61 protein-coding genes and 1 pseudogene (2 of these 62 running past the window's edge) are annotated in these 57271 nt (G+C 37.5%); 23 read left to right on the plus strand and 39 right to left on the minus strand.

Annotated elements, in window-relative coordinates; genetic code table 11:
• The 4 genes from AC4CVF_RS17980 to gshB all read right to left on the minus strand — a co-directional run.
• On the minus strand, positions 1-141 hold the 5' portion of the coding sequence (locus tag AC4CVF_RS17980; RefSeq protein ID WP_336952463.1) for a D-alanine--D-alanine ligase. It extends 789 nt beyond the left edge of the window; only the first 141 of its 930 coding nucleotides appear in the window; it begins with the start codon at positions 139-141; its stop codon lies beyond the left edge, outside the window.
• Positions 142-222: 81 nt separating this feature from the next.
• Positions 223-1671 (minus strand): UDP-N-acetylmuramate--L-alanine ligase, encoded by a 1449-nt coding sequence (gene murC, locus AC4CVF_RS17985; RefSeq protein ID WP_336952465.1) that lies wholly within the window; start codon positions 1669-1671, stop codon positions 223-225.
• A 13-nt stretch (positions 1672-1684) separates the two neighbouring features.
• Positions 1685-2782, minus strand: a complete 1098-nt coding sequence (murG, locus tag AC4CVF_RS17990; protein ID WP_419326942.1) for an undecaprenyldiphospho-muramoylpentapeptide beta-N-acetylglucosaminyltransferase — start codon at positions 2780-2782, stop codon at positions 1685-1687.
• Between the two features lie 303 nt (positions 2783-3085).
• A complete protein-coding gene (gene gshB / locus AC4CVF_RS17995; RefSeq protein WP_419326941.1) occupies positions 3086-4030 on the minus strand; it encodes a glutathione synthase in 945 nt (314 codons plus the stop codon).
• A gap of 110 nt (positions 4031-4140) precedes the next feature.
• Between gshB and AC4CVF_RS18000 the strand changes: the two genes are divergently transcribed.
• From AC4CVF_RS18000 to AC4CVF_RS18010, 3 genes are read left to right on the plus strand one after another with little or no spacing between them, the layout of a single operon-like run.
• On the plus strand, positions 4141-4341 hold the full coding sequence (locus AC4CVF_RS18000; RefSeq protein ID WP_336952596.1) for a DUF3565 domain-containing protein: 201 nt from the start codon (positions 4141-4143) through the stop codon (positions 4339-4341).
• Between the two features lie 40 nt (positions 4342-4381).
• The gene (locus AC4CVF_RS18005; RefSeq protein ID WP_419819758.1) at positions 4382-5083 is read left to right on the plus strand and encodes a class I SAM-dependent methyltransferase; all 702 of its coding nucleotides are present in this window, start codon (positions 4382-4384) and stop codon (positions 5081-5083) included.
• 16 nt (positions 5084-5099) lie between these two features.
• A complete protein-coding gene (locus AC4CVF_RS18010; protein ID WP_419819759.1) occupies positions 5100-5810 on the plus strand; it encodes a VanW family protein in 711 nt (236 codons plus the stop codon).
• A 2-nt stretch (positions 5811-5812) separates the two neighbouring features.
• On the opposite strand, the gene AC4CVF_RS18015 is transcribed toward AC4CVF_RS18010, so the two are convergent.
• Positions 5813-6346, minus strand: a complete 534-nt coding sequence (locus tag AC4CVF_RS18015) for a hypothetical protein (RefSeq protein WP_336952475.1) — start codon at positions 6344-6346, stop codon at positions 5813-5815.
• Positions 6347-6421: 75 nt separating this feature from the next.
• On the minus strand, positions 6422-7072 hold the full coding sequence (gene pyrE, locus AC4CVF_RS18020; protein ID WP_336952477.1) for an orotate phosphoribosyltransferase: 651 nt from the start codon (positions 7070-7072) through the stop codon (positions 6422-6424).
• A gap of 40 nt (positions 7073-7112) precedes the next feature.
• On the opposite strand from pyrE, the gene AC4CVF_RS18025 reads away from it, so the two are divergent.
• Both AC4CVF_RS18025 and AC4CVF_RS18030 read left to right on the plus strand, forming a co-directional pair.
• Positions 7113-7931 carry an exodeoxyribonuclease III gene (locus AC4CVF_RS18025; RefSeq protein ID WP_336952479.1) on the plus strand — a complete coding sequence of 273 codons (819 nt, stop codon included), beginning with the start codon at positions 7113-7115 and terminating at the stop codon, positions 7929-7931.
• Positions 7932-8441: 510 nt separating this feature from the next.
• Complete coding sequence (locus tag AC4CVF_RS18030; RefSeq protein WP_336952480.1) at positions 8442-8798, plus strand: Spx/MgsR family RNA polymerase-binding regulatory protein; 357 nt, start codon at positions 8442-8444, stop codon at positions 8796-8798.
• Between the two features lie 65 nt (positions 8799-8863).
• Here the strand turns inward: AC4CVF_RS18030 and AC4CVF_RS18035 are convergent, their stop codons facing one another.
• On the minus strand, positions 8864-9295 hold the full coding sequence (locus AC4CVF_RS18035) for a DUF2147 domain-containing protein (RefSeq protein ID WP_419819760.1): 432 nt from the start codon (positions 9293-9295) through the stop codon (positions 8864-8866).
• Positions 9296-9448: 153 nt separating this feature from the next.
• On the opposite strand from AC4CVF_RS18035, the gene AC4CVF_RS18040 reads away from it, so the two are divergent.
• The 3 genes from AC4CVF_RS18040 (at position 9449) to AC4CVF_RS18050 (ending at position 12670) form a co-directional block, all read left to right on the plus strand.
• Positions 9449-10363 carry an alpha/beta hydrolase gene (locus AC4CVF_RS18040; RefSeq protein WP_336952484.1) on the plus strand — a complete coding sequence of 305 codons (915 nt, stop codon included), beginning with the start codon at positions 9449-9451 and terminating at the stop codon, positions 10361-10363.
• A 333-nt stretch (positions 10364-10696) separates the two neighbouring features.
• Positions 10697-11299, plus strand: a complete 603-nt coding sequence (locus AC4CVF_RS18045; RefSeq protein WP_419326938.1) for a GGDEF domain-containing protein — start codon at positions 10697-10699, stop codon at positions 11297-11299.
• Positions 11300-11554: 255 nt separating this feature from the next.
• Positions 11555-12670, plus strand: coding sequence for a GGDEF domain-containing protein (locus AC4CVF_RS18050; RefSeq protein ID WP_419326937.1), 1116 nt, complete (start codon positions 11555-11557; stop codon positions 12668-12670).
• A gap of 15 nt (positions 12671-12685) precedes the next feature.
• On the opposite strand, the gene AC4CVF_RS18055 is transcribed toward AC4CVF_RS18050, so the two are convergent.
• The 4 genes from AC4CVF_RS18055 to AC4CVF_RS18070 all read right to left on the minus strand — a co-directional run bounded on the left by AC4CVF_RS18055 (position 12686) and on the right by AC4CVF_RS18070 (position 15386).
• Positions 12686-13366 carry a glutathione S-transferase family protein gene (locus AC4CVF_RS18055; protein WP_419819761.1) on the minus strand — a complete coding sequence of 227 codons (681 nt, stop codon included), beginning with the start codon at positions 13364-13366 and terminating at the stop codon, positions 12686-12688.
• A gap of 145 nt (positions 13367-13511) precedes the next feature.
• A complete protein-coding gene (locus AC4CVF_RS18060; protein WP_490789792.1) occupies positions 13512-14279 on the minus strand; it encodes a transporter in 768 nt (255 codons plus the stop codon).
• 15 nt (positions 14280-14294) lie between these two features.
• On the minus strand, positions 14295-14837 hold the full coding sequence (locus AC4CVF_RS18065) for an ankyrin repeat domain-containing protein (RefSeq protein WP_105713903.1): 543 nt from the start codon (positions 14835-14837) through the stop codon (positions 14295-14297).
• Between the two features lie 195 nt (positions 14838-15032).
• Positions 15033-15386: an HPF/RaiA family ribosome-associated protein gene (locus AC4CVF_RS18070; protein ID WP_004718651.1), complete on the minus strand. Its 354-nt coding sequence runs from the start codon at positions 15384-15386 to the stop codon at positions 15033-15035.
• Positions 15387-15889: 503 nt separating this feature from the next.
• Here AC4CVF_RS18070 and AC4CVF_RS18075 point away from each other — a divergent pair.
• From AC4CVF_RS18075 to AC4CVF_RS18085, 3 genes are all read left to right on the plus strand, one after another.
• Positions 15890-16612 carry an outer membrane protein OmpK gene (locus AC4CVF_RS18075; protein ID WP_004718652.1) on the plus strand — a complete coding sequence of 241 codons (723 nt, stop codon included), beginning with the start codon at positions 15890-15892 and terminating at the stop codon, positions 16610-16612.
• A 113-nt stretch (positions 16613-16725) separates the two neighbouring features.
• Positions 16726-17229 (plus strand): GNAT family N-acetyltransferase, encoded by a 504-nt coding sequence (locus tag AC4CVF_RS18080; RefSeq protein WP_419326934.1) that lies wholly within the window; start codon positions 16726-16728, stop codon positions 17227-17229.
• 105 nt (positions 17230-17334) lie between these two features.
• Positions 17335-18075 (plus strand): hypothetical protein, encoded by a 741-nt coding sequence (locus AC4CVF_RS18085; RefSeq protein WP_336952494.1) that lies wholly within the window; start codon positions 17335-17337, stop codon positions 18073-18075.
• Positions 18076-18137: 62 nt separating this feature from the next.
• On the opposite strand, the gene urtE is transcribed toward AC4CVF_RS18085, so the two are convergent.
• From urtE to AC4CVF_RS18120, 7 genes are all read right to left on the minus strand, one after another.
• Positions 18138-18836: an urea ABC transporter ATP-binding subunit UrtE gene (gene urtE / locus AC4CVF_RS18090; RefSeq protein ID WP_056517139.1), complete on the minus strand. Its 699-nt coding sequence runs from the start codon at positions 18834-18836 to the stop codon at positions 18138-18140.
• A 10-nt stretch (positions 18837-18846) separates the two neighbouring features.
• Positions 18847-19683 carry an urea ABC transporter ATP-binding protein UrtD gene (urtD, locus tag AC4CVF_RS18095; protein ID WP_004718659.1) on the minus strand — a complete coding sequence of 279 codons (837 nt, stop codon included), beginning with the start codon at positions 19681-19683 and terminating at the stop codon, positions 18847-18849.
• Positions 19683-20753 (minus strand): urea ABC transporter permease subunit UrtC, encoded by a 1071-nt coding sequence (gene urtC, locus AC4CVF_RS18100; RefSeq protein ID WP_004718664.1) that lies wholly within the window; start codon positions 20751-20753, stop codon positions 19683-19685. The genes urtD and urtC overlap by 1 nt, the downstream gene beginning before the upstream one ends.
• A gap of 4 nt (positions 20754-20757) precedes the next feature.
• A complete protein-coding gene (gene urtB / locus AC4CVF_RS18105; RefSeq protein ID WP_490789793.1) occupies positions 20758-22398 on the minus strand; it encodes an urea ABC transporter permease subunit UrtB in 1641 nt (546 codons plus the stop codon).
• A 101-nt stretch (positions 22399-22499) separates the two neighbouring features.
• Positions 22500-23789, minus strand: coding sequence for an urea ABC transporter substrate-binding protein (urtA, locus tag AC4CVF_RS18110; protein ID WP_336952598.1), 1290 nt, complete (start codon positions 23787-23789; stop codon positions 22500-22502).
• Positions 23790-24363: 574 nt separating this feature from the next.
• Positions 24364-26244 (minus strand): DNA topoisomerase IV subunit B, encoded by a 1881-nt coding sequence (gene parE / locus AC4CVF_RS18115; protein WP_004718669.1) that lies wholly within the window; start codon positions 26242-26244, stop codon positions 24364-24366.
• A gap of 16 nt (positions 26245-26260) precedes the next feature.
• Positions 26261-26845: a YqiA/YcfP family alpha/beta fold hydrolase gene (locus tag AC4CVF_RS18120; protein WP_336952498.1), complete on the minus strand. Its 585-nt coding sequence runs from the start codon at positions 26843-26845 to the stop codon at positions 26261-26263.
• A gap of 243 nt (positions 26846-27088) precedes the next feature.
• On the opposite strand from AC4CVF_RS18120, the gene AC4CVF_RS18125 reads away from it, so the two are divergent.
• Positions 27089-28420 carry a PGAP1-like alpha/beta domain-containing protein gene (locus tag AC4CVF_RS18125; protein ID WP_419360603.1) on the plus strand — a complete coding sequence of 444 codons (1332 nt, stop codon included), beginning with the start codon at positions 27089-27091 and terminating at the stop codon, positions 28418-28420.
• 36 nt (positions 28421-28456) lie between these two features.
• Here AC4CVF_RS18125 and AC4CVF_RS18130 read toward each other — a convergent pair whose 3' ends face one another.
• From AC4CVF_RS18130 to gshA, 3 genes are all read right to left on the minus strand, one after another.
• Complete coding sequence (locus AC4CVF_RS18130; RefSeq protein WP_419326930.1) at positions 28457-28924, minus strand: hypothetical protein; 468 nt, start codon at positions 28922-28924, stop codon at positions 28457-28459.
• Between the two features lie 122 nt (positions 28925-29046).
• Complete coding sequence (locus AC4CVF_RS18135; protein ID WP_336952501.1) at positions 29047-29541, minus strand: disulfide bond formation protein B; 495 nt, start codon at positions 29539-29541, stop codon at positions 29047-29049.
• A 28-nt stretch (positions 29542-29569) separates the two neighbouring features.
• Complete coding sequence (gshA, locus tag AC4CVF_RS18140; RefSeq protein ID WP_419819765.1) at positions 29570-31147, minus strand: glutamate--cysteine ligase; 1578 nt, start codon at positions 31145-31147, stop codon at positions 29570-29572.
• A 210-nt stretch (positions 31148-31357) separates the two neighbouring features.
• Between gshA and AC4CVF_RS18145 the strand changes: the two genes are divergently transcribed.
• Positions 31358-31897 (plus strand): DUF924 family protein, encoded by a 540-nt coding sequence (locus tag AC4CVF_RS18145; protein ID WP_336952503.1) that lies wholly within the window; start codon positions 31358-31360, stop codon positions 31895-31897.
• A 100-nt stretch (positions 31898-31997) separates the two neighbouring features.
• On the opposite strand, the gene AC4CVF_RS18150 is transcribed toward AC4CVF_RS18145, so the two are convergent.
• The gene (locus tag AC4CVF_RS18150; RefSeq protein WP_336952504.1) at positions 31998-32525 is read right to left on the minus strand and encodes a dihydrofolate reductase family protein; all 528 of its coding nucleotides are present in this window, start codon (positions 32523-32525) and stop codon (positions 31998-32000) included.
• A 222-nt stretch (positions 32526-32747) separates the two neighbouring features.
• Between AC4CVF_RS18150 and AC4CVF_RS18155 the strand changes: the two genes are divergently transcribed.
• Positions 32748-33314, plus strand: a complete 567-nt coding sequence (locus AC4CVF_RS18155) for a CC0125/CC1285 family lipoprotein (RefSeq protein ID WP_336952505.1) — start codon at positions 32748-32750, stop codon at positions 33312-33314.
• Positions 33315-33342: 28 nt separating this feature from the next.
• Positions 33343-34662 (plus strand): DUF445 domain-containing protein, encoded by a 1320-nt coding sequence (locus AC4CVF_RS18160; RefSeq protein WP_336952506.1) that lies wholly within the window; start codon positions 33343-33345, stop codon positions 34660-34662.
• A 120-nt stretch (positions 34663-34782) separates the two neighbouring features.
• Here the strand turns inward: AC4CVF_RS18160 and AC4CVF_RS18165 are convergent, their stop codons facing one another.
• The 6 genes and pseudogenes from AC4CVF_RS18165 to AC4CVF_RS18190 form a co-directional block, all read right to left on the minus strand.
• Positions 34783-35541 (minus strand): SIMPL domain-containing protein, encoded by a 759-nt coding sequence (locus tag AC4CVF_RS18165; RefSeq protein ID WP_336952507.1) that lies wholly within the window; start codon positions 35539-35541, stop codon positions 34783-34785.
• 133 nt (positions 35542-35674) lie between these two features.
• A pseudogene (locus AC4CVF_RS18170) lies at positions 35675-36145 on the minus strand (transposase family protein).
• On the minus strand, positions 36093-36395 hold the full coding sequence (locus AC4CVF_RS18175) for a transposase family protein (RefSeq protein WP_490789794.1): 303 nt from the start codon (positions 36393-36395) through the stop codon (positions 36093-36095). The pseudogene AC4CVF_RS18170 and the gene AC4CVF_RS18175 overlap by 53 nt, the downstream one beginning before the upstream one ends.
• Positions 36396-36629: 234 nt before the next feature.
• Positions 36630-37145, minus strand: coding sequence for a hypothetical protein (locus tag AC4CVF_RS18180; RefSeq protein ID WP_490789795.1), 516 nt, complete (start codon positions 37143-37145; stop codon positions 36630-36632).
• Positions 37146-37165: 20 nt separating this feature from the next.
• Positions 37166-37996 (minus strand): hypothetical protein, encoded by an 831-nt coding sequence (locus AC4CVF_RS18185; protein ID WP_490789796.1) that lies wholly within the window; start codon positions 37994-37996, stop codon positions 37166-37168.
• A 2-nt stretch (positions 37997-37998) separates the two neighbouring features.
• Positions 37999-38322, minus strand: a complete 324-nt coding sequence (locus tag AC4CVF_RS18190) for a hypothetical protein (protein ID WP_490789797.1) — start codon at positions 38320-38322, stop codon at positions 37999-38001.
• An 88-nt stretch (positions 38323-38410) separates the two neighbouring features.
• Between AC4CVF_RS18190 and AC4CVF_RS18195 the strand changes: the two genes are divergently transcribed.
• Positions 38411-39088 (plus strand): hypothetical protein, encoded by a 678-nt coding sequence (locus AC4CVF_RS18195; protein ID WP_490789798.1) that lies wholly within the window; start codon positions 38411-38413, stop codon positions 39086-39088.
• Positions 39089-39347: 259 nt separating this feature from the next.
• Here the strand turns inward: AC4CVF_RS18195 and AC4CVF_RS18200 are convergent, their stop codons facing one another.
• The 4 genes from AC4CVF_RS18200 to AC4CVF_RS18215 all read right to left on the minus strand — a co-directional run bounded on the left by AC4CVF_RS18200 (position 39348) and on the right by AC4CVF_RS18215 (position 43772).
• Positions 39348-41024 carry an AlwI family type II restriction endonuclease gene (locus AC4CVF_RS18200; protein ID WP_490789799.1) on the minus strand — a complete coding sequence of 559 codons (1677 nt, stop codon included), beginning with the start codon at positions 41022-41024 and terminating at the stop codon, positions 39348-39350.
• Positions 41025-41069: 45 nt separating this feature from the next.
• Positions 41070-42992 carry a Dam family site-specific DNA-(adenine-N6)-methyltransferase gene (locus tag AC4CVF_RS18205; protein WP_490789800.1) on the minus strand — a complete coding sequence of 641 codons (1923 nt, stop codon included), beginning with the start codon at positions 42990-42992 and terminating at the stop codon, positions 41070-41072.
• Positions 42985-43236, minus strand: coding sequence for an XRE family transcriptional regulator (locus tag AC4CVF_RS18210; RefSeq protein WP_490789801.1), 252 nt, complete (start codon positions 43234-43236; stop codon positions 42985-42987). Before AC4CVF_RS18210 ends, AC4CVF_RS18205 begins: the two co-directional genes overlap by 8 nt.
• A gap of 83 nt (positions 43237-43319) precedes the next feature.
• Positions 43320-43772: a DUF7226 domain-containing protein gene (locus tag AC4CVF_RS18215; protein WP_490789802.1), complete on the minus strand. Its 453-nt coding sequence runs from the start codon at positions 43770-43772 to the stop codon at positions 43320-43322.
• Between the two features lie 295 nt (positions 43773-44067).
• Between AC4CVF_RS18215 and AC4CVF_RS18220 the strand changes: the two genes are divergently transcribed.
• Together AC4CVF_RS18220 and AC4CVF_RS18225 are read left to right on the plus strand one after the other, a co-directional pair.
• Entirely contained in the window at positions 44068-45222 is a 1155-nt protein-coding gene (locus AC4CVF_RS18220) for a methionine aminotransferase (RefSeq protein WP_419326929.1), read from the plus strand.
• Between the two features lie 127 nt (positions 45223-45349).
• Positions 45350-46717 (plus strand): MATE family efflux transporter, encoded by a 1368-nt coding sequence (locus tag AC4CVF_RS18225; RefSeq protein ID WP_490789803.1) that lies wholly within the window; start codon positions 45350-45352, stop codon positions 46715-46717.
• Positions 46718-46810: 93 nt separating this feature from the next.
• Here the strand turns inward: AC4CVF_RS18225 and AC4CVF_RS18230 are convergent, their stop codons facing one another.
• Entirely contained in the window at positions 46811-47656 is an 846-nt protein-coding gene (locus tag AC4CVF_RS18230) for an SDR family NAD(P)-dependent oxidoreductase (protein ID WP_336952510.1), read from the minus strand.
• Positions 47657-47868: 212 nt separating this feature from the next.
• On the opposite strand from AC4CVF_RS18230, the gene AC4CVF_RS18235 reads away from it, so the two are divergent.
• From AC4CVF_RS18235 to AC4CVF_RS18250, 4 genes are all read left to right on the plus strand, one after another.
• Entirely contained in the window at positions 47869-48543 is a 675-nt protein-coding gene (locus AC4CVF_RS18235) for a TetR/AcrR family transcriptional regulator (RefSeq protein WP_419360598.1), read from the plus strand.
• Positions 48544-48816: 273 nt separating this feature from the next.
• Positions 48817-49527 carry a phosphate regulon transcriptional regulator PhoB gene (gene phoB, locus AC4CVF_RS18240; RefSeq protein WP_004718724.1) on the plus strand — a complete coding sequence of 237 codons (711 nt, stop codon included), beginning with the start codon at positions 48817-48819 and terminating at the stop codon, positions 49525-49527.
• Between the two features lie 25 nt (positions 49528-49552).
• Complete coding sequence (gene phoR, locus AC4CVF_RS18245) at positions 49553-50911, plus strand: phosphate regulon sensor histidine kinase PhoR (RefSeq protein ID WP_419326927.1); 1359 nt, start codon at positions 49553-49555, stop codon at positions 50909-50911.
• Between the two features lie 23 nt (positions 50912-50934).
• A complete protein-coding gene (locus AC4CVF_RS18250; RefSeq protein WP_336952513.1) occupies positions 50935-51366 on the plus strand; it encodes a hypothetical protein in 432 nt (143 codons plus the stop codon).
• A 192-nt stretch (positions 51367-51558) separates the two neighbouring features.
• Here AC4CVF_RS18250 and asd read toward each other — a convergent pair whose 3' ends face one another.
• The 3 genes from asd to pncB form a co-directional block, all read right to left on the minus strand.
• Positions 51559-52410 carry an archaetidylserine decarboxylase gene (gene asd, locus AC4CVF_RS18255; RefSeq protein WP_419819767.1) on the minus strand — a complete coding sequence of 284 codons (852 nt, stop codon included), beginning with the start codon at positions 52408-52410 and terminating at the stop codon, positions 51559-51561.
• Positions 52407-53255, minus strand: coding sequence for a sulfurtransferase (locus tag AC4CVF_RS18260; protein WP_336952516.1), 849 nt, complete (start codon positions 53253-53255; stop codon positions 52407-52409). The genes asd and AC4CVF_RS18260 overlap by 4 nt, the downstream gene beginning before the upstream one ends.
• Positions 53256-53347: 92 nt before the next feature.
• Complete coding sequence (pncB, locus tag AC4CVF_RS18265; RefSeq protein ID WP_004718736.1) at positions 53348-54574, minus strand: nicotinate phosphoribosyltransferase; 1227 nt, start codon at positions 54572-54574, stop codon at positions 53348-53350.
• Positions 54575-54853: 279 nt separating this feature from the next.
• Here pncB and dtd point away from each other — a divergent pair, with 279 nt between their 5' ends.
• Positions 54854-55294: a D-aminoacyl-tRNA deacylase gene (gene dtd / locus AC4CVF_RS18270; protein ID WP_336952517.1), complete on the plus strand. Its 441-nt coding sequence runs from the start codon at positions 54854-54856 to the stop codon at positions 55292-55294.
• 79 nt (positions 55295-55373) lie between these two features.
• Here dtd and AC4CVF_RS18275 read toward each other — a convergent pair whose 3' ends face one another.
• From AC4CVF_RS18275 to serB, 3 genes are all read right to left on the minus strand, one after another.
• Entirely contained in the window at positions 55374-55853 is a 480-nt protein-coding gene (locus AC4CVF_RS18275; RefSeq protein ID WP_336952518.1) for an SCP-2 sterol transfer family protein, read from the minus strand.
• Positions 55854-56068: 215 nt separating this feature from the next.
• The gene (gene aciT / locus AC4CVF_RS18280; RefSeq protein ID WP_336952519.1) at positions 56069-56383 is read right to left on the minus strand and encodes a ciprofloxacin tolerance protein AciT; all 315 of its coding nucleotides are present in this window, start codon (positions 56381-56383) and stop codon (positions 56069-56071) included.
• Between the two features lie 430 nt (positions 56384-56813).
• Positions 56814-57271: the 3' end of a phosphoserine phosphatase SerB gene (gene serB, locus AC4CVF_RS18285; RefSeq protein ID WP_336952520.1), read on the minus strand. It continues 763 nt past the right edge of the window; 458 of the gene's 1221 nt are visible here — the last part of the coding sequence; the start codon falls outside the window, past its right edge; its stop codon occupies positions 56814-56816.

Consider the following 57271-nt stretch of genomic DNA (forward strand, 5'->3'; position numbering starts at 1 on the left):
TGGATCAAAGCCTTCCGCATTCACCCCCGAACGTAATAATGCTTCTAAAACAGCTTTACCACTATCTAATGACACCATACGCTCAGCAGATTTCCCACCAAGCAACACCGCTACTTTGCCGAATTTAGAAGCATTTGACACGTTTAAATCCTTAAACTTATAAGTTAGTCAATTTAATTTCTAGGCTTTATTTAAATCCAAGTTTAAACAAAACCAAATCAATTATTTTAAATACAGTTGATTTTGAGCCAATTCTACAGAAATTGCTCCCACGTTACCCGCACCTTGTGTTAATAACAAGTCATTCGCTTGTAACACTTTTTGTATCGCGTTCTGTAAATTACCTTCCACTGGATCAATCAAAATCGGTTCAACTTCCCCACGCAAACGAATACTCCTCGCTAAAGAACGACTATCTGCACCAACAATCGGTTTCTCACCTGCAGGATATACTTCTAACAATAATAATTGATCGACTTGTGACAACACATCTACAAAATCATCAAAACAGTCACGAGTACGACTATAACGGTGTGGCTGAAACATCATTACTAAACGGCGATCTGGATGGCTGGCACGTGCAGCTTTAATGGTTGCTTCAACTTCTTTCGGGTGATGACCATAATCATCAACCAGTTTTACAGTACCTTCATCCAATTCAAACTCACCTTGAACTTGGAAACGACGACCTACACCACTAAAGCTTTCTAAGGCACGTGCAATCGCAGCATCAGACACACCTTCATCCGTTGCAATACCAATCGCAGCCAATGCGTTTAGAATATTATGTAACCCCGGAAGATTGATAGTTAAACGTAATGGCTCACGACCTTTACGTAATACGGTAAAGCTTGACTGCATACCGACTTGTTCAACATCAATTGCTCGAATGTCATTGTCTTCATTAAAACCATAGGTCAATACTGGACGACCAATACGTGGCATGATTTCACGAATATTGGCATCATCACCACAGACTACAGCCAAGCCATAGAACGGCATTTTCTGTAAGAACTTAATAAAGGTGTCTTTGAGTACATCAAAACTACCCCCATAGGTATCCATATGATCGGCATCAATATTGGTGACAATGGCCGCCATAGGCTCTAGATGTAAGAATGACGCATCTGATTCGTCTGCTTCAGCGACAATAAAACGACTGGCACCCAAAGCTGCGTTAACACCCGTACGATTTAACAGACCACCGATCACATAAGTTGGATCCATGTTTTCTTCTGCCAGCATGCAGGTCACTAAACTGGTTGTCGTGGTTTTACCATGGGTTCCTGCAACAGCGATACCATGACGGTAACGCATCAATTCACCCAACATTTCTGCACGACGAACTACCGGTATACGGTTTTCAATTGCTGCTTTTACTTCTAAATTTTCAGGGTCGATTGCAGTAGAGACAACCAGTACATTTGCACCTTTAATATTGTCTGCAGTATGTCCAATAAAAACTTTAATTCCATTTTCTTCAAGTTGAGCCGTCGTTTTTGATGCCTTAATGTCAGAACCAGAAACCTTATAGCCTTGGTTTTTCAATACTTCTGCAATACCACACATTCCAGCACCACCGACACCCACAAAATGGATATGTTTAATACGGCGCATCTCTGGAATTTTAATTAGGTTTTTTGCTTTATCAGCAGGGCTTGTTGGAGACATAATCAACTCTAACTTACAAATCTTGAATTAAACCAACCACACGTTGTGTTGCATCTGGTTGAGCTTGTTGACGAGCTTTTACCGCCATTTCCATTAATAATTGGCGGTTCATCAACGGTGTTAATAAATCCTTTAATGAATCTGGAGTCATGCTCTGCTGCGGACAGATTTTCGCAGCACCTGTTTTCTCCAAAAATCTTGCATTGGCAGTTTGGTGATCATCTACCGCACTTGGTAATGGCACAAATACAGCCGCCACACCAGCAGTCGCCACTTCAGTGACCGTCAATGCACCTGCACGACAAATAATTAAATCTGCGTTGCTATAGGCCAATGCCATATCTTCAATAAATGGCTGAACTTCAACCTGTATATTTTCAGGTGCATCCGCATATAAAGCCTGTGTGATCTCTTGCTTGTTTTGCCCACATTGATGAAACACTTTTAATGGAACATCAAATTTTTTTAAGGCTTGAGGGACACACTCATTCAAGGCTTGCGCACCCAAAGAACCACCAACAATTAAAATATGTAAGGGTTCAGTCGCATTTTCGCGTTCTTTATAACGAAAAGAAGGATTATAAATTGCGGTAATTTCTGCCCGTACAGGATTACCTGTCGTCACAATTTTTTCACTTTTCGGAAAAGTATCTGGAAAAGCCTCGCAGACCTTTTTAGCAATTCTTGAAAGTTGAGTATTGGTAAAGCCTGCCACTGCATTTTGTTCGTGAATAATTACAGGAATACCCAACAAACGCGCAGCCAAACCGCCTGGCCCCGCAACATAACCGCCAAACCCAGCCACTGCATCAACATTGAGCTGTTTCATATAGCGCATCGCGCTCAAAGTTGCTTTTAAAATCTTAAATGGTGCAGCTAATTTACGTACAATTCCATTGCCACGTACACCTTGAATATCAATTTGATAGATTGGAATATCATGTTGTTTTAAAAGTCGATTTTCCATACCTGTCGGAGTCGCCAACCAAGACACTTGGCTGCCTTGCTGTTGCAATTCTTTTGCAACTGCCAGTGCAGGGAATACATGTCCACCTGTACCTGCCGCCATCATCATGATGTGTTTAGGTGTGCTTTGCTGGGGTTCGGTCACGGTCTAATTCTTCAATGCAAAAATAAATATTAACGAATGTCTTAAACAACCAATTGTAATCACAATCCGCTATGGGGAAAAGTTTATTTACTTTTTTTCACCAAGCCTTTCATTGTTTTTTTCTACTGATTTGAAAGTTTAAACTACTTTTATCATTAATCTGTTAAAAAAAGTGGAATTAAACGTTATTTTTTTATATTTCTCGATGATTTATCATTTTTATAGCCAATCGACAGCAAAAAATAGAGCCATGCACGACTCTATTTTTTAGTTGAGATTTAGAATGCAGTATCCCAGCTTAAATTAAGCTGAGTGACCTGCTTCTAGCACATCAAACAAATCATCTGCAATTGAAGTACCAAATTGATCATCAATTTCGCGAATACAGGTTGGACTGGTGACATTGATTTCAGTGACATAATTTCCAATCACATCTAATCCGACAAAAACCAAGCCTTTTGCTTTTAAGAATGGTCCAACTTTGGCTGCGATGGCTTTGTCATTTTCAGTCAATGGACGAGCTTCACCCAAACCGCCCGCTGCCAAATTCCCTCGCACCTCACCATTTTGAGGAATACGAGCCAAGCAATAAGGTACCGGCTCACCATTAATCATCAAAATACGTTTATCACCATCCACAATTTCAGGGATATAACGTTGTGCCATAATCGGTTGTGTGCCATTTTCAGTTAAAATTTCAATGGTTGAGCCAATATTGACGCCATCTTGATATAAACGGAAGATCCCCATTCCGCCCATACCATCTAGTGGCTTAACAATAACGTCACCATGTTCTTTTAGGAATTCACGAATCAAACTTTGTTGTGAGGTCACTAAAGTGGGTACTTGTAGCTCTGGGAATTGGGTCGCAAATAGTTTTTCATTACAATCACGCAAACTTTGTGGTTTGTTAATAATCCACACCCCTTCACGCTCTGCCTGTTCCAAAATATAAGTGGTATAAACAAAGTTCATGTCAAAAGGCGGATCTTTACGCATCAATACCACATCATAAGCTGCAAGTGACTCTTTGGCTTTTTCACCTAACTCATAATAGTGATCGTAATCTTGAAAAACCTGAAGCGGTGTAATCAAACCAAATGCTTTGCCCTGATCAATATACAAATCTTGTTGTAATGCATAGCCTAACTCATGCCCTCGACGTGCAGCCGCCCATAACATTGCCATTGTTGAGTCTTTTTTCAGGTTTACACTTTCGATGGGATCCATCACAACAAGTACGCGCATATTGATGCTCTTATAAAATTTTGGATTGAATGCAGTATAGCGGAGAATGTAGTGTACTTTTTCGAAATTTCGCTAAACTCTTAGCAATTATTGTGAATATGATGATCGAAATGCAACAAGCCATTGTGGAATTTCATTTGGGTGAGGAGCAACATTATGTGGCTGAACTTGCATGTGGGCATCAACAACATGTGCGTCATCTTCCTCCTTGGCAGAATCGTCCGTGGGTGTTGACAGAACAAGGACGACAGGAAAAAATAGGCATGTTTTTAGCGTGTAAAACGTGTGATCTTCAAAAAAATAGTTTATAAGTTGAATTAGTTTCTATTCGTCAATAAAAAGAGTTATTCAATGTCGAATCAACCTGACTCAGAGATTAAAAATTACTATAACAAACTTGCGCACGACTACGATAACAATCGTTTTAACAACAGTTACGGGCAATATTTAGACCAACAAGAGCGGGTTTTTCTCAAGCGTATTCTAAGTAACACAGCACCTACATATTGTATGGATATTGGTTGTGGTACAGGTCGTTTACTCGATTATGCAGATTACGGTGTAGATTTCAGCCCTGAAATGCTGAAAGTCGCAACAGAAAAATATCCACATAAAATCTTGCTTGAAGGGACTCTGACTGAAATTCCAATCGAAAATTACCAGCTTGAGGTGATTTATAGCTTCCATGTGATCATGCATCAAGACCATGCAACCACAGAACAGTTTCTGAATGAGGCGCATCAAAAATTAAGACCCAATGGCAAGCTTATTTTTGATTTCCCCTCCGCCAAACGTCGACAAGCTGTAAAGCATCAACAACAAAGTTGGCATGCTGCTCATCAAATGACATTGGTAGAGATTGAAAAGCTGCTTGGCACTCAATGGAAGCTGGTTGAAAGTCAGGGCTTTTTATTTTTCCCTATCCATCGTATTCCAACGATTTTACGCCCACTGTTTAGAAGCCTAGACAGCTTGATGTGCCGTTCATTTTTAAAAGAATATGCATCATACTTGGTTGTCGTTTTAGAAAAACAACCGTCAGTAAACAATTAGAATAAGCAGGTGGAATATGCGGCAATATTTACCCAAATCATGGAAACTGCTTTATCAGTTATTACGCAGGTATTGTCGTGAACACCTTTTCTCGAAGCTACAGTTTGCCTTAAAACATCAAACACTGTGGCAATCAGACCAGCAAATTTCAACCCAACAAAGCATCAAGATAAATCATTATTTTGAAAATAAAACCCATAACATTGATCTTGCGATTCAGAGCATAAACGGCTTGGTTATTGAGCCAAATCAAATCTTTTCATTTTGGCATTTGGTAACAGCCCCGACTTTTAATAATGGCTACAAAACAGGACGTAATCTGGTCAATGGAAAAATTGCAGAAGATCTGGGTGGTGGAATCTGCCAAATTTCTTGTTTGCTCTATATCAATGCGCTAAAAGCGGGTTTAACTATCACGGAACGACATTCACATTCGATTGATATTTATCAGGAACATGAGCGCTTTACCCCTTTAGGTAGTGATGCAACTGTGGTGTATGGCTATAAGGACTTACAGTTTCAAAATTGTTTAGATCAGCCACTACAAATTCAAGTTTTCAGACAGCATGACCAACTTGTCGCCAACTTGGTTGCTCAGCAGTATTTAAAAGAATATGCACTCAAATTTATTGTTGAAACGACTAAAACCCATCGGATTGTCAGTACTTTACAAGACCAAAAAGAGATTGAGCAAAGTATCTACTTGCTTAATTCTCATACTGATTAAGCTTATTTTTCTTGAAATTGTTGCTGGCTATTTTCTATCAAGTATTGATGCGCAGTACGTGGATCACGCGGTAAGGCGAGTTTGACACGACAGCCCAACTCGATATCATCTTTTTCAAACACAATGATTTCAGCATCTAGCTCGATCGGGCGACCAATTTCAAAATCGGTTTGGTCTAAACTTTCTCCCAACAAGTCTGCATACTTCTTTTCTAAGTGCCCAATGGTTAAATCTTGAATCATGACTTTAATTGAGTATTGCTGTCTCGAACATTCAGGTTCACGTTGAATACGTGATTTTTTGATATAACTGCTCTCAGATGCTCTTAACATCAACTCATTGATTAATTTTTTCTGGGCGTGCACATTGATATTTAAAACCAGCTCAAACTGTCCTAAACCTTTCCATTGAAATGGATATTGCCGAAAAAACATATCCCGCTCAAATTGGTAACGTTGCCAACGTCGTTGGTCGATATGTTTGACCAGCATAATGCCAAGTACAGCAACCACGACGATTATCAATAGAATGAACATTTAAAATGGCACCTAATCCTTTATAGTCCATAAAAATAAGGAGCTTATGCTCCTTATCTTATCCTTTTTTTTTACTTATATACCATATTTCACACGGTAAGCTTCCATTTTTGCTAAAGCATCTTGCTCACCTTTAGCATCAAGATAATCCATTAAGTCTTTCATGGTAATTAAAGCATGTACTGGAATCTCAAGTTCTTGTTGAACTTCTTGGATGGCAGACAGTTGACCTTGCCCTTTTTCTTGACGATCTAGCGCAACCAATACGCCTGCAATTGTCGCACCTGCATTTTTAAGAATTGTGACAACTTCACGAATTGCAGTACCCGCTGTAATCACGTCATCAATAATCCAGACTTTTTTGCCTTCTACTGAAGCACCGACCAACACGCCACCTTCGCCATGGTCTTTGGCTTCTTTGCGGTTAAACCCCCAAGGCACACTTACATCATGTACTTGTGACAAAGCCACAGCTGTTGCTGCAACAAAAGGAATTCCTTTATATGCAGGTCCAAAGATCACTTCAACGTTGTTACATTGTGTTAATTTATCTGCATAACCTTGAGCTAAAAGCGATAATGCTTCACCATCGTTGAGTAAACCTGCATTAAAAAAATAAGGGCTTACACGGCCTGATTTTAAAGTAAACTCACCAAATTTAAGCACACCACGTGATAATGCGAGTTCGATAAAAGCTTGCGGGTTAAACTGAGCTGGCGTTGACATGAGGTGCTCCAAAATTCATACATTGAGGTTATGACTGCGAATGATACCAAAGAGTAGCTATCCAAGTGATCAAAAAATTTTAAGAGTTGTCTCAATTAACGTAAATGGCTTACGTTCATCCGTCACAAAAGGCTTACTTGAATGGATGGAAAAGTCAGATGCAGACGTGATTTGTATCCAAGAAAGTCGTATTACGCATGAACAGTGGACAGATAAATTTAAACCTGACGGTTGGTTTACCCATCTGTTTCCTGCGGAAAAATCAGGCTATGCAGGTACTGCGATTTACAGTCGCTTGCCATTTAAATCGATCCAAAATGGTCTGGGTTTTGAACTCGCCGATAGCCAAGGTCGTTTTATTAGTGCAGAATTTGATGTCGGTTTAGCCAAACCTGTGCACATCTGCTCACTATATTTACCTTCAGGTTCATCAGGTGATGAAGCACAAGCCCGTAAAGATCACTTCTTAGAAGAATATCGAAAAATTTTAAAACAATGGCGTGATGAAGATAAGTCGATCATTGTATGTGGCGATTATAATATTGTGCATAAACGAATCGATATTAAAAACTGGTCAGGCAACCAAAAATCTTCAGGTTGCTTACCGCATGAGCGTGCTTGGCTAGATCATATTTATGATGAACTCGGCTATGTCGATACATTTCGTGAAGTGCGTAAAGAAGCTGAAGTATATTCTTGGTGGTCTAATCGTGGACAAGCGCGTGCTAAAAATGTCGGTTGGCGAATTGATTATCAAGCATGCTCCCCTGACTGGAAAGATCGTACAGTCAATGCCTGGGTCTACAAAGATGAATGGTATAGCGACCATGCCCCTGTGATTATTGATTATCAAATTTAAATAGAAAATTGCTCAGTATTTAAATAAGAATTGAGCAATTTTGTGAACAACTGTTCACTGATTATAGGGTAATAACTTACAAATTTTGTCGTGTTATCTTATATTTTCTTCATATCAACAAGCGCATTATACATGCACGGCACAGGGACATTGTCAGGATGACAGCAAAAGGATAGGACGCCGTAGGAAGAAAAGGAAATAAGTATTTTGAATATTTATTTTCCAAGGATGTGACATTGGACGTTGTAATGAGACCCGCATAATCAGGATGATTAGATGCGGGTTTTCTCTTTTTTAATTTCCTTTAGTCTCAATTTTTTATTTTTTAGACTTAAATCATTTAATCAGCCAGTCTGCTTGCTCGCTTAAATAAAATATTAAGCACAAATTGTTAAATTCTGATGACAACAATCATACCTTTTAAATATTTTTATCTATTCTTATACTGTATATATTGGCAATTTTGCTACTCTTTCTGTTAAATCAAACAATTGAATATTAGGTTAAGACATGTTGAAAATTTATGGAATCAAAAATTGTAACTCCATGAAAAAAGCTTTTGATTTACTGACTGAACTTGGCTTGAGTTACGAGTTTCATGATTATAAAAAACAAGGTATAGATGCAGAAACCGTTAAACAATGGCTCGATCATATTGGGCAAGATCTTGTGCTCAATAAAAAAGGCACAACGTGGAAAAAACTCAGTGAACAAGAACAACAACTGGCTTTGTCAAGTGAACAAGCACTCATCCAAGCGCTTACCACACATACCAGTCTAATCAAACGCCCTATGATTAATCAAAATGGCCAATATGTGGTTGGTTTTGATGAGGATAAAATTAAGGCTTTAAAACTTACAGCATAAAAATAATCGAGCAATAAAAAGCCTGATCAATAGATCAGGCTTTTTATTGTGGTGAATCAATATACTTAGTTTGCACGTACCCAAGTTTGATTGCGGCCTAAAGCAGAAATACCCATATAACCACGTAACTTTAACTGATTACCAGCAAGCTCACCTTTGAGTTTATAGGTTTTGCCATTTTTAGGATCTAGAATCGTACCATTATCATAGCTTTTTCCACCGACATTTTTTAAACCAGTGACAATCGTTACACCTTTCAATGATTTATTGTGGTATGGACCCTCACATTTAGTACAAGAGTTTTCTTCACCTGGCGTTAAAACACTTTGAATTGCAGCCGTCAATGTTCCATTTTTTTGTTCAGTGAACTTTACAATTGCTTTTGGCTGCTTAGTTGTATCATCAATTGTTTTCCAAACAGTTCCATTCAGTGGATCTGCAGCATTTGCAAGAACTGTTGCTGATAATAAGCCTAATGCAAGTACAATTTTTTTCATTGTTTTGTTTTCCCTAGTCTAATTGACACTTTATAGTATTAAAAATTTACACCAATTTAGCAATTCTTGAATGTGACTATATAGTGTACCCTTGTAACAAGTGTTGGTGAATCAACAAAAATAAAGTCACAAATTTAACAATATGGAAGGAACATGAAGATTAACTCAGCTCTGAAACAATACATTACAGAATCTATTCTTAAATCTAGCTTCAAATTTCCAAGTCGTTTCAATCTTCCGCCCACAACTGCACGTTTCGGAATAGAACAACTTTCACGCGTTTTTCCGCAGCGTAAAGATGTGCAGATCCGTTCTTTACGCATTGCAGGGATTCGGGCAGAAGAAATTAAACCTCAAGCGCATACAACCCAAATGATTTTTCATATCCATGGTGGAGCGTTTTTTGTAGGCTCAATTAAAACCCATCGAGCTTTTTTATCTGAAGTTGCTGCACGCACTCAGATGCAAGTTTTACATGTAGATTATCCGCTCGCACCGGAAAGTAAGTTTCCTGAAGCAGGTGATGCGATTTATGATATTTATCAACAACTTTTAGATCAAGGTGTGCAACCTAAGGACATCATTGTTTCAGGTGATTCTTGCGGTGCAAATTTGGCTTTAGCACTTGCATTACGAATTAAGGAAGAAAATAAACAACAACTTCCTAGCGCTTTAATTCTTATGTCCCCTTTCTTAGACCTAACTTTAACAGGTGAGTCTTTACGTTATAATCAAAAGCATGATGCTTTGCTTTCTATCGAAGCGCTTGAGTCTGGTATTGACTTTTACGTACCGAAAAACTTGGACCGCTCCCTACCTCCTCTTTCGCCTATTTTCGGAGATTTTGAAGGACTGCCGCCAACTTTAGTGCAAATCGGCTCTAAAGAAATTCTTTTATCTGATGCTCAACGTTTTGAAAAAAAAGCCAAAGCTGCTGGGGTGAAAGTCAATTACAAGTTGTACACGGGAATGTGGCATAATTTCCAAATGTTTAGTCCATGGTTTGATGAGGCAAAGCAATCTTTAGCAGATATTGCTGAATTCGCTCATAAAATCGACTGCGACTAACCTCGATATTTACTCAATGATGAACAACAGATCATTTAACAAACCAAACTGTTGTTCATTTTTAAAGATAAAATAATCAATTTAAACAAATCGTATATTTATTCAAATAATCGCATATCCGTCATTCGAACTATATGTATTGTCTGATCATTTTTATCGGGTTTTACAAATTCTAATATATTCTTAAACTATACTACAAAGTTAATCACATTTTTCAAAATTATGTATATATCCTTCAAGTATTTACTGAAACTTTAATTTGAGTTCAAGCCAATAAATTGCTACATTTAAGGCATCATACAATAAAAATCCAAGTACGGAATGGATTCGATTATGCGTAATAAAATTTATTCAGAAAAACGACGTAAAATTCATTCATTGTTCAATCAAGTATTGAAACACTCATTTATTGCCAAATTAATACATAAAAACCAATTGATTAATAATCTAGAAATTGATCCATATACGGGTATTTATAACCAATTTGCAATTAACACTTATTTAAAAGAGTTACATCCACAAAGCGAATCTAATTTTGGTATCGTTTTGCTCAGTGTTGATAATTTGTGTGAAATCAAAAATAAATACAACATTAAAATTGCTCATAAGGCTTTAGCAGCAATTGCCCAAGAGTTATTACAAAACATCCGTGAGACAGACCTTGTTGGTCGTTATAGTGAATCCGAATTTATTTTAATTCTCAGTGATGTGAATCAAGATCAAGCACACCATATCGCAGATCGGCTATCTCTTTTAATTAATAATTATGATTTAAAGATCAATAGCAAAATCATTTCACTTCAAACAAGTTATGGCGTATCAGTTTCTAAACAAGATACAATGAGTAATACGGTATTACAACAAGCAGATCAAGCATTATATATTGCGAAAATAAATCGTAAGCCTGGTTATGCTGACACAGGACTCTTATCTTAAAACACCTAAATAATTAAAAATTATTTACAGCATTATTTACTTCAAGTTCATAATAAACTACCAGATTATTAACAAATAAATGATAACAATTCTTTGTTTTAATAAATTTTAACCCCTATAATTTAAAAAATTATTAATCAGCACTTAATGACTAGTCACTTAAAAATCATGGAATAATTATGAATGGAGGAATCGAATATAAGACTTAATCTTTACTGGCAAAAGCTGAAACAACAATTAGATTCAAATATCATTATGAATTGGAGCAGTTTACATAAATGTATCTTGATTCTGTTCCTGACCGTTGCCCTTCATTTATCTTGGATTGCTTGGAAAATTTTTATTTTGCTGAATCCAGAAACATGGCAATGGGTCAATATCTCCTTGATTCGTTCACAACTTGTTGTCAATGCAGGTTCAACCCTACTGCTTATTTCCCTTATCGCATTTTGTTATTTCTTTCAAAATAAAAAATGGGCAAATACTATCTTGCCCCATGTTGTCATTAGTATTTTTATCATTTTAATGCTTGCAGATGGTTTTTTGGTGGGTATCTATAGTCCAGCCACTGTTTTTGCATTCGTTTGCATCTCTGGTGTGGGTTTAATTTTATTCAATAGAAAAATTATATATCTTCAAATTACAACTGCCCTGTTGTTCTATATTTCAATGATGTTCAGTACATATTGGCGCATAATTCCTTATGCACCAATTTTTAATGAACATATGTTGGAAAATAAACGACATGATAATTCGTTCTGGGTGGGGACTATGCTGTACTTTATTATTCCTATTTTAATTGTATGTTTGATTTTATGTGAAATTTTACTGTCTCAGTGGCGACATAGAGAGTCATTAATCAAGAAACTCAGTGAAACAGATCCACTGACCAATTTATATAATCGTCGTTTTTTTAATGAAAAGCTTAATGAAATCCAAAATAAGCAAACTCATTATGCCATTATCTTGATTGATATTGATCATTTTAAAGAAATCAATGACTTATATGGGCATCATTTTGGTGATGAAGCATTGTGTAAAGTTGCCAAATTATTATCTTCTCACATTCGTCATTCTGATATTGTGGCACGTTATGGTGGTGAAGAATTTATTATCGCCTTACCTGAAACATCATTAAGCATTGCACAAGCACTTGCTGAACGTTGTCGAGTAGCGATTCAAAATCAAGTACTTGAATCCCTTGATCATCATTATGTACAACTTACTGCCAGCTTTGGTATTGCTACCTCGATTGACGATGAAAATATCAGTAAAATTATTCATCTCGCAGACAAAGCGCTATATCGAGCAAAACAGTCTGGTCGCAATCAAGTCCAGTTCTATCATGATCAAATCAATGAAATTGCTTAATTGGTATTTAATACATTAAACTTGGCTACGATATTGCTCTTCACAAGCAACAAACCGGAATTCTGCATGCGCTTCTGCTATCCATTGTTGTACTGCAGGAACGGCTAATATTTTGTCAATATAACGCTGACTGTTTGCTGATACTGCAATGCCATAACCCATAAACCGCATCACAACTGGCGCATAAAAAGCATCGACAATAGTAAACTCATCAGCACATAAAAAACTGTCAGGGTGTGGTCGCTCCGACCATAATTGTTCAATCCGTTTTACATCTTGCTGTAGTTTTAAATTTTCCTGCCAAAGCTGTACACCAATATGCTTTAAATCAGCATCTAAATTCATATCACAACAACTACGCAAAGCCATAAAACTACTGTGCATTTCAGCAGACATCGATCTTGCGCGTGCACGTTGTTTTACATCTTGAGGCCACAATTGTTTTTCAGGAAACTTTTCTGCTAAATATTCACAAATCGCCAAAGAATCCCAAACTAAAAAGCCATCGTCTACTAAAGCTGGGACTTTGCCATTTGAGTTTATTTTTAAAATACTTTGTTTAAATTGGCTGTCGAGGTCAAAGTGATCAAAAGGAATCAAGTGCTCTGTAAATGGGATGTTGAAATGCTGAATCACTAACCAAGTACGCATTGACCATGTCGAATAATTTTTATCACCAATAAACAATTCTAACATTTTAATACTCCTGTGTTTATTGCTTATTTTGAACTCAGCATACACAAGATAAGACTATTCTAAAAGCATTTCGAAAATTGCTCGCTTTAAAAACAAATCAAGGAGTAGATCAACTACTCCTTGACGATGTATCAGACTGAATTGATTAGAATAAGAATGCCACACCTAAACCAGCTTTATAACTACGGTCTCGTCCTTCCAAATCTACACCCACACTTCCATCAAGTTGAGTACGCTCATTGACCGCATAGATTAAACCAGAACCTAGACCATACTTATAGTCTTGGCTTTCTGTTTTTGAATAAACAAACTCAGAGAATCCTGAAAGATTTCCTGCAATTTTATAACCGACAGTAGGTACAGCAGTCACTGACCAATGCCCATCTTGCACAGCGTAGTTCATGGTGATCCCAGTATTGACCAAATCGTTATACTGATAATCTAATGATGTTCCGATGCTATAAATATCATCTTCTTCACTAAAACCATCATTACCCGTTGCGATCAAGGCTTGAGCCAAAATCGCCATTGATAATTTATCATCTTTTAAATCGATGGCTTTTTTAATCCCAATAGAAACATCACCTAAACCAGAGTCATCCTCTTTAATACCTTTATATTTGGTTTGCATCCAAGCTGGGCCTTGCCATCCTAACTGTAATTCCATACTCGAGGTTAAACCTGTACGAAAAAGCATATCGCCATTGAGGGTTACAGTTTTTGCTTTTGTGCCATCTACTTTAGTTTCCGTGTAGGTCACACTTGGTAGCCCTTGCTCCCAAGCCAATTGTCCCACAGGCGTGATCCCTGTTCCAAAACCTGTTCCAGGACGATCAAAAGAAAATTCTGCTGCCATTGCGCTTATACTTAGACTCGAAGCAAGGGCTAATGTGATTCTATTTAAAATTGCCATATCAAGACTCAAAATTTACGATAATTCTTTGGACATTTTCGCACCGCGACTACGTAGTAACTCTAAAGATTCTTTCTCTTCAGGTAAAGCCTGAGACCAATCTATTTGATCAAATTCACAATCAAAGAACAAATCACTGATCGAAGATAAAATGGTCTTCCCTTCTTCATCTTTGGTGTTCGGGTCAACCTTATGATCTAAAAGCTTATGAATTGCAGGTACACAGGCTGCGCTTGCTGCATCCCACAGTGGACCATAGCACTCTTCAGTGTCCCACAAATAAAAGTTTGCTTTGGCACTAATTAAAGCATCCAAAATATCTAAATGCGGTTGTAAATCTTGTGCTTTTTGTTCTGCCGTTAAAGGATGACCTGCTTCATAGGCATCACAAATTTTTTCCCACCATTTAAACAATCCATCTGACCAAATTGAAACAGCTGGTCCTTTTTCAGGTTCCATAAAGTTAGGATCAAATCCATCTGCAAGCAAACGTTTGACTTGAGCAAGGTCTAAATCTTCTAAAGCCTGTATAAAGACTTGTTGTTGTGCTGATAACATGTTGATCTCACTATTCTATTCCTATACAACATTATGACGAATATTTTTAAAATAGCTTTGAAAAATTTTAATCGTGTCGCTTTTATTTTATAAATGGCATTTATTGTTCATTTATGACAAAGAAGATAATCAAGGACTGTTTTAAAACCATAAAATTGAAGACCATAAAAAAGCCCCGAAGGGCTTTTTATCAGATCATGCTTCATCTGCATCAGCAAGTTCTAGTTTTCCACCACGTGGATTTTCAATTTTTTCTAATACGTGCTCTAGGCTACGCTTTACCCGATCTATCGCACCGTGTAATGAAAGATCAATGTTTTTCGCTCGATGTTTTACCACGACTGGCTTCAAACCTGCTGCTTTGACTTCAATCATACACTGGATATCATCCGCCCCACCTTTGTCACCGTTCTCATCACTGATATGAACTGAAAACTGGGTAATACGTTCGCTATGACGTTGGAATTCTTGATTTAGCTCATCGCGTACGTAAGTAATTAAACGATCACTATTTCTAATATTTTTATCTGTACGGATTTCTATATTCATAAAAAACATCCTCTTTCTAATCAAAAAACGAGTGCAAAACTTATATTTTCGGCACACTTTGCGCCTGCTGTATAAGACAGCTTTTCACCTACAATAAATTGGAACCGTAACTCCTCTATTGCAAAGATGAACACTTTTAACGATCTGCAGATAGGTGTTCTTATACATTCAATATCAGGCCATATTGGAAAATATGCAAGTAGATTTTTAACTTTTTTATGAAAAGAATATGAAAAATGACATCTTGTTACGTTACTTTATAATTAAATGATTTAATTGATTTTTTAATGACTAATTCTGACTAAAAACATCAACTATGTTTAATTCTTAAACTTTTAATGGATATAAATTTTAAATCTTTGCTTTAAATATGCGACTCACGTTTTAAAACATTTCACCTCTTGATGTTTACATATTTATTTTCATTCCATCTAATTTTCGCTTTATTTTTATTTAAGAATCTGTATTCTTGAAGCGCTTTTCTTGGGGGAAAGGAAGAATTCATGAAACTTACACAAATTGCGGCTATCTGCGCAATCGCTTCAACTGCAACTTTGGCTCAAGCTGCGCCTGTTTGGCAAGATTTTAGTATTACTGGTCTTTATGGTGAAAACTATGAACTAACACCAGATGAGAAACAATCTACTATCACTTTTGAGTATGCTGCCAAACTTAAATACGGTGATTTCTTTGCCTTTGCTGACCGTACCAACAGTGATGGTCAGTCGGATACTTATTTTGAGGTTTCTCCACGTCTTAGCTTAGGTGCTGTTTCTGGGAAAAAACTTGAATTAGGCCCAATTAAAGACGTATTAATTGCAACCACTTGGGAAGGTGGTAAAGACATGAACAACTACCTATACGGTGTTGGTGTTGATTTAGCCATTCCTTATTTTCAATATGCGCAATTAAATTTCTACCGTGCCAATAATGAAATCCAAGAAGATGACTATCAATTGACATTTACCTATGGAATTCCATTTAAAATTGCATCTGAAGAATTCCTTGTGGACGGTTTCCTTGATTGGTCAACTGCAGAAAAAGATCAAGTTGCACACTCAAGCGAGTTGAACTGGACGACACAATGGAAATGGAATGCGGGTAAACACATTTCTCCAGATACCCGTCTATATCTTGGTGTTGAACACTCTGTATGGCACAACAAATACGGTGTTCCAGGCAAAGACGAAAATAATGTCAGCGCTTTAATCAAGTATCATTTCTAAGACTGAGCTAAATCCATTGATCAGAAAGCAAAACTTCGGTTTTGCTTTTTTTATTGCCCTTAAAAATAAATCTTTTTAGAATACCCCTATCAATTTTCCATTGACCTGTATCCATGAATTTTCAGATCCGCCCTGCTCAAGCTTCTGACCTAACTGAGATTATGCGTATTTATAATCATGAAATTGCAACAGGTTTAGCAACATGGAACAGCCAATTAAAGACTTTCGCAGATTACCAGCAGTGGTTTCTAGAATTACAACAACAGCAATTTCCACTTTTTGTTGCTGAAGAAACAGCGACTCATGCCATTGCAGGCTATGCCGATTATGCAAGCTTTAGAGCAATCAACGGTTATCTATATACAGTTGAGCACTCTGTTTATATCGACCCAGAATTTACTCGACAAGGGCTCGGCAAACGCTTAATGCTGAAATTGATTGAACATGCTCAACAGCACAATATCCACGTTATGGTTGCTGCAATTGACCACGAAAATACTGGTTCGATTTATCTACACCAACAACTCGGATTTAAACAAACAGGTTATATGCCACGAGTCGGACAAAAATTTGGGCAGTGGCGTGATTTGGTGTTGATGCAATTAAATTTTGATTAAAATAGAGCAGTATTTATACAGCATCCGTCGTAAATTTTTTTGTCGTTTTTTCAAAATTTATTGTATAACCATAAACAATATTGCTGAACTTCAGAGCGAATATCGATGAATAAAATTATAATCAGTCTATTGGCACCATTTGCATTGATACTTAATACAGCAAGCCATGCTGCTGACTACGATGAACAAAATATAAAACAGGGTTGTGCCAAACTCAGTCAATATCGTAAATTGGGACAAAAATTTTACGACCAGAAAAACTATAAAAAAGCGCTTGATCAGTTTCAAAGACAAGCATCTTGGAGTGCTTTTTGTCAGTCTGTGGGTGAAGAAGAGGCTGGTATTCGGGTTTCAGATAATGACATCGACATTGCCAATAATAATGTGGGTTTAACGTATAGCAAACTCAATCAACCCTTATGGGCAAGAGCGTGGTTTCAAATTAAACCCACAAAAACCAGTCAATTTAATTTAAAAAAGTTAGTAACACCAAAACCAAACAATGACTTAACAGGAGAATATGCCAGTTATGCAGGTTTTGGCGAATGGAACAATATCACCATTAAAAAACGTGATCAGAAATATCTCATTCAGTTCACTGGTCTATGGATGGGTGCTCGAAGTCTCATCTATGGTCCAAATATTGGCGAATTTGAAACAGAAATGCCACTTCATGCCAAGAAAGCAAGCTATCGTTTTGAAAATTGTCAAATTGACATCAATTTCACTTATAACGCCTCTTTAGGCAATTTTATTAAAGTGAAAGAATTAAATGAACAAGCCGATTGTGGCTTTGGGATGAATGTTTCATCAACAGGCTATTATCAGAAAGTTGAGCCTCAATAATATAGGGTTTAACCACACCTCCCTTGACTCAGGGAGGTAAACAAAATGTTTTCACGATTCTGTTAAATTGCCACTAAATCACGAATCCCCTTTTCAGGCATTTCTTCACCGATGCCTTGTGCAACCACTTGACCACGTGCCATCACGGTATAGTTATCGGCCAGCTCCTCGGCAAAATCATAGAATTGCTCGACCAGTACAATCGCCATTTCGCCACCATCTGCCAATTTTCGAATCACTCGACCAATATCTTTAATAATCGAAGGCTGAATTCCTTCGGTCGGCTCATCTAAAATCAAAACTTTCGGCTCCGATGCTAAAGCACGTGCAATGGCTAATTGCTGTTGCTGCCCACCCGATAAATCACCGCCACGGCGATGTTTCATTTCGTCTAAGACAGGAAAAATTTCATATAAATGCTCAGGGACTTTACGGGTTTTTGCACCAGAAAATTTTGCCATGCCAATCAAAATATTTTCCTCTACTGTGAGTGTAGAAAAAATATCTCGCCCTTGAGGAACATAGGCCAAACCCGCGCGTACACGCTGTTCAGGGCTCATTTTAGCAATGTCTTTGCCATCCAATAAGATTTGCCCAGACTTAATCGGTAAAATTCCCATCAAACATTTTAATAAGGTGGTTTTACCCACACCATTGCGTCCTAAAACCACAGAACACTCACCAATCGGCGCAGTTAAAGTCACATCACGGAGAATGTGACTGCCCCCATAAAATTGATTGACGTCTTTTATTTCTAGCATATTGCTCCCCTTAACGTCCTAAATACTTTTCAATCACATCTTCATTGGCTTGTACTTCCGCCAAAGTTCCTTCGGCTAGAATGGCACCTTGTGCCAGAACCGTAACTTTCTCACTAATGGTGTCGATAAAGCTCATATCGTGCTCGACCACAACCAAGGTATGATTCTTTTTTAATTCCAAACATAACTCTGCTGTCCGTTCAGTTTCAGCATCGGTCATTCCCGCTACAGGCTCATCCAACAAGATCAGTTTAGGTCGTTGCATCAACAGCATGCCAATTTCAAGCCACTGCTTTTGTCCATGTGATAACAATCCCGCAGGCTTTTGAATAAACTCTTGTAAACGAATCTGTTGCAAAGATTCATCCAAAGCCAACTGTGCATCGGGACTTAACTTGCTAAAAAAACTTTTTTTCACAGTTTTGTCTTTTGGTGCAGCAAGGAGCAGATTTTCCATCACGGTAAAATTTTCAAATACAGTTGGTTTCTGAAACTTACGACCAATACCCGCTTCTGCAATTTGCTCTGTACTCATTTTGGCAAGATCATAGTTTTGACCAAAAAAGGCAGAACCTTCGGTAGGGCGTGTTTTACCGGTGATGACATCCATCAATGTGGTTTTTCCCGCACCATTTGGTCCAATAATGCAGCGCAACTCCCCTTCTTCAATGTAAAGAGACAAATCATTTAAAGCCCGGAAAGAATCAAACCATACACTGACTTTTTCTAAGTAAAGTGCAATACCATGGCTGAAATCAGCACCTTCAGCTTTAGGACGACCATAGCCCTCACCGATTTGACCACCATGTTGCGAATTTAAGCCCAAATCTGACAATAGCTCTGACATTAGTGATCCTCCTTTTTAAAGCGCTCAAGCAATCCAATCACCCCTTTAGGGAGGAAGATGGTTACAACGATAAATAATGCACCAAGGATCAATAACCATATTTCAGGATATGCAACGGTAAAATAGGTTTTAACTCCATTGATCAGACCTGCACCTAGAATTGGACCAATCAATGTGCCACGACCACCTGCTGCAACCCAAACCGCCATTTCAATCGAATTCACAGGATTCATTTCGCTTGGATTAATGATGCCTGCTTGTGGGACATACAATGCACCAGCAATTCCGGCAATCACCGCTGAAAGGACCCATGCCGACAGTTTGTACCACAGGGTACGATAGCCTAAATATTGCAACCGGTTTTCGCTATCACGGATTGCCCCCAACACTCGACCATAAGGCTTATTCATTAAACTACGTAAGCCGATAAAACTCAGTAACAACACTAAGGCAGTAAGGAAACACAATGTTGCTCGCATAGAAGCAGAGGTAATATCCATCCCAAGAATGGTTTTAAATCCAGTAAAGCCATTGTTCCCACCAAAACCTGTTTCATTGCGGAAAAACAACAGTGCTGCAGCAAAAGTCATAGCTTGGGTGATAATCGAAAAGTACACACCTTTAATTTTGGAACGGAAGGCAAAGAATCCAAAGATAAAGGCAATCACACCAGGTACCAAAATCACCAAAGCCAAAGCCCATAAGAAGTGCTGGGTTCCGACCCAATACCAAGGTAACTCAGTCCAACTGAGAAAACGCATAAAGTCAGGCAATTGCTCGCCTGCTGACTCTCGCATCAGGTACATACCAAAAGCATAACCACCCAAAGCAAAATATAATCCATGGCCTAAACTCAGGATGCCGGCATAGCCCCAGACCAGATCCAAAGCTAGTGCAACCAAGGCCAGACACATGATTTTGCCAATCAAAGTCACCCAATATGCTGAGAGGTGTAATGCTGAATCTTGTGGCAACACATGAAACCACGGCAGAATCAGCATCACAGCGAAACATACAGCTATGGCGATTGCACTATAGGGTTTATCTGAAAGTAATGATGTGATTTTCATAGGCTTACTCCACAAAACGACCTTTGATAGCGAATAAACCTTGTGGGCGTTTTTGAATAAACAGAATCACAAGAACCAAGAGAATAATTTTGGCGAGCACTGCGCCCATACCAATTTCGAGTATTGTTCCACTCACACCTAAACCTAATGCGGCAAGCACTGCGCCCCAAACTTGACCAACACCACCCACTACAACCACAAGGAAAGCATCAATAATATAGTTTTGCCCTAGGTCAGGTCCGACATTACCGACTTGTGCCAAGGCACAGCCTGCCAGCCCTGCAAGTCCTGAACCCAGTCCAAAGGCCATCATATCAATTCGTGCAGAACGAATACCTACAGCACGTGCCATCTGACGGTTTTGCGTGACTGCACGGACGAATAAACCGAATCGGGTTTTATTGAGTAGATAAACCAGTAAAAGTAATACAGTGATGGTGAAGACGATAATGGCAATACGGTTATAGGGCAGCATCAAACTAGGTGTAAGCGAAATTCCACCTGAAAGCCATGAAATATTTGATACTTCAACATTCTGTGCACCAAAGATCATCCGTACCAATTGCATCAAAATAAGGCTGACACCAAAGGTCGCCAACAAGGTTTCTAACTGACGGCCGTATAAGGGACGAATCACGGTTCGTTCTATCAGCATACCAATTAAAGCACTGACTAAAAATGCTGCTGGAATTGCTGCAATCAGGTACCAGTCGACATAAGCACCCAAATGGATTTTAAAGAAACTTTGCACCACATAAGTGGTATAAGCACCGATCATAATCAACTCGCCATGCGCCATATTGATCACCCCCAGTAAGCCATATGTAATCGCCAGTCCTAATGCTGCAAGCAAAAGAATACTTGCAGTACTTAAGCCTGAAAAAACATGTCCTGTCCATTCACTTGCTTGAATTCGGGTTTTAATACTACTTTGCGCACTGACCAATGCAGCCTTTAATTCTGGATTTAAGTGTGGCTGTATTAGCGCTTGTTCGATGATCGCCAAAACATCAGGGCGACTAGAATCTTTTAGCGTTTTGACCGCTTGAATTTTGGTGAGTGTATCTGGACTATTAAAATCAATTCGTGCTTTTAACTGGGCTAAACGAGCCTTCACTTTATTATTTTTTTCATTGAGATAAAGTTGGTTGATGGCTTTGATATCCAACTCATCTAAATTGTTCTCCAAGATATCAATCGCAGCCAATCTCTGTGATGCATCTTGGGACTGTAACTTGATCTTCGCCTGACCAAAGTTCAAGGCTTTGTGCAAGGTGTTGACCAACGTCACTTGATTTAAATCACCTGGCCAATCAGTAATTGCCTGTTCATCTGGATAACTGAACAGCTTGTCTCCAGCTTTCATAATGTAGGTATTGCCTGAACTGTCGGTATAAAGCTCGTCGTTTTCGACATAAGCCACCAACTTATCAAGCTCGTCAATACTTGCCGGCCATTGATTCAACATCGCTCTTCGGTTTGAGAAATCTGCACGTACAAATTTTTGAATGGCATCATCATGACTTACCACTGCCTGAGCAGATGACGATTGCGCGCTATGCTCAGATTCAGCAAAAATCTGTTGAATAAGAAATAATTGAGAAATCGTAAAAAAAAGTGCTGCGAGTTTCAGTCTAAGTGACATGTGCAACTCCCCCTATTTTTGTTTAAATACAATGACCTTTAAAGTTTAGTCATCAGTTAAGCCCACTACGCATGTAGCAGGCTTTTGGGGTCGTAAAGTCTTTATTTAGGAATGTACGGGCTCCATGGTTCCGCTTTGATCGGTTGAGGGCTCTTGTAAACCACATCAAATTGCCCATCACCACGAATTTGACCGATCATTACAGGCTTATGTAAGTGATGATTAGTAGCATCCATACTTAAGGTATAGCCTGACGGTGCTTTAAAGCTTTGACCTGCCATTGCTTCACGGACTTTATCTACATCCGTTGTTCCCGCTTTTTCAACGGCTTGTTTCCACATATTGATACCCACGTAGGTGGCTTCCATTGGATCATTGGTCACCAATTTACTGGCATTGGGAAGCTTATATTCAACTGCGTATTGCTTCATCTTATTGACGAATTCGGTATTCACTGGATTCTTCACAGACATGAAGTAATTCCAAGATGCCAAATGCCCGACCAATGGTTTGGTGTCAATCCCGCGTAATTCTTCTTCACCGACTGAAAAGGCCATCACAGGAATATCCGAAGCTTTTATGCCTTGGTTACCTAATTCACGATAGAACGGTACGTTAGAATCGCCATTGATGGTGGAAATAACTGCGGTCTTTTTACCCGCAGCGAATTTCTTAATATTGCCGACAATGGTTTGATAATTACTGTGTCCAAACGGCGTGTATTCTTCCATGATATCTGCATCGGCAACGCCTTTAGACTTTAAAAATGCACGTAAAATTTTGTTGGTGGTTCGTGGATAGACGTAGTCGGTACCTAATAAGACAAAACGTTGTGCCTTACCTCCCTCTTCGCCCATTAAGTATTCAACAGCAGGAATCGCTTGTTGATTGGGTGCTGCACCTGTATAGAAAATATTCTTAGACTGTTCTTGACCTTCGTATTGCACTGGATAGAACAACAGACCATTGAGCTCCTCTACAACTGGTAACACTGATTTACGTGAAACTGAAGTCCAACAGCCAAAAATGACAGCGACTTTGTCCTGAGTAATCAACTGGCGGGCTTTTTCAGCAAATAATGGCCAGTCTGATGCAGGATCGACGACAACAGGCTCAAGCTTTTTCCCCATCACCCCACCTTTGGCATTAATTTCATTGATTGCCATAAGTGCCGTATCTTTAAGCGACGTTTCAGAGATAGCCATTGTTCCAGACAATGAATGCAAGATGCCCACTTTAATTGTGTCACCGCTTGTTGCAGTTGCCGATTTATTTTCTGTTGCGGGTTTCGCTTCCGTTTTATCTGCTGGTTTTGAGCAAGCTGTCAGCGCAATGCTCCCCATCATTGCCACAGCGAGAAGTGTTTTTGAAAACATTTTTTGTTGGAACATCATCTTTTTCTCTCCAAACCTTTTGGTGCATTTTTGAATGCGCGATTTTGCTTTTACCTGACAGGCTTAATTCAATTTTTATGCCAAGTGGAGAATTTGTGCTTTTATCGTTGAATATATTTCATGATAAAAAATAATAAAATCAAAATATTAGTCACTATTATTTTTATATAAATCGGACGTGCATTGATAAGCATTAAATGCCTTTCAACGACTCAATAGTGCGAGTGTTGATCAGGTGAAAGTGCGAGATTAAAAGTCATACTGGTCAAATTAAGTGCGATTTTTTTTATTTAAAATGAGCAATGAGGGTGCAAAAAATTGACCCAAAATTAAATTTTTAAGCTTTCTTAATGAATTTTGCTTTACAGCACCAAACGATTTTGACGTAATAATCCAATCCCTGAGATGGATGGAGCAGAGGTAAAAGAATAGGAGAAAAAATAGAAAGGCTATACAGAAATATTTTGTTTTACGAAGAATATAATTCTGTTTACATCAATGCGATATTTAAGAGGTATCAAAAAAATGATGCACTGAGGCATCATTTTTCAAATATGAATGAGTTCGATAATCAAACACTCAAATCAGCTAAGTTTCCTTTTTGCTCTAACCAGTCTTTACGATCACCTGACCTTTTTTTGGCAAGTAATTTATCCAGTAAACCTGTTGTGTGATGCGTGTCGTCCAAATCCAATTGCACCAAACGGCGTGTATTCGGATCTAAGGTGGTTTCACGCAATTGACTGGCGTTCATTTCACCCAAACCTTTAAATCGAGTAATTTGCGGGTTTTTAGATTTAACTCTCTTTAAGATAGCTTCTAACTCTTCGTTATCAAGCGCGTAGTAAACATCTTTGGCATCATCGATACGGAACAATGGTGGCATTGCAACATAAAGGTGTCCAGCATCGACCATTGCAGGGAAATGCTTGACGAAGAGTGCACACAGCAAGGTCGCGATATGTAAACCATCTGAATCGGCATCGGCAAGGATACAAATTTTGCCATAACGTAATTCGGAAAGATCATCACTGCCCGGATCTACACCGATTGCAATCGCAATATTATGCACTTCTTGAGAGGCCAACACCTCGTCAGAAGACACTTCCCAAGTATTTAAAATTTTCCCACGAATCGGCATGATCGCTTGGAAGTTTTTATCGCGGGCTTGTTTTGCAGAACCACCGGCAGAGTCACCTTCGACGATAAACAATTCCGATTCTTCAAGGGTATGACCGACGCAATCTGATAGTTTTCCGGGCAAGGTAGGACCAGCAACAATCTTTTTACGTTCAACTTTTTTCGCTGCTTTTAAACGGCGACCCGCTTTCGCAATCACAATCTCAGCCAATTGCATGGCCACTTCAGAGTTCTGATTCAACCAAAGCGCAAAAGCATCTTTGGCAATATTTAAAACAATGTTGGATGCTTCTCGGCTTGAAAGACGTTCTTTGGTTTGTCCTGAGAATTGTGGCTCTTGGAATTTAAGCGACAGAATATAATTAACCCCATCCCACACATCTTCAGCAGACAATTTGAGATTACGTGGCAACAAGTTACGTAACTCACAAAACTCACGCATCGCATCAGTAACACCTGAGCGTAACCCGTTTACATGGGTTCCTCCTTGTGCCGTTGGGATCAAATTCACATAACTTTCCTGAATTTGTTCACCACCCTCAGCATTCCAGCAAATTGCAAACTCAGCGCTGGCGCGTTCAGCTTCACCCGTTGCGACAAAGGCAGGATCTGGAATGATTTCACGATCTTGTAATTCATCCATCAAATAGTCGACGAGACCATTTTCAAACTGCCATTCAATTTTTTCGTCATTAATCTGATCAATATAATTAATTTGTAGACCAGCAGCCAATACAGCTTTGGCTTTGAGATTATGTTTTAACGCTTTTAAAGCAAATTTAGGTGAGTCAAAATATTTTGCTTCTGGCCAAAAATGTACTGTTGTCCCCGTAGCACGTTTTGGCGCTTTGCCTTCTAAAACCTCTAAAGGCGCAACAGGTTCACCATGTTCAAACGCCATTTTATAAAGATTGCCGTGGCGTTGAACTTCAACCTCAACACGATCAGACAAGGCATTGACCACTGAAATCCCTACACCATGCAAACCGCCCGAAAACTGATAGTTATCAGTGCTAAATTTACCGCCAGCATGTAATTTCGTTAGGATAATTTCAATCCCGCTTTGTCCATATTCAGGGTGAATATCGACGGGCATACCACGCCCATTGTCTTCGACCGACAACGAACCATCTTTATATACTGTAACAGTAATTTTATTGGCATGTCCTGCAAGTGCCTCATCGACAGCATTATCAATTACTTCTTGCGCCAAATGGTTTGGACGAGTGGTATCGGTATACATACCTGGACGGCGACGTACAGGATCTAGACCAGATAATACTTCAAGTGATTGGGCCGTATATTGAGACACGTTGAGTTTTTTCCTTTTATTTTACGGAGTATGATAAAAATTCCAGAATCATGGGTATTTTATCTGCAAAATCTTCCATCGCATGATTACCATGCATTTCTGTCATGATTAATGATGTGTGTGGAGCTGCACTATAATACCGTTCAGCGTCACGATAATCTAAAACTTCATCACCTTGTTGCAATAAGACCAGTATTTTGTCTGCATCTTGTACAAATGGCACGGCAATCGCTTCCAAGTAGTCAAGTTGTAAACGATCTAAAGTCCATTTTTCATTGATCTTATAGGGAATCTGTTCAATTCCAAATAAGTTACTGAACAATTGCCATGGTCGCATAGCTGGATTAATTAAAACAGCAGGCACACCATATTTTGCGACCAATTGTGTCGCATAAAATCCACCAAAGCTACTCCCCACCAGTACAACATCAGGCAATTTTTCAATGAGCGCTGAAATTTGATCTAAAACCAGTTGCGGATGTTGGTTTAAATCAGGCAAATGCACACTATGCGATGAATAGCATCGACAATAATCATCTAATTGTTGCCCTTTTATTGATAAAGGACTACTTTTAAAACCATGTAAATAAATAATATTCATTGAAAATAGTTTGCTTTTTTACCACCAATGTTTTAGTTTTTAATGTGATTTGAATCACATTATTGTTTTAATTTGTATATGTCGTGATATTGTCCGACAAAAAACTAAAACATAATCGCAATTATCGGTATTTTAAATAGCGTTCAGGATGAACAAGATAAGATGATTGCCTAGGGATTTATACATTGATCTACAGCAAAAATAAAGTCTTTGTTCCAGATCAATATGGATGAGGAAATAACAATGCCAAGCTTAACCCCTTTACACGAAACCTATTGTAAGTGGGATCGCTCGCCTCCAAGTCAGGCCGACGTATTAGAAGGTTTAGCGCAGTTAGTGAGTACGCCACTCAGTGGCATGGTTCAAGACTTCATCCAGTCGATTCAACGCGAAATGTTGCTGAGTATTTTTGGCTTAAGTAAACAAAAAGCCAAACGATTTCAGTCACGTCCAATTGTCGATAAATTCTATCAATTTGGTTATCACGCGTTGCAAAATTATGGTAGCCATCTGCTTGCTCCAGTTTTACGTAAAACCATTGAACGTTTTCCAAATTTGCATGATAAGCCTTTGACCTCCCATATGACTTTTTTAGTCAGTGCTTTAAATGGGGTATTGGGCGATTATTTGTTAGCGAGCCATAATCCTCTGGCACTCTCACCTGTACTCTATGATCATTATGGTGCATTACAGCAAGGTGATTTGGCTGGACGTGTAGTGATTTTCTCACATGGTTTATGTATGAATTATCAAGATTGGACCAACCGTAACAATGGCGGTATTGGTGAGAAACTATTGGCCCAGCGTGATCACAACACCATGTTGTATTTTCACTACAATACTGGGCGCAGAATTTCAGCCAATGGACGTTCATTAGCAAATCTTTTAGAAGACTTAGTGAAACGTAACCCTCGCATTACCAGTATTGATTTAATTGGGCACAGTATGGGTGGCTTGGTATCTCGCAGTGCGCTGTTCTATGGCAAACAAAACATGCACCAGTGGTTCCATATGGTAGAGAATCTAGTTTGTATTGGTTCTCCGCATCATGGTGCGTTATTAGAACGTTTCGGATTTGCCATGCAAGAGAAAGTGGGTAATTTTCCTATTGTTAAAATGATCAGTCATATCGTCAATATCCGCAGTAATGGCATCTTAGACTTGCGCTATGGAAGTGTTCGAGATGATGACTGGGAGCATAACAATGCTCGTATTGGTTTGATGGATGACAACCGTAAACCCGCTCCGCTACCCTCTCATATCAATACCTTTTTAATTGCAGGTACCTTAGAATTTGAAAACCGCAAAAACCGCACCTTAAAAGTGATTGGCGACTATCTGGTCAGTGTTAAAAGTGCCTTGGGTGAACATCCGAACCCACGTTTCCAGTTAAAATTACCTGAATCGCATAAAGCTGTGTTTTATGGCTTAAACCATCTTGAGATTCAATATCATCCTTTGGTTTCGGAACAAATTGCCAAATGGTTTTATCCGCACCATGATGAGTTGGCGGAAGAACAAATTCGCAAATATTTGATTAAATTAGAAAGTATGCAAGGGATTGTTGAAACCTAATCGTAAAAAAGCAGATCTTCAATCCGCTTTTTTCTGCTATTTCACTTCAATTTGATAAGACTTGTTCTGATGAGGATCAATCATGTCACCATATTCATCAAAGTTTGATTTTTCTGCACATTGTGTATCGATCATTAAGCCTTGATTTTTTGCAATAAAGCCTTGTTTTAATTCACAAGTCCAAGCTTTATTATAATTCTTTTGGCTAAGTTTTTTACCTGTTAAATCAAATTGCGTCACCTCAATGAGCGACTGGGCAAGCGTTCTAGCAGGATGGCTCTGTGATACGGACAATACGTAGTATCTGCCACCATGCAACTGACAGTCTTCAATTCGACTTGAAAAATAATCTGGATCGACAATAAATTTTTTAAATGGCTGAGCACCCAATTTTATATAGGAAATGTCGGCTGGGATAGTGTCATCAAATTCAGATTTAAACTGACAAGACACATCTTTACTGATCACAGTGACTAGCTTTGCAGAGACTTGTGCCGTTGACAAGCAGACTAGTATGCTGATCCCAGCTAAATTTATTTTATGATTTATGATTTTTCTTGATTTATACATCAATGAAGTTTATTTGAAAAAAAGGGCCAGTTTAGACTGGCTCTTGATGTTTTAAATTAGTACTTTCTAAACAACTGCCACAGACTGATCAATGCTAATACACTAAAAAACAATAATGACCAAACGGGTAAAGATTGTCCTAAAAAAGTCCAATCGACCATAGCACATTCGCCAGAACCCTTAAGGACATTTTCAAACACCGCTTTTAAAGGCAATGTATTTACCCAATAGTCTAGACCTGGCCCACAACTTGGAACCTGATCTTTAGGTAAGTTCTGTAGCCACACGTGGCGAGCGGCAACACCAACTGACCAAGAAATTGCAGCGAAACCCAAGAAGCTATAAATGCGTTTAAATACATTTGTTTTTGGGTTATGCAAAAAGGCAATCAGTGAAATTAGCCCTAGGCCAATCAATCCAATACGTTGAAATACGCATAATGGACATGGCTCAAGCCCTTGTACATGCTCTAAATAGAGCGCAAATGACATACCAATCACACTTGCCAAAAATAAAAGACCACTTACGAAGCGATAACTACGCCATTGCATGGAACTTCCTCATTATCTAATCAATGCTTTATCTAAATTTACTCAGATAATCCTCGAAACTTATACTTGTATTTTGTTCAAGTTGCTGTTGTTCTGCGAGAGATGTTCGAGTAAGCCCCTCAAAATACGCTAAAGTTTCTGGACTTAATACATGTTGTTCGTAACTTTGGATATGCTGATTGGCCATATAGCCACCAAAATTCCATGTACCACCTTGCTCTACAGTATCGGCAATCACATGCGCAGATAGTGTTTCATCCACATCATCAATACGTGTTTGCATCACTATCATCGCTTGGCGATATAAATCCGTTGAATAGGATTGATTTAATAAATCTGCAAGGGGTTGCATGGCGGTGACATGCTGTTGAATCCACCCAAGTAATGGATATTCAACACCTGCATCAATGATTTTCGCATTTGGTGCACGACCACGATTGACCACTTCAGCTTGGTTTTGCTCAATAATATCTTGTTCTTCATCCCATAGATCAGGGCTTTCTTTCAGCAAACAATACAACGCAACCACTTCCAAGAAGCCTGCTGTATCTTCATCAATACCTATTGCACTGTATGGATTTACATCTACCGCGCGTAATTCCACATAGCCGATCCCACGATTTGACAAGGCCTGAGAAGGAGTTTCCCCTTCTTGTGGCACTTGTTTTGGACGTACTAAGCTATAGTATTCATTTTCAATTTGTAAGACGTGATCATTAATTTGAATCGGCTTACCATTGGCATCGTTTAAACCTAAATGACTAAACTGTGCATAAGGGGAATTAACCGCTTTTTGTAATTCAGCCACATAACTTTCTAAATTGTTGTAATGAATACCCAATTGTTTTTGTGCGGAATTTTGATAACCAAAACGCCCCATGCGCAATGCTGTTGCATAAGGTAGAAATAATGTGCCTTTAATTAAAGGCAACAATTGATGTTCACGCCCTGTCATAAAGCATTTACAGACTGAAGGGCTTGCACCTACTAAATACATCACTAGAGGAGTTAAACGAATAAAGTTACGGATTAACCCAAGATAACGATGACTGCGATAATCTTGCAGGCTTAATGCTTTAAGTGCTTCATTGCTTTCGTGTTGTTGTAATTGTTCAAATAACGCATCTGGAAAAGATACATTATAGTGCACACCCGAGATTGTCTGCATACGGCGACCATAACGAATGCCTAGGCCATGACGATATAAAGTTTTAAATTGACCAATATTAGATGTGCCATATTGCGCCAAACGAATATTTTCTTCTTTGTCATCCAACATACATGGCATGGACAAAGTCCACAACTTTTCACCATTTTCTAAATGACGATGCACAACAGCATGTACATCTGTTAAAAAGTTTAAGGCTTCAGGAATGCTTTCTTTGGGAGGGGTAATAAACTCCATCAAAGCTTCTGAATAATCTGTGGTGATATGCGGATGTGTTAGGGCTGAGCCTAAAGACTGAGGATGATCAGCCTGTGATAAAAAGCCATTACTTTGCATACGCAGGCTTTCACGTTCGATGCCACGTAACATGCCTCTGAATAAGGTAGAATCCACCCAATTTGGTACTAATGATTGGGAAATCGTTTCGGGTTGACTCATACTTACTCGCTTATCTTAAAGAATTTTTTAAAATAAAATGTTTTGATGCCCGCAGTATAACGTTATTTATCGATATACACGTATAAGCATCGTTGTTTTAAATCAATTATTCATTTTATTTCGGAAAAGTTTTTAACACAAACTACCTCTACAAGACATTTAAAATTTGTGATTTTATAGAAAAATCATCACTAAAGAATTGTAACTACTATGAATTATCAAGAAATTATCGATTTTTGGTTTAGTGAAGAAACTCAGCCATTTTGGTTCGCTAAAAGTGACGCATTCGATCAAACTTTGCACCAGCGATTTGCACATACCTTAGATCAAGCCAAACATTGTGAACTATGGACTTGGCGCGCCACAGCAGAAGGTCGCTTGGCTGAAATTATTGTTTTGGATCAATTCTCGCGTAATTTGTATAGAGATCATGCTGAATCTTTTGCACAAGATGCCTTGGCACTTGCGTTATCACAAGAAGCCATTCAGCTAAATTTAGATCAGCAATTAAGCCCTGAACAGCGTTCATTCCTGTATATGCCATTTATGCACAGTGAATCAAAAATTATCCATATTCAAGCTTTACAACTTTTTGAAGAGTTGGGCAATCCACTCAATCTAGATTTTGAGAAAAAGCATAAAGTGATTATTGATCGTTTTGGGCGTTATCCTCACCGTAATCAAATTTTAGGGCGAAGCTCAACGGTAGAAGAAATTGAATTTTTAAAACAGCCAAATAGTCATTTTTAATCCTATTCATTTTCATCTAAACAGCTTATGCAGAAATATTTTGCATAATCTGTTTTAGTACCTTATCTAAATCATAATGACCCACAACAATCATCAACTTTTAGAAAACATAGCTGTGTTTAATAATGGTATTTTCAATCATTTCAGCATGTATGGACTTTAACTGCTGTTCACGCGAGTCAAAACTTGGAAAGAGCGGTATGCCCTTTCCAAGAAGAACAGGCATGATAAAAACTTCTAAGGTATTGAGTAGCTTCTGTTCAATAAAGGTATTCTGCAATTGTGTTCCACCGACAATCCAGACATTACCGTTATAATTCTGTTTAAGGTGCTCAACAAGTTCATCCACACCTAAGTTCCACCGCGAAAGCGAGGCATGAGTTAAAGCTAAATCAGGATTAGAAGTGACGATAAATCCTTTCTGGTCTGGATAAGGCCACGCCTCACCAAAAGAACAAATCACTTCATAGGTTTTACGCCCCATAATCACAATATCGATATCTTGGATAAAATCATCATATCCACAATCAATACTTTGAAATGGCGCTAAAAAATCTACAGAACCATCTAGTGTTGCAATATAGCCATCTGCGCTTGTTGCAATATAGCCTTTGATTTGAATACTCATTAATTTCTCTATAAACAAGGTCCATTTTTATTATGGATCAAATACGCATAATACTGGGCTTACTGTTTAAACTTTATGTGAACAACCATTTTCCCTGATCGATATCATCTTGAATTAACAAAATTCTTCTTGAAATTCATTGTCAGTCCATCAATTTAGAACAATATACAGTGGATTAAAAATTCATTAAATTCCATCCAGAAGAATGGAAAGGAGAGACACATGAACAAAGTACTCATTGGTCTGGTTATTGCGGTGGCACTCACCTTCACAGGTTGTGCAACGACCCCTAGCAAACCGCGTACCTTTGACCAGCTTGGACAATACACCACGGTACCTCTCAATGATCATAGCTATCGCATCAGTTTCCAAGGTAATAGCAATATGAGTTTTGGAACAGCTGAAGAAATTAATCTTGTCAAAGCTGCACAAACAACGCTTTTAAATGGATTTACTTACTTCAAGGTTTTAGATGACCCAAGCAATCGAACTCAGCAACCGCCTCGTAAAGCAGTAGTTTATCCGTCATCAAACTACTATCCATATGGCTGGGGCTATCGTCGTCATCCTGTGTTCTGGAATGACCCATTTTATGATATGCCACAAGTCGTGACCATTGACCCTGTTCAAATTTCCTATACGATAGAATGTTATAAAGATAAAAAATCATCGCCGAATGATGCATTTGACGCTCGTCTGATTTTGCAATCTTTAGGACAAAAATATGGTGTTAGTCCGACAGGACAAGTACTGCAACCACAGCCTGATGCGGTAACATCAACGAAATAAAAATGCAGAAATCTATTTAGGAAAATGAATGAGCGGAATTGAACAAAGTGAAGTTCTTAATGAAATTCCAAACTTAGATCGAAGCAAACGCTTTGCGACCATCGCCTTGGTGGTGGCTGTTGTCGCATGGTTTGCTTTGATCATTTCCGCCAAACTGATGCCTGAGTACGCTTGGTTTATTCATATTCTCATGCTGGGCGCTGAAGCTGGCGTGGTCGGTGGCTTAGCCGATTGGTATGCGATTACCGTATTGTTCCGTAATCCCTTTGGGAAAATTCCCATTCCTAAATTTCTAAAAGATCACACCGAAATCATTCCACGTAATAAAGCACGTATTGCGGAATCGATGGGTAAATTTGTCCAAGAGAATTTTCTATCTCCACAAATTGTTGAACGTAGTTTAAAAAGTATTGATCTTAGTTTTGCTGTCGGTCAATGGCTGGCCAATCCTAAAAATAACGGTCAAGTGGTGGACGTAATTCAGCAAACGGTTCCGAAAATTTTTGAATTTGTGGGGCAAGACCAAATTGGACGCTTTATTCAAAACAACAGTGTTCAATGGGTTCGAAATACTCGAATGAACCAATTGGCAAGTGAAATGTTGCGCGCAGTTTTAGAAAATGATTTTCATCAAGATGTATTACAACGTGGACTGGATATTGCCCATGAATGGATGATGACCCATCCTGAAAAAACCCGTGAAATCACTCAAACTATGTTTAAAGAGCTTGGTGTTTCCCGTCTTGCTAAAGGTGCCAGCTGGATTGGGATTGATGTTGAGCAACGGACCATTGATTCAGTGATTGAAAAAGTGGAATCCATGCTTGCTGATCACGAGCATCCTATTCGTCAAAAAATTGAAGAAGCTGCACATGAGCTTATGTTGCAATTGGCGGATAACAATAGTCATGCCAGCATAAGTTTAAATGAAACCAAGAATGCTCTTTTAGACAGCGAACCGGTACTCAACTTTATTACTGGTGCCGTGGTGATTTTATGTGATGCGGTTAAATCTGACTTGCTTAAAGCAGACTCGGGTATTGCCATGAATTTACGTATCGCCATTCAACAGCTTGGTGAAAACTTGATGCAAAATCAGTCTGTACGAGAATTATTGAATGATCGAATCAGCGGAATTGCCATCAATTTAAGTGACCAATATAGTGAGAAAGTGATTAAATTTATTAGTCAACGTATCCATGAATGGGACTCTACCGAAATGATCGCCAAGATTGAAAATGAGGTAGGTGGTGATTTACATATGATCCGTGTCAATGGTGTTGTAGTAGGCGCATTTATTGGTCTAAGTTTAGGTGTGATTCGTGCTGTGATTGATTTTGCGATTTAAGAATACAATAAAATGGATTCTATCTTAGGTATTTGGCTAATCGTGATGAATCATATTTAAATCATAAAAAAATGGGAGTCTAGCTCCCATTTTTTAGCACTGGACTTTTTATCAACTGTATCAATCAATCGCATAATTGATGGTCACGACAACACGCGCAATTTTATTAATGGTGGCTTTGTCATAAGCACCGCCATAATCGCTATCATCATCAGAACCACTTTCAGGTAAAATATAAAACGCTCCCTGACTTGCAGAACGCATCGCACCGACTTTTACCCCTCCGACCTTTGCAAACTCATTGGCGCGACTATGCGCATTTTTAGTTGCATTGGCGATCAATGACATTTTTATTTCTTCTAGGTTTGACACTAAATACTGCGGTTTCTGCTCGATGGATATGCCTTTTTCATCTAATAAATAAGCATCTTTTGCTGCTTTTTCAATCTTTTGAATATCACGACTATCAATCACCAACGACTGCATCGCAGTATAACCTCTAAACTCACGGGTAACTTTCCCATCTCCCTGATTAACTTCCTCATAATAGGGTTGAGAGCTTTTATTACCCAATTTCATTTCTGTTGCCTTAAATCCACGCTCAACAAAGAAATCTTGTAACGCTTTTATTTCTTGATCCAACAATTGATAGGCGGCTGAAACACTGTCTGAAGCATGACTGGTTTGCAGATGAATTTCCCAGCGTGCTAAATCCGCTTGTATGGGTTTTTCAGCCAACCCTTTGACGACTATTGAATTTTTTTCTCCATTAAACTGCTTAAGTGCATAGCCCAAGACACTTGCGGAAATAATGAATCCTAAACTTAGAATGAGTGCAAAGACCCATAAAGTTTTATATGTGATTGATTTATTTTCCATTATTGTAGTATCGCTAAAATTATTATAAATAAGTTATAGTCAGGATCCTACCGCAAGTCAACTTACTTTGACTCTATAAACAATATTGCTTTATGGTTTGCATCGCCTATAAAGATTAGACTTCTTTCATAACTCACTTTTTACTCAGTTCTAGATTATAAATTCCTGCAATCAAATTGAACCTTAAGCCAAGCCTTTTCCCTCTATTTCGATAACGCTCTGCAAGAATTTTGAAAGTCTTTAATGTTCCAAATACATGCTCAATCCCTATTCTTCTTTTATTAATTTCTCGATTATATGTTTTTAGTAAAGAATCTAATTCACAACGTTTTTTAGCCTTGCACGGTAACAAGCTATTGGGATATATAGTATAAATTCCTTAATAACCTTTATCTGCCAGAATAAATGAATTTGTTGGGACTAAATGCAGATTGCGTTTGAACAGTTCAAAGTCATGTACAGCGCCTTTGCTCATGCATAAACTTAGTATTTGCTGAGTTTTACAGTGAATAATCGCTTGTACCTTAAGCGTATGAGTCTTTTTCTTACCACTATAGCTTTTCTTCTGTTTTTTTAGGTCTTTGAATTGGAGTTTCTGTAGCATCTACAATCACCACATTCCAGTCTATACCTTCACCTTCGGGGATATCTTTGGGTAAATTAAACAAACCTGACTGGATTAAACTATCTTCAACTTGACGAACAATTCTGGAAGCTGTTGGCTCTGATACACCATAACTTGCTGCAACATGAAATAAGGTTCGGTATTCTCTCCAATAGCTTAAGCAGAGTAGTACTTGATCTTCAAAACACAGTTTCGGTGGTCTGCCTTTAGATAGAATTTGCATCTGCATTCGTTCAACCATTAGAGAAAATGTTGAACGAGATATGTCTGTATAACGCTTAAACTGGGAATCAGAAAGCTTTTTTGAATCGAGATATTTCATACACAGATTATGATTGAAAATCATAAATTTTTCAGGATAAATATTCATCAAACGATGAGTATTTTTTGATTTATGAAAGAGGCTTACTATTAAAATCAACACCAAACTGATTAAAAATATTAGTTTTTTCATAAAAATTTCTTAATTTAAATCATCCAAGATTTTTAACATCTTTGTATCAACTTGATCAAAATCTTGTTTACTTTTAAAAGCATTTTGATGAACAATTTCAGGACTTGAAGCAGTTTCACTTGAAGATAAATAAGCAATATTTTCAGACATATTTATAAATATTTTGATATCAGTTTTATTATCACCCATGACTAAACCATTGGTATATTTCATTTTTGCGTACTGATTTTTATATTTTGCATAGATATAATAATCACTAAAAGTGTTTATATTTTCTTTTTTATAACTTTGCATTCTCCCATCTTTAAATAAAACAGTATAATTGCTAGTTTTTCCTATGTATTTTTTTAATTCATGTCCATCCAAAAGATACCCATACGGATTTACCACCAACTTTAAATCTTTATTATCTATAGATTTATCAAAGATAATATCTACTTTTGTTTCATAATTCTGCGAAGATATGTTTGAGCATGAAACCATAACTATTAATCCTATAAAAATTGTAAATAACTTTAAAACCATAGTTAAATCCTTAATCATTCTTAGAAGCTTACTTCTTTTATATTAGGTATAGGATAATGATGGTTACCATGATCATTGAATTGCTTTTGAAAAGCTCTTTCAATCAATTTTCCATTTATATATTTTTTCATAGGTTGGGCTGGTGGAAATGGTAAAGGTACACCTCTAGTAGCTCTTAAACCATCACCTGGCATTGATCCAACCATATATGTAAAATTCACATGCCAACCTTGGTCATCATTTCTTAGAATACTTGAATCTCTTTTATCTGGATAAAAAGATGGTTTGGCTGGCGCAGATTGTCCCCACACTTCAATATCTCTAAAATTAACACAATCAGATAGATCTTTAGCAAAGATTCTTGCACCTTTCACATCTGTAGCTGTGTTGCAACCAAACATTATAAATTTGGATTTATTAGCCCACTGAAAATCTATACTGCTCCATCCTGATAAACCCATCTGTTTTATACTTACTGGGTCAACCGTACACGCAGTAGAGCCTGTAGGACCATCAAACCATGCATGAGAAAAAATACTTACTTCTTTAACCTCAACATGACCAATCCCCCCTCTTTTTGTTATAGAGCTAGCCACTGTAGTAATGATTTCCGCTATATCTTGTATTGGCACCAAAAAGACTAAATGTTGATCTTTATCAAACCATGCTTCATTTTTAATATTTATACGCCTTGTTATTGCCGAGTACATCATCAAATTGTCACCTCGAGCATTTCCTGTTGTATAGAACAAAAGAAATAATTGTTTTTTTCTAGTAATTTTAATATGTTGTGTATTATTTGCTTGAGTAGAAGTTCTTGCTGTTGAAGTCTTTCTTGGTGGAATACCCATTTTTATTTTAGCTCCAAATGAATTTGGACGTCTTTTTCTTCATTTGAAAAGAATGTAGATGAGTAACCATCCTTATCCGTCATACCTTGTATTTCTGATCCATTCGGATAGATTGCTGTATATGGCGTATTTTTATAAGGAATTCCATTATCATCAGTAAATAAATATCGTAAATTGTATGTAGTACCTTCAGGGAGGAAAGGTAATCTTGTTTCCACCTTTGCCCCGCTCTTAAAAATATGCTGCCCAGCTTTTACTTCAAACTTTGCTGGAGTGATTATAGTTATCCCATTTTTATTGATAATAATTTGAGAACCACCTGCCATAGCCCACCTTTTTATTAAGTTTTTATAAAATTAGTTGTAAATATAGTTTAATATAAAAATTCAATAACTCAAAACTTACAATAAAATTATGACTTTTATCATTGCGATACAATTAAATGACAGCGCCATTATTGCAGCAGACAATAAGAAAATTGTTTTAAAAGAAACAACGGAAAGCCAATTCAACATAGAAATGGCTTCAAAAATTTATCCGTGGGATAACGGTATCATTACAGGTACGGGTGAAGGCTACGTTGTCAGTAGATCTATTGAATTATTTAAAAAATTAGCGCATTCCGATCTAAATAAACGTCCTCAATGTCTTGAAGTTTCAAGGCAGATGAGAGAGTTAGAAATTGGAAAAGAATGTTTCCAAGTAGAAAATACGAAATTGTTGTGTTCGAGATATAGCGAACATGGTGCACAACTCTATAAAATCGAGCGATTTGATCCATTACAACCTTACAACTTGATTGCTGTTAAACCACTGGATATATCGGTTTGGCTCTTTCACCCCAACATTGAGGCAATTTCAACAGATCTACAATATCTCTATAGAGATCTCGAAGACTATTCATCTTTCAGCAATGAAGCGGATTGGATAAATTATTACATCAATCGAATAGCACCGATTTATCAGAAACAAAGCCAGTATGATCCCTTAATGAGCCAAAGCTTTGATATATTTTTTCAAACTAAGGATAAGTACATCTTTGTTCATGTTCCAAATACTCAGGATGAATCTTTAGAAGTAAAATGCTTGTAACTAAGCTATAAACATTAGCGTCATACAATTCTATGTTTTGACATCATATGTTGAAAATATTTTATAACATAAAAGGATTTATAAAATTTTTTGATATTGTAAAAATTGGATTAAAAAGCGTGGAACGTGAAAAATCAATCAAAAGCCGTTCTAGTGCGCTGAACTCTAGAACGGCTTTGACTAAGATATTGATGCTTATAGAGAAATTTAAAGTATTTCGCATAAGCTGTATTATATTAATTTTAGGTGAACTAAGTAATTAGAGATTTGCATTAAACCTATTAGTAATCTCAGTTTTCCATTGTGGAGCCGTTAAACTCTCTCTTAGTTCTAAGGTTCCGTCTATCATTTCTTTTAAGCTAAAAATACCTGTTCTCACTTGGTTTCTCTCTATTAGCGATTCCAAATATCTTTTAAAACTTTCTAAAGTTAATGGCACAATTTTCACATCCATAAGTTCTTCTTGATGATACCAAGCCCCATGCCTAAATGTCTCTGCTGTATTGGTATCTATAGTAAGTGCAAGGAACAAACCATAAACATCTTTATCAGGTGTACTTACGGTTTCTAAAGCAATATGTCGTCTTACAGGTTCACCTTCAGCAGCCTCCTGTCTAGAATTCGAAGTTAATGTAACTTCTCCAAGAATTTTAAAATTTTCATACTCAAAGATTACATCAGCACCGCCACCAGGAGCATTATGAATAGGCTTAAAATCCTGATCCACCTTAAATCTTCGACATTGTTGAGGTTCAATAATCAAGTGATTTAAAGCTAAGAATGCTCTCCATAATACCCATTCAAAATATGCTGGTCTTTCTCCAGATGGAATAGAAATTTCTTTATCACCAATCTCCAAAGATGATGTTCTATGTGAAATCAATAATTGCATATACCCTAGAATTTCATCCCATTCATTTTTTTGATTTTGAGCAAATTTTTTCTCATTGTTTTCGAAAAGTAACTCTTCAAGATGATATCTATAGTTTTTAATCTCACCTATTGCAGCATGGTTAATAGAACTATTTTGTTCAAACGTAATTCTATTTCGTTGTAATGTTTCTTCTAATTGAGCAATTAATAGTACATTGGTTTCTTGATTATCTGTTGGTAGTGGAGCACCAGTTTGAATTTTTAATTCAGAAGAAGTTATATCAAAAAATTGATACATTTCTAGTAGTTTATCAATAACAAGTTTTTTATCTTCAATAAAGGCTATACCTTTTCCTGAAGCTGTAAACAAACCTGTAGCTTTCAAATATCTCAAATTAGTATCAGCATAATCTTTTATACTAGAAGCACTAATAGATGCTTGCGCTGACTTAGATTCATATAATTCTCTATCAAATTTCTTTTTTGATATAGCTGATTGTCGACTCGCTCGGATAGAAATTATTTCATCAACAGATTGATCTATATCACTATAGCTAAAAGTTAATTGAATAACTGCAGCCATTTCGTGGAATGAAACTTTACTAGTCCCTGTTCTATCTTCTAATCTCTTCATGATGTGAAGTGTTAGCATTAAAGGAGAAAAATTCCCCATTGGACCTTCTGAATTTTGAGATCCAAACGAATATAAAATTAATGATCTTAAATAGCATTCCTGATCAGACTGTAAAGTCTGACTATTAAGAAGATTTCTACCATTTTCAGTTAAAACATAAATTTGATTAAATTTTTCTATAAATCCCAACTTTTCTAAAGCTGAACGCCATTTTCTACCAACACTATATGTAGTATCACTAAAGCCAGAGATATCCTCTGCTTCAAAACTAGAACTAATAATTCCACCATCAACTAATGCTTTACAGAATACTAATTCTTTCTCCCTGGATCCTCTAATATCCCCATTAGTTGAAGCAAAAACTTTAAGCCCATCAATTAGTCTAAATGGGCTACGTACTGTTGTATTTCCAAAAAGCCACGTACTCATAATTATAAAAAAGGAATAAAAATAATATTTTATTCCTTTTTCTCTTTAGTAAGCTACAAATAAGTATTCTTGAACTACATTGCGATTGTCTCCAATCTTAGTAGCTTGATTACCAAAGGAATATTTATAGTCTATTGGTATCACATCTACATTTTGCTTATATTTACGTAAGATGGCTAACATTTCATCCATGTTTGGAAGACTATTAGATGAGTACGAAATAAGAAGTATATTTTCCTTATACTTCTCAAAGAGCTTATCAAAAGCTACATAGACATCCTTTCTAGATGAAAAAGGTGTTGGATATGATTTAAACTTTTTTGTCTTTGTGTGTTCTTGAATCTCTATTCCTTGCCAGTCTAAAGATAACCCTTCTACAAAATGGTAACGTCTAACGTATTCATTATCTGAACAGATAGAATAGTATGGAGGATCCATATAAATTAAACAATTTTTCGGTAAATCAATGTCTAAAGCATTTTCTCGATGTGAAATATTTGATTTCCCATTGTCAAAAATAGCGTTATTTATTAGTTCTACAGCATTCAAAAATTGCTCTTCTAGGCTTAAAACTAAGTCTTTACGCCCATCATCATAACGATGCCCTGTATACGTAAAGATTCCACGAGGTCTTTTTTTCATACATGCACGAATCAATGCACTTCTAGCAATCGCTTGTTCGTATTCATTATCAAGAGTCTTAAGATTAGATCGAATAATATCAATCAATAAGTTTTCATCATCAGAAAAATATAAGTCTTTAAATTTTGTCTGCACAAAATCGTTGATTAGGTTCTTTTGCACTAACAGTGACTTAGCTTTTTCATGACTCAAGGTCACATGACTATTCTCTACCATCGCTTTTGTGAAAGTGTGCGACATATTCATATAATCATTCGTTATTACCTGACGACCTAATGTTTTAAACAAATAACTTACTATGCCTGAACCAGAGAATAAATCTACTAATGTTGCTACATCAAACTGTTCAACGATACCTAGAATATAAGGAAGCAACTTCTGCTTGGATCCCATGTATCTAGTCGATGGATATAATTGCACTTGCTCAGGTAGTGATGAAATTTTTTCTAAATCCAAACTAAATATCTCATTTTTTTCAGTATTTGAAACTATTACATCCTCACCTTTTCGTGTTTTAGAATCACATGAAATATGCCTTTTTGTCTGAATAACTTCATACTTAAACCCTTGATAGAGATTTTCAACTATAGGATGATTTGAGTTAGTCAAATAAACATGACATCCATTATCACTCAAAGCTTTATATGCTTTAGCTAAGTTTTCATGATCTTCTAAATAAAATTGCTCTTTAGTATATCGTTTGAAATCTGAAAATTCTGAAATAGGCACATAAGGAGGATCTAAAAAAATCAAATCATTTGGACAAGCAAAATTTTCTAAAACGTTCAAATAATCAGAACAAACGATTTTTGCCTTGGATAATAAAATAGAAGCTGCTCTTAAATTATCCTCATCTAAAATCTTAGGATTTTTATATTTTCCAAAAGGAACATTAAATTGTCCCTTTTTATTGACTCTATACAGACCATTAAAACAGGTTTTATTTAAATAAATTGTTCGAGCAGCAGCTTCTACAGAAGATAACTTTTCCCTATCTTGAGAGCGAACTTCATAAAACATTTCTTCAGTATTGCTGAATTTTTTTAACTCACCAATTACAGCATCAACATCATCTGCAACGGTACGATATAAGTTAATCAGTTCAGGATTACTATCAGCAATTACGGCATTCTCAGGTTGTAATGCAAAAAAGACTGCTCCTCCACCAAAGAAAGGCTCAATATACTTTCCATAAGAGTTTGGAAATCTAGGTAAAATAGAATCCAACATTTGCGTTTTACCACCAGCCCATTTAAGAATCGGCTTACACTTAACTTTTTTTGGCGTAATATCATTACTAAAGTTAACGAAGAGAGGCTTATTCATTAGTTATACCTCCTTCATCAGCGACACAGTCATATTCTTTTAATTTTTCAAAAACTTCATAAAAATCTAAACCTTGATCTTTCATGTTAGAAATCAATGAAATAATAATAGCTATATGTGAAGGTATCTCACCCCTTTTATGATAATTAGTTAAAGAGTTTGGATTCATTTTCAATAGCTCAGCAAACTCTTTTATGGTAAGACCAGCTTTACCAATTAAACGCTGAAATTCTGAATAAGGCATATTAAGCATCTAAAAATATTTCAAACCATTATAGCACACATAATAATGTGTTTAACACATAAAATTATGTGTTTTATTTGGATTTAGATGATTTGTAAATTTAAATAAGCCATATATTTCTCAAAAGTGCTAAATCTACGTTGAGCAGTCGTACTTGCCCCGGGATAAATAGATAGGAAATAATCATATAACTCATCGCGATTAATAGGATTTTGGTCACGAAAATGATTAATCACATTAGCAAATACAGGTGAACTCGCAATTAAACTACGAGCCTCACTAGTTTTACCAGCTGAAGAAGCACTATAAAATGTCTGGCCTCTTTGAGTTAAAACTGCTGAATTATCATTATTCTGAATGAAGCCTAACTTTTCAGCAGCCAAACGATAATAACGACCTTGTCTTGAATCTGAATTTAAACCCAAATAATTTTCGATATCTTCATCGCTAGTAGCCCCCGATGCAACAGCTTCAACTACTTGAAATACTTTATTGATATCATCTGCTTGTAAAAAATCTGATGTTTCTAAAGACACTTTTTATCCCTCATAATAATTAAGAGATTGCTATTTACCATATTTTTTAATTTTTTAACATAAAATCTCTTATACGAAGCCTACATCTGCCTTTAACTTATAGACACCATCGCATTCATACCAACTCAACTCCCCCAATATATTTAGTAACAAAACATTACCTCGCACCCAAAACCTAACTTCCTTATCTCAAATTCCCATCGTCTTCCCTAACCAATAGATTACTTAATCCTATTCAGCTCCTTAAAACGACCTGCTAAACTGCCACTAATACATTTATAAAATCAGTCTGGTCATGATCGAAATCCACTCCAAACTCCCTGCTCAAGGTGTCACCATTTTTAGCATCATGACCGCTATGGCACATCGTCTTAACGCCCTTAACCTGTCACAAGGTTTTCCAGACTTTGATGCACCACCAGCGTTGCTACAAGCACTCAGCCAAGCTACATTAGATGGTTTTAACCAATACGCAGCGGGTGATGGTTTATTAGCCCTAAGAGAACAACTGGCTCAACTGTTTTTAAAACGTGATCAATTACAACTTGATCCAGTCACCGAAATCACCATCACTCCTGGGGCAACGATCGGGATTTTTAGTGCCATACAAGCTATCATTCATCAAGACGATGAAGTGATTATTTTTGATCCAAGCTATGACAGCTATGCTCCGAGCGTGCAATTGGTCGGTGGTAAAGCCATTCATATTCCACTCAATGCGCCTGAGTTTTCTGTGGATTGGAATCAAGTCAAATCTGCAATTACAGATAAAACCCGTATGGTCATTGTAAATACCCCACACAATCCAACTGGCGCGATTTGGTCTAAACAAGACTGGCTAAATTTAATTGAATTAATCCAAGATAAAAATATTATTGTGCTTTCAGACGAAGTCTATGAGCATTTGATTTATGACGGCGAAAAACATTATTCAGCATTGTCATTTCCTGAACTCAGAGAACGTAGTTTTGTGGTCGGTTCTTTTGGTAAAACTTTCCATGTAACAGGTTGGAAAACAGGTTATTGCATTGCGACACCCGAGCTCATGAAAGTATTCCGTCAAATTTATCAATTTGCCAACTTCTGTGGGGTAACACCCGTACAAATGGCGCTTGCCAATTTTATGCAACAGCATCCTGAACATATTGACGATCTATCAAGCTTCTATCAGCAAAAACGTGACCTGTTTATTTCAGGTATTGCGAATTCAAAATTCAGTTTAATTCCCTCTCAAGGCACATTCTTTCAAAATGTTGATTACAGCCAAATTCGCCCAGATTTAAATGATATCGATATGTGTAAATTCTTAGCGGAAGAACATAAAATTGTGGCGATTCCAGTTTCTGTTTTTTATAAGCAAGCCCCTGAAAATTTACGTTTAGTGCGTTTTTGTTTTGCCAAAAAGGAGCAAACTTTGATTCAGGCCTGTGAAATTTTAACCCAAATTTAATCCCAACCCATACAGATCATCTCTGTAAAATTAAAGCCTGAGTTACTCAAATACTCAGGCTTTTTTCTCAGCGTTTGTTATATTATCAATAAGATAAAGATACTCGAAATAGACAGTAGAATAAAAGATGCCAGCTCGTCCCGATATGCTTCACCAACCCAAATTCTGGAAGGTTTTTTTAATCTTCCTTGGTCCATTGATTCTAACCAATATTCTGCAAAACCTGTCTGGAACAATTAATACCATTTTTGTTGGGCAAATGCTGGGAGTAGAAGCGATTGCCGCAATTTCAGTATTTTTTCCGATCCTATTTTTATTGCTGGCTTTTGTGATTGGTCTATCTACAGGTGCGACTGTTCTAGTTGGACAAGCTTGGGGTGCTAAAGATATCGAAAAAGTGCGTACCATTGTTGGCGCATTGTTATTTATGACCCTCATGGGTGGATCAATCATTGCCTTTTTAGGGGTGTTTTTTGCCAAACAGATTCTATTGCTTTTGGGGATAGATCCCAAAATCATGCATCTTGCCCTGCCCTATGTTCAATGGATGTTAATGAGTAGTCCTTTTCTATTCATCTACATCACCTATACGTCTATTTTACGTGGTGTGGGTGACAGTACCACACCATTGATGGCTTCAAGTCTAACGATCATTGTTGGCGTCATTGTAACTCCAGCCTTGATTGGCGGTTATTTTGGGCTACCTAAGCTCGGCATTATTGCTCCAGCAATTGCCAGTGGCCTAGGCTTTATTTCAACTTTAGTTTTCCTTTATGTCTATTTGAATAAAAAAGATCATGCTTTAAGACCTGATGCAGCGTTAATCCAACATATCCGCTATCACCCTCAATTTAGTCGCAGTATCTTGCGCTTGGGTGTGCCGACAGGTATTCAAATGGTGACCAACTCGGTCGCAGGACTGGTGGTGATTGGACTGGTCAATCAACATGGCGCTCACGCAACAGCAGCATATGGTGCAGTCAACCAAGTCCTGAACTATATCCAATTCCCTGCTTTGTCGATTGCCATTGCTGGTTCTATCTTCGCAGCTCAAGCTATTGGTGCTGGGAAATCTGAACTACTGGCAAAAGTGACGCGAACAGCGCTGTTGAGTAATATCGTGATTACAGGTTCATTGGTACTCTTGGCCTATATTTGTTCAAAATATTTGATGGCGTTGTTTATTACAGATCCGTCTGTAATTGAGTTGGGTCAGCAATTACTATTTATCGTGTTGTGGTCAATTATATTTTTTGGAGCAAGTGCAATTTTTGCTTCGATCATGCGGGCAAGCGGAACTGTGACTGTGCCTATGATTTTTAATATTTTATCCATTCTGCTCATTGAAGTTCCGTGTGCCTACTTATTTAGTCAATGGTTTGGTTTAAAAGGCATTTGGTATGCGCTTGCCCTGACCTTTTTCAGTCTATGTCTTATGCAAGGTCTTTATTACCAATTTGTCTGGAAAAAGAAAACCATTGAGATCTTAATTTAAACGAATGGATATTAAGTTGTTATTCAACCCATTATTTCTCAAAGTCTAAAATGAAAAAAACCGTCAGCTTGACGGTTTTTTAATATCAATCAACTATTTTGGTTCTAACTTTTTACTAAACTTAGTCGCAAAACCTGTAATTTTTTGATATCCAGTCGGTAAAATACGCTGAATTAAATCTAAGGTTTTTGCATCATTCCCAATAAGTAAACGGCGCTTGTCTTTCAATACAGCATCCAACATTTGTTGAGCAGCATCTTCTGGAGGCATACGCAATAATTTATTAAATGCTTTTGCTGATTTCTCAGGGTTCATCCCCAAAGAACGTAAGCTGTCATTCATACGCGCATCATTTGCAATATTGGTACGAATACCGCCAGGATGAACACATAGAGCAGATACGCCACACTTTTCAATGTCTAATTCTTGACGTAATGATTCAGTAAAACCACGTACCGCAAATTTAGATGCATTGTATGCAGACTGGGTCGGCTGAGCCGTTAAACCAAATAAGCTCGAAATGTTGATGATATGTCCATCACCTGTTTTCTTGATATAAGGCAAAAATTCTTTTGTTCCATAGACAACGCCCCAGAAATTGATATTCATAATCCATTCAAGTTCGTCATAAGATGCACCTTCTACGGTAGATCCTAAAGCTACACCAGCATTGTTAAAAATCATGTTTACAGAACCATGATTTTGCACAGTATCCTCAGCCCAAGCTCGCATTTCTTCAACTTTGGCAACATTCACTTTTTTTGAGGTCACACGGACATTATATGGTTTGACCAGTTCAACGGTTTCAGATAAACCTTTTTCATTCACATCACTAATGGATAAATGACAACCTGCTTTTGCCAATAAAATAGCAAGTTGTTGTCCCATACCAGAGCCAGCACCAGTAATTGCAGCGACTTTGTTTTTAAAATTTTTCATTGTCTATCCTTTTTTAAACCCGCACAAAGCATTCAGAGTGATGTGCAGCTCACTTGCTCAATATAATTTTGACAATCATTATTGTCAATATTATATTGTGATTTAACCGATGTTTTTTTATACAAAAATTCTAGAATAGGTTTCAATGGCTTTTATTGCTAAAATAAGCGCTTCTTTGTGACAATCAAATATGACACGAGTAATTTTTTACAATGAATGAACCACTTTCAACTGAAAAGAAAACTATAAATAAAGCAGTCAAAGAACGTCAATTTAAGGGTATGTCCTTATCTGAGCGAAAACTTGCACGTCGAGAAAAGTTGATCGAAGCAGGGATTGAAGCCTACGGCACGCATGGTTTTTTTTCTGTCACCGTTAAAGATATTTGTAATGAAGCGAAACTGACTGAACGTTATTTTTATGAGTCCTTCAAAAAAAGTGAAGAACTGTTCCAAGTCATCTTTCTACAACTGATTGAACAATTACAACAAACCGTGATGCAAGGGGTCATGCAAGCAGCACCTGATCCTAAAAATATGATCCGTGGTGGCTTAACTGCAATCTTTACCATGTTAAAAAATGATCCACGTGTGGCGCGTATTATTTATATTGACGCCATGCTGGTTCAAGAACTGCATAATCATGCCACAATCCATGAAACGATGGGCCGTTTTGACCGATTAATTCACTCCTTTGTTACCCTAATGATGCCGCATATTGAACGCAGTGAACAAGAAATTTCCTTGGTTGCCACAGGTTTAAATGGCTATGTGACTCAAATTGCGGTTCGCTGGGTCATGGGTGGATTTAAACAATCGCTTGAAGAAATTGTCTCAGCATGTGAAATTGTATTTGTATCGCTGATTGATTCATTTTCATCTCAATAAGATTGTTAGCTTAAATATTTTTGTCATCAAATCGTCATAAAAATGTCAAATATCTCATTTTTATTTTCAATTTAAATAAATTTCTTTTCATAAAATGGAAGATTTATTTAAAAATTTCATGGATTATTCATCATATCGACGATTATTTGTCACATTTTTTTGCAAAAATTCGTCAACATCTTCTTTTTGCAATGATACTGTCATAATTAATCTTTGTAATAAGCCTGTCATAAATAAAAGACGGTACACCGTTCATACATAGGATATTGCGTTGTGAAAGATGACTATATATTAATCGTCGATGACGAACTTCCGATTCGAGAAATGATTCATACCTCATTGGATATGGCAGGCTTTCAATGCTTGCAAGCTGAAGATGCAAAACAAGCCCATCAAATGATTGTTGACCAACGACCATCTTTGATTTTACTCGATTGGATGATGCCTGGCGGTGTGAGCGGTGTAGACTTATGTCGTCGCTTAAAACGTGATGAAAATTTGGCAGAAATTCCAGTCATCATGTTGACAGCACGCGGTGAAGAAGACCATAAAGTTCAAGGTCTTGATGCTGGTGCAGATGACTATATGACCAAACCATTCTCTACTCGTGAATTGGTTTCTCGTATCAAAGCAGTACTTCGTCGTGCCAATGCCCTGAGTGGCGAAAAAACCATTGATGCCAATGGATTAATTCTTGATCCAGTGAGCCAACGCGTCAGTTTTAGTGATAATATTTTGGAAATGGGTCCAACAGAATACCGATTATTGGCATTTTTTATGACTCATCCTGAACGTGCTTATACACGTGCCCAGTTACTCGATCAGGTCTGGGGTGGCAACGTGTATATTGAAGACCGTACGATTGACGTACACATCCGCCGCTTACGTAAAGTGCTTGAACCATATGGCGCCGATCGCTACGTACAAACTGTACGTGGAACGGGTTATCGTTTCTCTACCCGTGCAGATGTTGCCTTAGGTTAAGCATTCTCAAGGTAAATAATTTTCTATGTATGAACCCTACCCCGTCCCAGATCTTGCGCGAGAACATAAAAAATTTCGTTACAGTAGCTTGTGGGAATTTGCAAAACAAGATTTACGCCTGCTTGGTTTTTTACTCATCATTGGTGGATTTATTGGTTTAGGGATAGGGTATTTTTGGATTACTATTTCCATCGGTTTTGCGGTTTTTTTCCTATTTCAATTACGCTCTTTATACTTGGTGAATGAATGGATTTCGAATCGTCCTTACGATTCTCCGCCCAATTTAGAGGGTATTTGGGGAGCGCTATTGTTTAATGTTTATCGCGCACAACGCCAAGAACGTGTGGTTCAGGCTGAAATGGTCGGCTTGATTGACCGTGCCCAATCTTCACTGATTGCTTTGGCCGAAGCTGTTGTTTTAACGGATGAATTACATCAGATTGAATGGTGGAATCCTGCGGCAGAAAGACTGTTGGGCATTCAACCTCTAGATCGTGGGCGTAATATCTTGACCATTATCCGCCAGCCGAGCTTTATTGAATATTTTAATAATATCGACCAATCTCCAGATGGCATTAAAATAAAATCTTCTGTTTATGAAGAGCATTATGTACAGATTAAACTCACACGTTTTGGCAGTGAAAGCCGTTTGCTCGTCGCTTACGATGTGACACGTGTACATAATCTAGAACAGATGCGCAAAGACTTTGTCGACAATATTTCACATGAACTGCGTACACCACTCACTGTACTCAGTGGTTATATCGAAACATTTACCGACCAAGAGGATTTAAATCCGCGCTGGAAACGAGCATTTGAACAGATGCAATCGCAAACACGTCGTATGAATGCGTTGGTCAATGACTTACTCTTGCTTTCACGTTTGGAAGGTAATAAACAAGTCGCAAAAAATCAAATCATCGATATGCCGAATTTGATGAATCAGCTTTTTGATGATGCACAAGCCTACAATGTTGATTATGGACATACTTTAAACTTAGATATCGACAGCCATTGTGACCTGATTGGTTCCGATGCAGAACTTGCCAGTGCGTTTAGTAATTTAATTACCAATGCGATTAAATACACTCCAAAAGGTGGCACCGTTACAATCGGCTGGCATGATGACAGTGAACATGGTTATTTTACCGTTGAAGATACCGGGATCGGGATTGACCCAAAACATATTCCACGTTTAACTGAACGCTTTTATCGCGTAGACAGTGCACGAAGCCGTCAAACGGGTGGAACAGGTTTAGGGCTAGCTATTGTGAAGCATGTTTTAATGCAACATAATGCTTACTTAGAAATTGATTCTAAAGAAAATCAAGGGTCTATTTTTAGAGTGGTTTTTCCCAAAGAGCGCCTTGATTTTGCAGGTTAATATTTGTTTTTTGATTAATTCTAATGAAACTATTTTTAGATTGTGAATTTAATGGCTTTGGCGGTGAATTAATTTCACTGGCATTGGTTGACGAGAATAATCAGCATTTTTATGAAGTTTTAGAATGCTTAGACCCAATTACTTGGGTTAAAGACCATGTCATGCCTCGTTTAAATCGAAAACCGATTCCCTTAGCGCAATTTCAAAGTCGCTTACAGATTCATTTATCTCGATATACAAGTCTTGAAATTGTGGCAGATTGGCCTGAAGACTTTGCCTTATTTACCCGTAGTCTTATGCTTTCAGCTGGGAAATGTATCCAAACACCTCCGCTCACCATGCAGTTATGGATGCAGGATCCAATCGAAACCCATGTTGCCTCTGAAAATCCACACAATGCATTAGCAGATGCACACGCTTTAAAGCTGTCTTATTTCAATGCCTATCATCTTTGATTTATTCTAAAAATAAAACCAATTTATATAACGGGCTCTTTAAATTGCGACTTATACCGGAATTCTTACATTAATTTTCTAAGAAATTCTTCATTATATCGTTATATTCATGCACTTATTTAAGATGCTATAAGGCTTTAGACTCGGTGACTCTCTACAACAGAAAGTACACCTCATGATAGAATAAGCAAATTAAACGGTATGCCCTAAAGCTTCACCCATCACTACAATAGAATTAGCTTTAAACTGTTCATCCCAAGTAATTTTATTCTGTTCAAACAATACAACTGCGGTTGAACCTAAATAAAAACGTCCAAGCTCAGCACCCTTTTCTAAGGCCAAATCGTGCTGGTTTAACTCTAAACGCCCTGTTGGTTTTATTTTACCAGTTGCCACAGTTTCAATTCCTGCAACAATCATTGCCCCCACTAGAACAACGGCCATACGTCCTAATTCGGTATCAAACAAACATACCATACGCTCATTACGCGCAAATAAACCTGGAATATTCTCTGCTGTAGTTTGGTTTACAGAAAATAATTCACCGGGGATATACAAAGTTTCTGTCAACGTTCCTGCAAATGGCATATGAACACGGTGATAATCACGTGGTGATAAATAAACCGTGGCAAATTCACCATTGATAAATGGTGTAGCCAATTGTGGGTCGCCAATCAGTTTGTCTACAGAAAAACTTTGGCCTTTGGCCTGAAATACATCACCATCTTTAATTTTACCCAACTGAGAAATTGCACCATCTGCTGGAGAGACAATACTGGTCTGATCTGCATCTATCTCTCGCACACCATCTTTTAAAGCACGGGTAAAAAATTCATTGAATGATTTATATTTTAAAGCATCACTTTGCTCAGCAATAGAAAGGTCTATCCCATACTGGGCTTTAAATGCTTGAATCGCTATATTTTTAACAATTGGATTTTCACTGGCTGCAACTTTACCAACAACTCGACTGAGTTGTTGTTGTGGAATGACTTTTTGTGCTTGGATAAAAATTTGTTTTTTTAACGCTGATGTAAGACTCACGCAGGTGATTCTCCAGTAATAATTGGACTATCGAGGCGATTGCCCCACTCGCTCCACGCACCATCATAGGCTTGAATATTCCAATTCAATAACCGCCCCAAGATATAAGCCAAACCAGAACGATGATGTGACTGACAGTACACCACCACAGGCTGGTCAAATTGAAAGCCTAATTGTTCTAGACGTTGTTGCGTGCGTTCAAGAGGATGCAATTTTAAATGATTTTGACGATTAATTGCAGTACTCCATTCAAAATGTTGTGCATTTGGAATGTGACCGCCGCGTCGCGCTGCCAACCGCTGTCCCGTATACTCTTCTGAAGTTCGACAATCCCAAACTTGAATCGCTTGCTGCTCAACCTTTTGCAACAATTGAGCATATTCAATCCGGTGCTGATCAAGATGTTGTAAATTGACCGTAACCAAGGCTTCAACTTTGCTAAAGCTTTCCGCTTCCGCCGAAGTCGGATAGCCTGCTGCTAGCCACGCATGAATTCCACCATTGAGTAAGCTGGTATTATAAAAACCAAGGCAATGTAAATTCCAGATCAAACGCCCAGCCCAAGCACCACCTTCATCATCATAGACCACGACATGATGTTCTGGAGAGATGTTCAAATAGCCAATCAGCGCTTTTAAACCATCCTCATCAGGCAATAACCCTGAAGCTTGTTCTTCCTGTCGCACCAGCAGTTGCGGTTTAACATGCAATGCATGTGGAATATGTAATTGATCATACACAGAGCTACGACTTAGATCGACAATACGAATTTTGTCATGCCCTAAAAATGGCACAAGTTGTTCTGCTTCTATGAGTAATTCGAAGTTAAAGGCTGATGTAGTCATACGTTTTTCTATTTTAAGACCTTGAGCACAAATGATCTTAGCACAGTGTTTTTTACCAATATGCTGATTTTTCACATTCTTTTAGCAAAAATTCAGATATCAATTTTCACTGCTTCGACAACTTCAGGTATTTCAAAGACCTGTCGTAAGTATGCTAAGAAAGTATCGTTGTCTGTCATGGTTTTTCCGGGACTATCTGAAATTTTTGCCACTGATTGACCGTTACATTCCACCAGTTTTAACACGATATTGAGTGGGGTTTGCCCCATATCATTGGTCAAATTCGTACCAATACCAAAACTGACTTGAAAGCGATCTTTAAAGTATTGATACAACGCCCACGCACGCTCTATATCTAATCCATCACTAAACGTCAGCATCTTGGTTTTGGTATCAATTTTTAGTTTTCGGTAGTGTTGATAAGCTTTATCACCCCATTCAAATGGGTCACCACTGTCATGACGTAAGCCATCAAATAGCTTGGCAAAATACAAATCAAAATCTTGTAAGAATGCATCCATACCAACCACATCGGTCAAGGCAATGCCCAAATCGCCACGATACTCTTGTACCCATGTTTCTAAAGCAGCTTTTTGAAAATCTCTTAAGCGGACATCTAGCGCTTGGAATGCTTGTAGAAACTCATGTGCCATGGTTCCAATTGGATGAATATTTAATTCTTTTGCCAAGAGGACATTACTGGTACCTCTAAATACATTGGGTACAGCTGCATGGAAGGTCTGGATCACATGTCTTTGCCAATCTAGACTATAACGACGGCGAGTACCAAAATCTGAAACTAAAAAGGGAGGAGCTTGTGTGCCTTGTTGTTGTTCAAATTTCTTTAATAATTCAACTTTGGCTTGTAGACGACGTTCACCTTCAACATAAATGTCATCATTACGAATCCGGCTAAAATAAAGTTCATTGACAATCGCCAGAACAAAAATTTCAAACATCATCGCCTGAACCATTGGGCCTTCAACCCAAATGTCTAAACGACCTTGTTCATCAATACCCGCTTTAATAAAACGACGTTTCAGTTGGAATAATTCTAAATAGTCGACAAAATCACTTTTGATAAAACGCATACTGCGTAAATATTGCAATTCATCTTCTTGGAATTTGAGTAAGCAGAGATGATCGAGCTGCTCGTTCAAATCATCCAGAATATCCGTCAGGGGATAAACCGTAGCATCTAGATTACGACAGCGGAAATGATACACACTGTGCGTTTGTGGAAATTTATGTAGCACCACTTGTAACATGGTAAATTTATATAAATCTGTATCGAGCAAGGATTGGATGATTGGCGCCATATCTATTTTAATTTCGCTATGCTGTTTTTATTAAAGCATATTTTTCACTGAGATAACGTAATCATTTATAAGTGATGAACTATATTTTCAGTTAAGCTCAACATAAATCTCGGCATATTTGTTTTTTTAATTTATCTATTTATATTAGAATGCCATAAATTCTATTTTTATTCAAAAGCTTACCAATAGATTCAGCTCTACATCAATGACTTACTCACATCATCTTACTGAGTTTTCCCTGTTAGAATAGGCTTATCATATTTTAGTCTTATTGTTTATATGCGCGCATTATTACAAAGAGTGTTAGAAGCCAAAGTCGTTGTTGAGGGTGAAACCACTGGAGAAATTCAAAAAGGAATTTTGGTTTTTCTAGGCTTAGCTAAGGATGACAATTTTGAAAAAGGTCAAAAATTAATTGATAAAATTTTGAAATATCGTTTTTTTGATGATGAGCAAGGCAAAATGGGGTGGAACGTCAGCCAAGCCAATGGCGAGATTTTATTGGTTTCTCAATTCACATTAATGGCACAAACGCAAAAAGGCTTGCGTCCAGACTTTGGACCAGCCATGCCGCCCACTGAAGCTCAAGCGCTTTATCAACAATTGGTTGATTATGCTCGATCACAATTTAAAAACGTTGAAACAGGTATTTTCGCAGCAGATATGAAAGTTCATTTGGTCAATGATGGACCAGTGACCTTTAACTTGGAAGTTGAATAATCAAAATCTTGATCTTAATCGCAATGTTTAAATCTTAAAAAGCCCGATCAGATCGGACTTTTTAAGATTATCGATTCGCTTAGCGTCCAGTCTTCTCTTTTAAGAATTGACGTGCCAATTTAATTTTGTCTTTTACTGGTTTGGGAACTTTTGGTGGAATCAGCTTAGCAACTTGGTTAAACCAGACTAGCAAACTGAAATCTCCTTCCATTTTGATGCTGCCGTTTTGCATACCCGTCATAAAAGCTGTTGGATCGCCTTTTACTAAAGTTTTTACACCTTGCTCACTGTCAGCAAACTGTAAAACAAAATCAGCTTTTTGTTCAGCACCTGAAACGGTATCAATTTGACCATTGTTCACAATAATTTGGCGTGCCACGCCCAAGTCGGTACCAATCTGAATACGGAACTGACGATCATGAGTCAATTCAATAAATTTTGGACTTGTACGAGCCAATTGTTTCATACGAAGTGCTAAACCCAATACAAGCAAATCCAGTGGATCTGTACTTGCATCAACGATTGGTAACTTCACAACTGGAATTGCAGAAAGTTTCATGACATTTAAGCCTGTTGTTTTTTAAATTAGATTCGAATTTGCTCATCCTAACATAACTGTCATTGCGTAGACATGGCTTTCAGAGCAAAGTATAAACTGAAAAAAAGGTATACCATTATGATATACCTTGGAATGTCTAAATTGATTTTTTTCGTGTAATTAAAGTCACTATTGTTATCTTAGCGTTCATATTGACTGAAGTTTTCACTCAAAACTTATTCATCTTCATAGACTGGTGTATGTTCAATATATTGACGATTTGCCAATGCTTTTTGTGCACGGCTATCTTCACGTAATAAAAGTGCAATCAATGCAGACATCGCCAACATAATCGCGGTTAAATAGCTATATGCGACCGAAATATCAAAGATGTTCTGTACACTATAACGCATTGCTTCCAAGATGCCCCAGAAGATCATGCCTGCAAACATAAACCCTAACCAATGACGATAAGGGGAAAAGAAAACGGTAGCCAACGCTGCAGCAATTAGACCGAATCCAATCAATGTTGCAAATGTTGTTGATACCATAACAACCTCCGTCAAAATGATGCCTTTTAAAAAAACCGTTTAAATAGGTGTTTCACAACAATTTCAAGCTTTATAATTTTTCTTAAATCACCTTATAGAAGCTTATGCATTGCATTATGTATAGTTTTTATGAGAAGGAAAGAGCTGTTTTCTGGTTAAACGACACACTTTGTCGCCACATTCATTTGTCATTACATTTTTTAAGAATCCTGTTTTTCTCACAATCTAATTACCATCAATCATGCAGTGTCATTACAAAAAAATACATACAGCTTTTAATACTAGAAAATCTTTTTTTAAGTTCTAAAACCAATAGTTTGATCAAGTTGTTTTATTGACCACTAATCACAGCAAAGTAATTCATTTTCAAATAAAAAATAGCGACTTAAAGTCGCTATTTGTCATGATTCTGCAATATAATCCAAGTCATTTAAGCACGTGATAAATCTTTATCATGCACACCTAAAAGATAAAGCACACCATCTAGACCTACGCTTGAAATGGCTTGATTGGCATTTTGACGAACCACAGGTTTAGCACGGAAAGCCACACCGAGCCCAGCAATTGAAAGCATTGGTAAATCATTTGCACCATCTCCAACCGCAATCGCTTGCTCAGGTGAAATCCCCATTTTCCCAACCAACTCAGTCAATAAATACGCTTTGCGTGCACCATCAACGATATGCCCTTTAACCTCACCTGTCACAACACCATTTTCAACATCAAGAATATTGGCATGCACTTCATCAATGCCCAGTTTTTCTTGAAGAAATTCAGCAAAGTACTGAAATCCCCCAGATAAAATCGCAGTTTTATAACCCAATGATTTTAGTGTCGAGATTAAACGCTCAGCACCTTCTGTCACGGTTAATCGCTCAGCAATTTGTG

The organism is Acinetobacter sp. LipI_19 (assembly GCF_058242925.1).

What these genes read in the sequence shown, in the direction of transcription:
- AC4CVF_RS18165 (WP_336952507.1), bottom strand. Translation starts at nt 35,541, where the DNA reads ATGGAAAATAAATCAATCACATATAAAACTTTATGGGTCTTTGCACTC.
- AC4CVF_RS18155 (WP_336952505.1), top strand. Translation starts at nt 32,748, where the DNA reads ATGAACAAAGTACTCATTGGTCTGGTTATTGCGGTGGCACTCACCTTC.
- AC4CVF_RS18185 (WP_490789796.1), bottom strand. Translation starts at nt 37,996, where the DNA reads ATGGGTATTCCACCAAGAAAGACTTCAACAGCAAGAACTTCTACTCAA.
- AC4CVF_RS18125 (WP_419360603.1), top strand. Translation starts at nt 27,089, where the DNA reads ATGCCAAGCTTAACCCCTTTACACGAAACCTATTGTAAGTGGGATCGC.
- AC4CVF_RS18200 (WP_490789799.1), bottom strand. Translation starts at nt 41,024, where the DNA reads ATGAGTACGTGGCTTTTTGGAAATACAACAGTACGTAGCCCATTTAGA.
- urtD (WP_004718659.1), bottom strand. Translation starts at nt 19,683, where the DNA reads ATGTCAGAGCTATTGTCAGATTTGGGCTTAAATTCGCAACATGGTGGT.
- AC4CVF_RS18075 (WP_004718652.1), top strand. Translation starts at nt 15,890, where the DNA reads ATGAAACTTACACAAATTGCGGCTATCTGCGCAATCGCTTCAACTGCA.
- AC4CVF_RS18135 (WP_336952501.1), bottom strand. Translation starts at nt 29,541, where the DNA reads ATGCAATGGCGTAGTTATCGCTTCGTAAGTGGTCTTTTATTTTTGGCA.
- AC4CVF_RS18260 (WP_336952516.1), bottom strand. Translation starts at nt 53,255, where the DNA reads ATGACTACATCAGCCTTTAACTTCGAATTACTCATAGAAGCAGAACAA.
- AC4CVF_RS18030 (WP_336952480.1), top strand. Translation starts at nt 8,442, where the DNA reads ATGTTGAAAATTTATGGAATCAAAAATTGTAACTCCATGAAAAAAGCT.
- AC4CVF_RS18120 (WP_336952498.1), bottom strand. Translation starts at nt 26,845, where the DNA reads ATGAATATTATTTATTTACATGGTTTTAAAAGTAGTCCTTTATCAATA.
- urtA (WP_336952598.1), bottom strand. Translation starts at nt 23,789, where the DNA reads ATGTTCCAACAAAAAATGTTTTCAAAAACACTTCTCGCTGTGGCAATG.
- AC4CVF_RS18145 (WP_336952503.1), top strand. Translation starts at nt 31,358, where the DNA reads ATGAATTATCAAGAAATTATCGATTTTTGGTTTAGTGAAGAAACTCAG.
- AC4CVF_RS18195 (WP_490789798.1), top strand. Translation starts at nt 38,411, where the DNA reads ATGACTTTTATCATTGCGATACAATTAAATGACAGCGCCATTATTGCA.
- AC4CVF_RS18025 (WP_336952479.1), top strand. Translation starts at nt 7,113, where the DNA reads ATGATACCAAAGAGTAGCTATCCAAGTGATCAAAAAATTTTAAGAGTT.
- AC4CVF_RS18050 (WP_419326937.1), top strand. Translation starts at nt 11,555, where the DNA reads ATGAATTGGAGCAGTTTACATAAATGTATCTTGATTCTGTTCCTGACC.
- AC4CVF_RS18220 (WP_419326929.1), top strand. Translation starts at nt 44,068, where the DNA reads ATGATCGAAATCCACTCCAAACTCCCTGCTCAAGGTGTCACCATTTTT.
- AC4CVF_RS18225 (WP_490789803.1), top strand. Translation starts at nt 45,350, where the DNA reads ATGCCAGCTCGTCCCGATATGCTTCACCAACCCAAATTCTGGAAGGTT.
- pncB (WP_004718736.1), bottom strand. Translation starts at nt 54,574, where the DNA reads ATGGCGCCAATCATCCAATCCTTGCTCGATACAGATTTATATAAATTT.
- AC4CVF_RS18085 (WP_336952494.1), top strand. Translation starts at nt 17,335, where the DNA reads ATGAATAAAATTATAATCAGTCTATTGGCACCATTTGCATTGATACTT.
- AC4CVF_RS18045 (WP_419326938.1), top strand. Translation starts at nt 10,697, where the DNA reads ATGCGTAATAAAATTTATTCAGAAAAACGACGTAAAATTCATTCATTG.
- AC4CVF_RS18035 (WP_419819760.1), bottom strand. Translation starts at nt 9,295, where the DNA reads ATGAAAAAAATTGTACTTGCATTAGGCTTATTATCAGCAACAGTTCTT.
- urtE (WP_056517139.1), bottom strand. Translation starts at nt 18,836, where the DNA reads ATGCTAGAAATAAAAGACGTCAATCAATTTTATGGGGGCAGTCACATT.
- AC4CVF_RS18080 (WP_419326934.1), top strand. Translation starts at nt 16,726, where the DNA reads ATGAATTTTCAGATCCGCCCTGCTCAAGCTTCTGACCTAACTGAGATT.
- murC (WP_336952465.1), bottom strand. Translation starts at nt 1,671, where the DNA reads ATGTCTCCAACAAGCCCTGCTGATAAAGCAAAAAACCTAATTAAAATT.
- urtC (WP_004718664.1), bottom strand. Translation starts at nt 20,753, where the DNA reads ATGAAAATCACATCATTACTTTCAGATAAACCCTATAGTGCAATCGCC.
- AC4CVF_RS18015 (WP_336952475.1), bottom strand. Translation starts at nt 6,346, where the DNA reads ATGTTCATTCTATTGATAATCGTCGTGGTTGCTGTACTTGGCATTATG.
- AC4CVF_RS18230 (WP_336952510.1), bottom strand. Translation starts at nt 47,656, where the DNA reads ATGAAAAATTTTAAAAACAAAGTCGCTGCAATTACTGGTGCTGGCTCT.
- AC4CVF_RS18210 (WP_490789801.1), bottom strand. Translation starts at nt 43,236, where the DNA reads ATGCCTTATTCAGAATTTCAGCGTTTAATTGGTAAAGCTGGTCTTACC.
- AC4CVF_RS18010 (WP_419819759.1), top strand. Translation starts at nt 5,100, where the DNA reads ATGCGGCAATATTTACCCAAATCATGGAAACTGCTTTATCAGTTATTA.
- AC4CVF_RS18250 (WP_336952513.1), top strand. Translation starts at nt 50,935, where the DNA reads ATGAAACTATTTTTAGATTGTGAATTTAATGGCTTTGGCGGTGAATTA.
- phoR (WP_419326927.1), top strand. Translation starts at nt 49,553, where the DNA reads ATGTATGAACCCTACCCCGTCCCAGATCTTGCGCGAGAACATAAAAAA.
- aciT (WP_336952519.1), bottom strand. Translation starts at nt 56,383, where the DNA reads ATGGTATCAACAACATTTGCAACATTGATTGGATTCGGTCTAATTGCT.
- urtB (WP_490789793.1), bottom strand. Translation starts at nt 22,398, where the DNA reads ATGTCACTTAGACTGAAACTCGCAGCACTTTTTTTTACGATTTCTCAA.
- AC4CVF_RS18055 (WP_419819761.1), bottom strand. Translation starts at nt 13,366, where the DNA reads ATGTTAGAATTGTTTATTGGTGATAAAAATTATTCGACATGGTCAATG.
- AC4CVF_RS18180 (WP_490789795.1), bottom strand. Translation starts at nt 37,145, where the DNA reads ATGGTTTTAAAGTTATTTACAATTTTTATAGGATTAATAGTTATGGTT.
- AC4CVF_RS18040 (WP_336952484.1), top strand. Translation starts at nt 9,449, where the DNA reads ATGAAGATTAACTCAGCTCTGAAACAATACATTACAGAATCTATTCTT.
- pyrE (WP_336952477.1), bottom strand. Translation starts at nt 7,072, where the DNA reads ATGTCAACGCCAGCTCAGTTTAACCCGCAAGCTTTTATCGAACTCGCA.
- AC4CVF_RS18235 (WP_419360598.1), top strand. Translation starts at nt 47,869, where the DNA reads ATGAATGAACCACTTTCAACTGAAAAGAAAACTATAAATAAAGCAGTC.
- AC4CVF_RS18000 (WP_336952596.1), top strand. Translation starts at nt 4,141, where the DNA reads ATGCAACAAGCCATTGTGGAATTTCATTTGGGTGAGGAGCAACATTAT.
- AC4CVF_RS18060 (WP_490789792.1), bottom strand. Translation starts at nt 14,279, where the DNA reads ATGGCAATTTTAAATAGAATCACATTAGCCCTTGCTTCGAGTCTAAGT.
- AC4CVF_RS18175 (WP_490789794.1), bottom strand. Translation starts at nt 36,395, where the DNA reads ATGCAGATGCAAATTCTATCTAAAGGCAGACCACCGAAACTGTGTTTT.
- AC4CVF_RS18005 (WP_419819758.1), top strand. Translation starts at nt 4,382, where the DNA reads ATGTCGAATCAACCTGACTCAGAGATTAAAAATTACTATAACAAACTT.
- AC4CVF_RS18275 (WP_336952518.1), bottom strand. Translation starts at nt 55,853, where the DNA reads ATGAAACTTTCTGCAATTCCAGTTGTGAAGTTACCAATCGTTGATGCA.
- AC4CVF_RS18160 (WP_336952506.1), top strand. Translation starts at nt 33,343, where the DNA reads ATGAGCGGAATTGAACAAAGTGAAGTTCTTAATGAAATTCCAAACTTA.
- AC4CVF_RS18070 (WP_004718651.1), bottom strand. Translation starts at nt 15,386, where the DNA reads ATGAATATAGAAATCCGTACAGATAAAAATATTAGAAATAGTGATCGT.
- AC4CVF_RS18190 (WP_490789797.1), bottom strand. Translation starts at nt 38,322, where the DNA reads ATGGCAGGTGGTTCTCAAATTATTATCAATAAAAATGGGATAACTATA.
- AC4CVF_RS18205 (WP_490789800.1), bottom strand. Translation starts at nt 42,992, where the DNA reads ATGAATAAGCCTCTCTTCGTTAACTTTAGTAATGATATTACGCCAAAA.
- gshA (WP_419819765.1), bottom strand. Translation starts at nt 31,147, where the DNA reads ATGAGTCAACCCGAAACGATTTCCCAATCATTAGTACCAAATTGGGTG.
- dtd (WP_336952517.1), top strand. Translation starts at nt 54,854, where the DNA reads ATGCGCGCATTATTACAAAGAGTGTTAGAAGCCAAAGTCGTTGTTGAG.
- AC4CVF_RS18150 (WP_336952504.1), bottom strand. Translation starts at nt 32,525, where the DNA reads ATGAGTATTCAAATCAAAGGCTATATTGCAACAAGCGCAGATGGCTAT.
- gshB (WP_419326941.1), bottom strand. Translation starts at nt 4,030, where the DNA reads ATGCGCGTACTTGTTGTGATGGATCCCATCGAAAGTGTAAACCTGAAA.
- AC4CVF_RS18065 (WP_105713903.1), bottom strand. Translation starts at nt 14,837, where the DNA reads ATGTTATCAGCACAACAACAAGTCTTTATACAGGCTTTAGAAGATTTA.